We start from the raw sequence: 51091 nt of genomic DNA, 5'->3' as shown, positions 1-51091 counted from the left end.
TGGTCAAGCGGCGAATACTTCAAGTGGTTCTACAGGCACAAACACTAGCGCTAATACAGGTTCTACTTCAGCGTCTGCAACTGGAAATTCATATACAGTTAAATCTGGTGACGGTATTTATACTGTAGCTCGTGCTTTAGGTATTTCATTATCAGAAGCTCGTGCGCTAAATGGTGGTTCAGATGTGATTCACCCAGGTAAAGTATTTACTACTGGAGGCGCAAGTCAATCTTCATCAAGTGCTTCAGTTAACAGCACTTCAACTACAACAACATCTACTGCAACTTCAAGTGCGAAGACACATACAGTAGCATCTGGTGAAACTTTATACCGTATTGCTAAAAATAACGGTTTAAGTTTAGAAGAATTAATGGCTTTAAATGGTCTATCAAATTATAACCTCTACATTGGTCAAGTTTTAAAACTAAAATAATACGAACAAATCAATACACCTTAGCTTGTTGAGCTCCCCCTTTACAAGCTAGGGTGTTTTTATGATTCATATAATTAAAATTAAATTAGAAATTTGTTGACAAGTTTCATAAAGATTGCTAAAGTTGCATTAACAAATAGCGAGAGGAGGACTAAAGTCGTGAATATCATTTCAACTACAGCATTCTATAACTTTTTCAACTTTTACTTTTACTTTTTCGGTTTAGGTAAAGGTGATTTTGTTGTACAAGAAAAAGGATATGGCTTTAGTGCTTCAAATAATTAACATAGACGTTAGTTATACGAGAAAGTCCTTTACAACAAAAATCACTCCAAGGTGGTTTGTTGTAAAGGACTTTTTTCTTGCTTATATACCAACCTTGGATAACTAAGAATGCTACTGTGTTTGAATAAAAGGAGAAGAGAAAAATGAATACACAAGTAATGACAGCAGAAACTGAAGAAACCATTTTAGCGAATATTCAGGAGCCATACAAGAGAGCGAGTTTGGCCTATAAATCGACCCCTTCAGTTGTACAAGTAGGGAATATCCAAATTGGTGATGGCCATTTTGCGATGATCGGTGGTCCGTGTTCAATCGAAGGTTTGGAAAAATTAGATGAAGTCGCTTCAGCAGTTAAAGACGCAGGTGCAAACATGTTGCGTGGTGGGGCATTCAAGCCACGGACATCTCCATATTCATTCCAAGGGTTAGGGCAAGAAGGGTTAGATATGTTATCAGCTGTTGGTAAAAAGTATGATTTACCAGTAGTGACCGAGGTCATGGCAGTTGATCAAGTAGATTTATTTGATGGTATTGATATGTATCAAGTAGGGGCGCGTAATATGCAAAATTTTGACCTATTAAAAGCAATTGGTCAAACTAGAAAACCAGTTTTATTAAAACGTGGCATGGCCGCATCCATTGAAGACTTACTTATGGCAGCCGAATACATCTTGGCCCACGGTAATCCTAATGTTATCTTATGTGAACGTGGTATTCGTACTTACGAAACAAGTACACGTAACACATTAGATTTATCAGCGATTCCTGTTTTACGATCAAAAACGCATTTGCCAATTGTGGTTGACCCTAGTCATGCCGTAGGGAAACGTGAATGGGTTGAATCGATGGCGATGGCTGCGGTTGCTGCAGGAGCAGATGGATTGATTATTGAAATTCATCAAAATCCAGATGAAGCTTGGTCAGATGGCCGACAATCGTTATACTTAGATGAGTACAAGGCATTAACCAAGAAGGTCCAAGCTCTTCATACATTCTTAGCAGATTTAGATTAAATCGTTCAAAAGGGTAATTCACTTATCAATCATAGTATTTAAAAGAATTGAGGAATGAAATTGGAAAAAGTAAATGTAGCAGTTGCCAAACCATATGATGTGATCATTGATAATGATTTGATAAAAAATGCGGGGCATCATCTTGAAGACTTCATTCAACAACGTAAGGTAATGATTATAACTGATGAAAACGTGGCTTCATTTGGCTATTTAGGTAGTTTACAAGAAGCGATTAGCCCAATTACAAAAGCAGTTCATACGATTACCTTACCAGCTGGAGAAGAGCAGAAATCCTCAGCAAATTATATCTACCTACAAGAGCAATTAGCGACCTTGAATTATTCACGTACTGACGTTTTAATTGCATTAGGTGGTGGTGTAATTGGTGATCTTGTCGGTTTTACAGCAGCAACTTATTTGCGTGGTATCCCATATATTCAAATGCCTACAACTTTACTTTCAGCAATTGATTCTTCTGTAGGTGGAAAGACAGCAATCGATTTACCTCAAGGTAAAAATTTAGTGGGTGCTTTTTACCAACCTGCTCGAGTTCTATGTGATTTGACAACTTTCCATACTTTATCACAAAGTATTTTCGAAGATGGCTGTGCAGAATTAATTAAATACGGCATGATCTTAGATGATGAATTACTCAATGATTTAATGACACGTGATCAACCATTGACTGCTTTAAGTGATGATTTAGCCAATATTGTAAAACGATGTGTAGAAATTAAGCGTAATGTTGTTTTAGAAGATGAACACGATTTAGGTTTACGACAATTGCTTAATTTTGGTCATACAATTGGTCATGCTATTGAACAAGTCTCTCACTATAAAGTTTCTCACGGTAGAGGCGTTGCAACGGGTATGATCTTGACCCAATTAATGGCTGAAAAAGAAGGATTAACCGATTTAATCTTGGCTGAACGTTTCAACCAATTACTTAATCAATATCATTTACTAGACCAAGTTTACCTGGCAAAAGCATATACGTTTGCGGATCTTCTAGATGCTATGACGAATGATAAAAAGCGTCGAGGTGGCGAAATAACTGAAATTTTCCCAGAGTCATTTGGAAAATGTGAATTAAAGACAATCACCTTTGATCAATACGCTAATTGGTTAGAAAAATTTTTTACTGATTTAAAAACCGATCAACTACCAATAACAATTATAGGAGCGGAGGCCTAGTGCGTGGATTCAATTACAGATATTAATGGAACAACGAAATTTGCAGCAGTGATAGGTCAACCATTAGGTCACTCGCTATCACCTATTATCTATAACACTTCATTTAAAGCGCAAGATGTGAATATGGTTTACATTGCTTTTGAAACTGGTGAAGCAGAAACCATCGAAAGAATTGAACATTTAAAAGCATTAGACGTTCAAGGCATTAATATTACAATGCCTGGGAAATTTGCGGCTATGCAGACGGTTGATCGTTTAGATGCTGCTAGTCAATATGTTAATGCGGTAAATATGATTACACGAGATAAGAATGGCCAGTGGGTAGGCTACAATACTGATGGTGCTGGATTGTGGCTGGCTGTGAAAAATAGAGGCGTTGACCTAGCTGGCAAGCGGTTAGTGGTGTATGGGTCAGGCGCAACATCGCGTATTATCATCGCACAAGCAGTGATAGAGGGCATGACAGATATTTCAGTAGTAGCACGAAATATTCAAGATAAAGATTTACTAATACAAGTATGTAAAGCGTTAAGAGCGGATTACCCTACCATCGATTTGAAGCTAATTGACCTTTCTGAACAAGATCAAGTGGCGACTGCGGTAAGAAATGCAGAAATTGTGATTCAATCAACCAGTCTAGGAATGGCAGCGAGTCAAGGGCAATCCATATTAGCGGATGAGCATTGGCTACAAGCTGGTACTGTTGTAATGGATGTGATTTATGAGCCAATGGAAACGCGATTTATGCAACAAGCTAAGGCGAGGGATTGTGTAGTGATAGGTGGCTTAGATATGTTAGTTTATCAAGCAAAATTAAACTATCAATTATTTGCCCATAAAGAAATGCCAGTTCAAGTAGTTTTCGATACGGTGAAAGCACAATTGCTTGCTCAAAAAAGTGAATTAAAACAGGGTGGATAATGGGTTAGTCAGTTTGCTTTTACTAGGTGAAAGTGCTAGAATAAGGGCAATATTTGAACTTTTTCAGAGGTAGTAACAAGTAGCGTTCAATTAAGCGAGTATACGGTAGGTGAGAGTATATTTGAATCGCTTGTGAATTAGACTGAATGATAAGTTGGTAACGATGATAACATCAGTTACCACGTCGCGCCAACGTTATCGGTATGAAGAGTACAAATCATAGGTGGTACCACGAAATACATTCGTCCTATATACGTTTTTTTGACGTATATAGGACTTTTTTATATTTTTATATAAAAGGAGAGACAAAAGACAATGGCTTTTAATCATAAAGTAATTGAAAAAAAATGGCAAAAGTATTGGGATGAGAATAAAGAGTTTAAGACTTTAGAGGACTATTCAAAGCCTAAGTATTACGCCTTAGATATGTTCCCATACCCATCAGGGGCAGGATTACACGTAGGGCACCCAGAAGGATATACAGCAACAGATATCATTTCCCGTTACAAACGTGCTCAAGGTTATAACGTTTTACACCCAATGGGATGGGATGCGTTTGGTTTACCAGCTGAGCAATATGCACTAGATACAGGAAATGACCCAGTTGATTTTACAGCTAAAAATATTGCAACATTCAAACGTCAAATTAAATCATTAGGTTTTTCATATGACTGGGATCGTGAAATTAATACAACTGATCCTAAATTTTATAAATGGACCCAATGGATCTTCACCAAATTATATGAAAAAGGTTTGGCCTATGAAGATGAAATCTTAGTTAACTGGTGTGAAGAATTAGGTACTGTATTAGCTAACGAAGAAGTCATCGATGGAAGATCTGAACGTGGTGGCTATCCAGTTGTTCGTAAACCAATGAAACAATGGGTATTGCGCATTACAGCATATGCTGACCGCTTACTAGAAGGGTTAGATAACGTTGACTGGCCACATTCAGTTGTTGAAATGCAACGTAACTGGATTGGTAAATCAGAAGGGGCGCAATTAACTTTTGACATCCAAGATCACGATTTAACCTTTGATGCTTTTACAACTCGCCCAGATACGATTTATGGCTTAACTTTTGCTGTTTTAGCGCCTGAACATGAATTAGTTCGTCAAATTGTTACAGAAGAACAACGTGAAGAAGTTGAAGCATATTTACAGGCTGCTTCAATGAAATCTGACTTAGATCGTACAGATTTAGCTAAAGAAAAAACAGGGGTATTTACTGGTGCATATGGTATTCATCCACTAACTGGTGAACCATTCCCAATCTGGGTTGCAGACTATGTTTTAGCTTCATACGGTACTGGTGCTGTTATGGCTGTACCAGCCCATGATAGTCGTGACTATGAATTCGCTAAACAATTTGACTTGCCAATCGTTCCAGTTATTGAGGGTGGTGACGTCTCAGTTGAAGTTTACACAGGAGATGGACCACATATTAATTCAGGTGAATTAAATGGTTTAGAAACAGCAGAAGCTACTGAAAAAGCAATTGAAATCTTAACCGCATCTGGACGCGGTGAACGCCAAACCACTTACCGTTTACGTGATTGGGTATTCTCTCGTCAACGTTATTGGGGTGAACCTATTCCAATCATTCATTGGGAAGACGGCACAACTACTGCTGTACCAGAGGAAGACCTCCCAGTTCGTTTACCAAAAGCAGATAATATTAAACCTTCAGGGACAGGTGAATCGCCATTAGCCAATATTGAAGACTGGCTATATGTTACTGATCCAGAAACAGGTATGAGAGGTCGTCGTGAAACAAATACCATGCCACAATGGGCAGGTTCATCGTGGTACTTCTTACGCTATATTGATCCAAAAAATACCAATGAATTTGCTTCAAAAGAAGCTTTAGATTACTGGTATAACGTAGACTTGTATATTGGTGGGGCAGAGCATGCAGTGCTACATTTATTATACGCACGCTTCTGGAATATGTTCTTATATGACTTAGGTGTGGTACCAAATGAAGAGCCATTCCAAAAATTATATAACCAAGGAATGATTCTTGGTGAAGGTAATGAAAAGATGTCTAAATCTAAAGGAAATGTTGTGAATCCTGACGATGTCGTTAACCAATATGGTGCAGATACCTTACGTTTATACGAAATGTTTATGGGGCCTTTAGATGCGTCTATTGCTTGGTCGGAAAATGGCCTTGAAGGTTCTCGTCGCTTCCTGGAACGTGTATGGCGTTTATTAGTGGATGAGAATGGCAAAATGCGTGACCGTATTACAACATTAAATACTGGAGAATTAGACAAGGTTTATCACCAAACAGTTCAAAAAGTTACCGAAGACTTTGAAAACTTGCATTTCAATACAGCAATTTCTCAAATGATGGTATTTGTGAATGAAGCGAATAAAGCTGAAAACCTATACTATGAGTATGTAAAAGGTTTTATTCAATTACTTGCGCCAATTGCACCGCATTTGGCAGAAGAAATGTGGGTAATTGTAGGGAATGAACCTGGAATTTCATACGTACCGTGGCCAACATTTGATCCAGAAATGATTGTTGATGATGAAATTGAAATCGTTGTACAAGTTAATGGTAAAATCAAGGCTAAATTACAAGTTGCTAATAATAGTGCAAAAGAAGTATTATTAGAAATTGCACATGCAAATGAGAAAGTGCAAGAAGCGATTGCAGGTAAAACAATCCGTAAAGAAATCGTAGTACCGAATAAACTAGTGAATATTGTCGCAAATTAGTGGATATCATATTTGTCTTGTGTATAATATGATTAGTTTTTAATAAGAGGAGATGGCGTTTACATGAAAAACATTTTAATTATCCACGATGCTTCTAGCTTCGGTAAATGTTCTACAACAGTAGCATTACCAATTCTATCCAGTATGCAACTACAAGGAACTATTTTACCAACAGCCTTGCTTTCCACACATACAGGGCCAGGATTTGAAGGATTTACATTTCTTGACTTAACTGATGAAATGGAAAAAATTGTGGATCATTGGCACTCATTTGGCTTAAAATTTGATGCAGCGTACGTTGGCTATTTAGGTAGTGTTCGCCAAATCAAGTTTCTAGAGAAAGAATTGCCAAAATTATTAAAAGATGATGCAAAATTCTATTTAGATCCTGTTATGGCTGACAATGGTAGTTTCTATTATGGTTTTGACGAAGAATATGCTAAAGAAATGTTGAATTTATGTGCGATGGCAGATGTGATTATGCCTAACCAAACAGAAGCGAGCTTCTTGTATGGTGTGGAGTACACTGAAGGTATCTGGCCACAAGAAAAAATTGACGAATTCTTAACATTAGTTCGTAAACAAACAAATGCTTCAGTTGTGTTAACTGGTGCAGGATATGACGGCGAAAGCCAAACTGGTGCTTACTACTTAGACGTAGAGACTGGTGAACAAGGTTTAGCGACTGGACCATTTATCGGTGGTAAATTCCACGGTACTGGGGATATCTTCGGTTCAATCTTTGTTGGGGCATTAGCAAATGGTGCTTCTGTTAAAGTGGCTAGCCAATTAGCGGTGGACTACATTCCAAAAATTATCGAAAAATCATTAGACGATCCAGATGTTATGATGAATGGTTTACAATTTGAGTTATTCTTAGGTGATTTATCCAACTTTGTTTCTAAATTAAAAGACAATCAAAATTAATATTCAGACAAATGATCAACTGGCAGTTGTGTAAAACTACATGACTGCCAGTTTTTATTTGGGATTTAATCGCTTTTCAAATGCCTAGGTGTAATATGAAAAAGTAAATTTATTCTCAATAGCATACTGAATTAGTTCTAAAAAATAAGGATAAATCTATGCTAGCCTCCTGGTTATATTGAACATTTAATCCCTTACTTTTCTGTTATAATCATTTTGCGAATGCAGATTAGCTTGAAAACTTAAAGTCTTTTTAATCCTATCTTGATTGAAATAGCGGCGTGTATTATATAAAATGAAAGCTAAGTGTTTTTCAAAGATAAATAAATAAAAATTTGTAAGGAGCAAAGAAATATGGGTATAGAAGATCCAAATTTAAATCGGACTGATGAGCTAGAACAAGTAGTTCAGCCTGAGGAAGTGGATCCACTAGATCTACCACCTAGAAAACCAAGTGCTAGCGCTCAGGAGAAAATGAATGCTGGTGCCTCTTGGATGACGATTGCCTCTATGGTATCGCGGATTTTAGGGGTTCTTTATATTATGCCATGGTATAGATGGATGGGAGAACCGCATATCGCTAATGAAGCCAATTCATTGTTTAATATTGGTTATAGTTATTATGCAATATTCTTATCCATTACAATTGCGGGGGTACCCGATTCAATTGCCAAGCAGATGGCCTATTACAATGCTCGTGGCTATTATAAAACAGCTAACCGATTATTTAAGGCAGGTCTGGCCTTGATGGCTGTAACCGGACTAGTTGGAGGAATCTTGCTTTGGAGTTTTGCGCCTGTATTAGCGCAATCTACACCAGCGCGCGATTTCAATTCCGTTATCTTAGTTATTCGATCATTAGTACCAGCACTAGTGGTCTTACCGACTATTTCAGTTATTCGTGGTTACTTCCAAGGTCACCAAGATATGAAACCATCGGCAATTTCACAGATTACTGAGCAGATTTTACGTGTATTGTACATGTTAGGTGCAGTATATATTATTCGAGTCATCAATAACGGAGACATGGTTAAAGCTGTTACACACTCGACCTTTGCTGCATTTATAGGCGCTTTAGCAGCTTTTGGTACGCTAGCTTACTTCTTCATTCGCTACCGTAAGGGATATAGAGAGGAAGAAGCACTTTATTCGGTAAAAGAAGAAAAGTATGTATCTTCAAAAAGCTTATTACTAGAAATCGTGATGATTGCGATTCCTTTTATTATTTCCGGTTCAGCTATCGAATTAACGCGTTTAATTGATACCAATACTTTCATGCCTATTATGGAGCGAGTATCTGAATTATCACCGGATCAATTGATTAATGAATATGCTATTTTTGGTGCCAATGCCAATAAATTAGTCACCATTGTTGTTTCTTTAGCGGTTGCGATTGGTTCAACCTCTATTGCGGTCATTTCAGCCACCTATTCAGAGGAAAAACGGTCAATTGAAGATAAGCTAGATAAGAAAGAACATCAAAGACGTGTTGATAGACATGCTAATCATGATTTCCCAGAAACAAGAGGGCTAATTGGACATAATTTAAAATTATTCTCATTGGTGATGTTTCCATCTGCTATTGGAATGGCAGTATTAGCGGAACCATTGTATGCGATTATCTTTACCTACGATCCGTTAGGTACCTCCTTGCTACAGTTAGCTGCTATGGTGGCTGTTACTATGGGACTGTTTTCAGTGTTAGTGGCAATGTTACAAGCTATGTCCTTTTTCAAAGAGGCTATTCTAGGTATGGTTCTTGGCGTAACTGTAAAACTAGTATTACAAGCGCCACTACTAGCTATTTTCGGTACGCCAGGCGCGCTTTTAGCAACAGGATGCGCTTTTATTGCTATTGCTGTCTTCTACTTGTGGCGATTAAAAGTACGGATCAATCTATCAATTTTAGAAGTTTTTAACCAAATTAAAGGAATCGCCTTATTAGCAGCAATAATGGGTATTGCTACTTGGCTTGTTAACCAATTCTTGCGTCGTACGATTCTGTCACCTGAAATTTCGCTTGTTCACCAATTTGCACAAATTGTCATAGTTGCTAGTGTTGGTGTAGCAGTATATGTATTAGGTGGTTTACGCTTTAAACTTTTAGATACCTTACTAGGTGACAAGGCGAAAATGCTTCGTGCTAGATTAGGGATGGGCCGCTATGATAAATAAAAAAACTGGCAAAAACACACAACGTTTAGATAAGTTTGTATCTAGCATGACCCCTTATAGTAGAAGTGACGTTAAAACGCTAATTAAAAAATCAGCCATTCTTGTGAATGGTAAAGTTGCAAAAAAAGCGAATTTATCGGTGAATGTTACAGAGGATCGTGTTGAGGTTGATGGGCAAGAAATCGCTTATGAACCATATATTTATATTGTGATGCATAAACCAGATGGCGTGATTTCAGCTACTGAAGATACTCGTTGGGAAACGGTCATTGACCTTCTACCTGAAGATTTAGTATTAACTTATGAGCCATTTCCAGTAGGTCGTTTAGATAAAGATACCACGGGACTTCTTTTAATTACGAATGATGGTCAATTCAACCATGCTTTAATGTCACCTAAGAAACATGTGGAAAAGGAATATGCTGTGTTTGTTGATGGCATACTCACAGATACAAATATTACACAATTTGAAGAAGGTCTAGATATTGGTCAAGGCGAAAAAACAAAGCCTGCAAAACTTTATATCGATCAAGTTGATGAAACGGTAGGTAAGAGTTTTGCTAGAGTTGTGATATCAGAAGGTAAATACCATCAAGTAAAAAGGATGTTTCATGCTATTGACTGTGAAGTCGTACAATTGCATAGACAGCGAATCGGGCAATTGGTATTACCAGAATGCCTAAATGAAGGAGAATTCGTCTTAGTAAATTATCAAGACTTATATGATGCTATTTATGATGGAAAACCATTAGATATAACAGACTAAAAAATCGCAGAAGTTACACTTCTAGCATAATCTCCTTAAGGTAGGTACCAAAAAATGAACCTACTTTAGGGAGATTTTTTGTTTTACTGTTACAAGTCTAAGTGAACGATTAAATCGCACCTTATAGTTGGGTTCGCCAGAGCAGCCAGGTGTCCGCTTCAGGATTAGGCTACGTGATTTTTAATCACTTCGTCTAATCCTTCCATTGTTACGAGTCTAAACGACATTTGTCACATCCTGTTTTAGTCGGGTTCGCTTTGGCAGTCCGGTCTCCACTTCAGGAATATTTGCAGCAAGTAAACTTGCTACGGCATATTCCTTCCAGTGTTACCTGCCTGAGCGCCAAAGCTCACACCCTTATAGTCGGGTTCCACAAACCAGAAATGACTGCGTTTCAGATTAGTTTGTAACTGATTTCATCAGTTACTACACTAATCTTCCAACGGTTCCTTTCTTGGCGTCGACTCTCACACCCTTATAGTCGGGTTCGTTCGACCAGCTCAAGTCCGCTTCAGACTAATTTGCAACTGATTGCATCAGTTACTGCATTAGTCTTCCAGCGTTATTGAGCTAAACGGTCTCACTCACACCCTGTGTAGTCGGGTTCGCTTTGGCAGTCCGGTCTCCACTTCAGGAATATTTGCAGCAAGTAAACTTGCTACGGCATATTCCTTCCAGTGTTACCTGCCTGAGCGCCAAAGCTCACACCCTTATAATTTGTTAGTTGTATTGTGTGAGCTATTCTGTATTTTGTGATAAAATAGGGTTAGGAATATTTTTCTAGGAGGATTCTAAATGACAATTAATTGGCAAGAAGAGATCAACAATCGTAAAGATGATTTAATCAATGACTTATTTACATTATTAAGTGTAAATAGTATTCGTGATGATAGTAAGGCAAGTGCTGATGCACCTGTTGGACCAGGGCCAAAAGAGGCTTTGGAGACTTTCTTAAAGATTGCTGAACGTGATGGTTTCACTACTAAAAATGTTGATAACCTTGCAGGTCATGCTGAATTCGGTGCAGGTGATGAGACACTTGGTGTTTTAGCACATGTGGACGTGGTACCTGTTGATGATAAATGGGACACAGATCCCTTTAAACCAGAAATTATAAATGATCGTATCTATGCACGTGGTGCTTCTGATGATAAGGGACCTTTAATGGCTGCATACTATGGTCTTAAGGTAATCAAAGAATTAGGCCTTCCAGTTGACAAACGTGTTCGTTTTATCATTGGTACAGACGAAGAAAGTGAGTGGAAAGGTGTCACACGTTACTTCGAAGTAGAAGAAGAACCGGATTTTGGTTTCTCTCCTGACGCTGACTTCCCAATTATTAACGGGGAAAAAGGGATGTACTCAGCTAAGCTAGTATTTGACCGTCGCAGTGATAAATTGCTTTCATTTGAAAGTGGTCTTCGTGAAAATATGGTACCGGGTGAAGCGCGTGCAGTTGTGACTGGATTGACCTCTGATGTCAACCAAATTGTAGCTGATTTCCAAGCAGCTAATCCAGAAATCACTATTATTGTAAGTCCAGAAGATGATGCCACTGCAATTACTGTTGAAGGTAAAGGCGTTCATGCAATGAATCCTAGTGTTGGGTATAATGCGGCAACTTACTTATCTAAATTATTATTACAATTAGACGATGATTTAGCCCAAGATGATCTATTAAAATTCTTAGGCGATCTATTACATTTAGACTTTAATGGTGAAAGATTAGGCATTGCACATGAAGACGAAATTATGGGTAAGGTAACAGTTAACCCTGGTTTAGTAGGCGAAGAGGACGGTAAATTATATACAGTCTTAAATATTCGTGTACCACGTGGCAAAGACTATAGTGAAATTGATGCAACATTTGCAGATCACGGTGAAACTTACCACTATCACTTTGTAGATGGTACAAAAACCAATAAAGTACCACATTATGTACCAGCTGATGATCCATTAGTGCAAACTTTACTAGCCGTTTATGAAAAACAAACTGGTGAAAAAGGGCAAGAACGCTCAATCGGTGGGGGTACTTATGGACGCTTATTAAAACGTGGGGTAGCCTTTGGTGCATTATTCCCAGATTCAGTAGATACAATGCATCAAGCGAATGAATTCTTTGCTGTTCGTGACTTATTGAAATCAGCAGCTATTTATGCTGAAGCTATCTACGAATTGATCAAACCAGAAAACGCATAAGGCTATGGTAGAACGTTTAATATCATCTGTTCAAAATCAACAGATTAAAGAAGTAAAGAAACTTTTTACCCGTAAAGGGCGAAAAAAAGCTGGTCAATATTTACTTGAAGGGCCACATCTTGTTGATATGGCCATTCAAGCAGCAGTGGATATTGAAATGATCTATTATGTACCTGAAAGTAGCCACCAAAATGTGACGCAGTTACGAGCGCTCAAAGAAGATTTGCCCCTCACTCAGGTGACTCCGGAAGTAGCCAAAGCACTTAGTCAAACGGATAATCCTCAGGATATTTTTGCAGTAGCTAAGCTACCAAAGGCTAGAAAACTTGATATCCATCAATTATCAAAAGGATTACTGATTTTAGACCAAGTGCAAGATCCGGGGAACTTAGGGACTTTAATTCGGACTGCGGATGCTTTTGGATACCGAGATATCTTACTAGGTTCGGGTACGGTTGACTTATATAATGATAAGGTTCTAAGATCTATGCAAGGTAGTCATTTTGCTGTCAATACTTATGAAGTTAATTTGGCATCAGTCATTCCACAATTACAAGAGGCTGGCTATTTTATTACAACAACAGAATTAAATAAGCAAGCGAAAGCAAGTAATGCTTTTGATTTAAAATCAAAAGGGAAATGGGCCTTAGTTATGGGGAATGAAGGTAATGGTGTAAGCCAAATAATTAGCCAATTAGCAGATATGGCTTTATATATCCCAATGTCAGGATCGGCAGAATCTTTGAATGTGGCGGTTGCCGGTGCGATAGTAATGTATCAATTTCCTATCCAAGACTAAGTTATTTTCTTCTAAAAATAGGTTGTGACGATACTGTCACAGCACTTACAAAAGGTTATGTGAGCATAGCAAAATATGTTGATGTAGGCATGCGTTTAAAAAAGGGTGATTATCATGACGGAACATGAACATTATTTTTGGGAAGACGATCCAGAGTATATGCAAATCATTGCGGATATTAAAAATCATCCCTTTGTAACGGACTTAGCGTTTTTTAAGCAACATGTCCATGGCAATCGCTTAACCCACTCCTATTTAGTTTCTTATATGTCATATAAAGTAGCTAGGTCACTAGGGTGGGATTATAAGGCCTGTGCACGCGCTGGTTTATTACATGATTTATTTTATTATGTGCCTGGTGAGGTTACTTTTTCTAAAGGTAGTCACCTGAGAAACCATCCTAAAATTGCTTTGATAAATGCGCGTGTAGTGACAGATTTATCACCAGTTGAGGAAGATATTATTCTAAAGCACATGTGGCTAGCCACACCGCATTTTCCGCGCTATAAAGAATCTTATGTAGTGACATTCGTGGATAAATATATTGCAACCGAAGACTTTGTAAAACCTAGTTTGGCTAATGTATCTCAAAAGAAAATGATGCGATCATTTAGCTATTTTGTTGGTAAATTAGTGATGCCAGCACTTGCTGGAATTAGCAATCAAGAAGTTTCATTAGAAGAAAAAGAAGAATTAGCAGAAATAGAAGAGGAGATTGATCAAAATGGAAGTTACCATTAAACAACCAGACTTACCGGTAATGTGTAGCAAGATGGAGCATGCTTGCAAAGTCATTGGTAAAAAGTGGAATAGCTTAATTATTGAAGTATTATTAGCAACGCCACTACGATTTGGACAATTACGCGACTCAATTAACGGTATTTCTGACCGTGTATTAATTGAACGATTACGCGAATTGACTGAAGAGGGTATTGTGCGTAAGGAAGAATCAGAAGTGAATGGTCACAATATCACGGTTTATACCTTGACAGAAAAAGGCCAAGACTTACAAAAAATCTTCAACAATTTACATCGTTGGGCAGATGAGTGGGTTGAGCTAGCAGAATAAGGTTGACAAAACAGTTGAAAACGCTAGAATATAAAGAGAAATTACATTAACAGAAGACAATTTTTAACAGATGTGTAGTCTAGAGAGTAAGTGGTGCTGGGAATCTTACCTACATAGTTATAAATTTTCACTTCTTGAGTAGGCTTGCGGGAGAATAGGAAACTATTTGAAAGCAGGTCCGGTCGGCCCGTTAAAACGATCAATGAGTGCTGGTATATGAACATGATACCGGAATCAGGGTGGTACCACGGTCTTTCGTCCCTTTTGTAGGGGTGAAGGACCTTTTTTTATTGGTCTGGATACGCCATTTTTAGGAACACTCATAAAAGCATATAAGTCAGGAGATGGAAAAAATGCAAATTATTGATGATTTAAAAGCCATTGAGAACCAAATCATGGATGAGATTGAAGCAGCAAACGCCTTAGCTGATATTAAAGCAGTGCGTGTGAAATATTTAGGGAAAAAGGGGCCAATTACGGAAGCTTTACGTGGTATGCGTGATTTATCGCCTGAAGAACGCCCACAAGTTGGTGCTTATGCCAATGAACTGAAGGCAAAAGCTAGCACTAAACTGAGCGAAAAAGAAGAACAGTTGTCAGCTGCAGCCCTTGAAGCAAAATTACAAGCAGAAGCCATTGATGTGACGCTACCTGGTGAAAAACCAGTAACAGGTACGAAACACGTATTAACACAAGTAATGGAAGAAATTGAAGATTTATTCGTATCTATGGGGTACGAAGTTGTTGAGGGACCAGAAGTTGAGTCTGACTTCTACAACTTTGAAAGAATGAATTTACCTAAAGACCATCCTGCGCGTGATATGCAAGATACATTCTATATTAATGATGAAGTATTATTGCGTACCCATACGTCACCTGTGCAAGCCCGTACTATGGATGCGCATGATTTTGAAGCAGGGCCATTAAAGATGATCTCGCCGGGGAAAGTTTACCGTCGTGATGATGACGACGCGACGCATTCGCACCAATTCCATCAAATCGAAGGTTTAGTCATTGACCGTAACGTTTCTTTGGCTGATTTAAAAGGAACGCTAGAATTATTTGCCCGTCATATGTTTGGAGCGGAAACTGAAATTCGTTTACGCCCATCATATTTCCCTTTTACAGAACCATCTGTTGAGGTTGATGTGACTTGTTTCAAATGTGGTGGTGCTGGCTGTAACATCTGTAAGCAATCTGGTTGGATAGAAATTTTAGGTGCTGGTATGGTTCATCCTTCTGTACTTGAAATGGCTGGTATAGACGCTACTGAATATGCTGGTTTTGCTTTTGGTTTAGGACCAGACCGTGTAGCGATGTTGAAATATGGTATTGATGATATCCGTCATTTCTACCAAAATGATTTACGATTCTTAAAACAATTTACGGAAGAGGGGTAGCAATTAATGAAAGTATCATATAATTGGTTAAATGAATTTATCGATCTTGCTGACTTGAATCCGCAAGATATAGGAGAACGTATGTCACGTACCGGTATCGAAGTGGACGGCGTGAATGCATTAGGAACAGGATTAAAGAAAATTGTTGTGGGTCATGTATTAACATGCGAACCACATCCTGATTCTGACCACTTGTCGATTACGACTGTAGAAGTTGGTCAAGAAGAACCGTATCAAATTGTCTGTGGTGCACCAAACGTAGCTGCAGGGCAAAAAGTAATTGTTGCCTTACCTAATTCTCGTATTGCTGGTAATGTAAAAATTAAAAAAGGTAAAATGCGCGGTGTGGTTTCTCAAGGTATGATTTGCTCATTAGAAGAAATTGGTTTCTCTAATAGTGTAGTACCTAAAGAATATGCTGACGGTATCATGATATTACCTGAAGATGCACCAACTGGCATGGATATTGTCGAATATTTGAAATTAGATGACCCTATCATTGAATTAGATATCACACCAAACCGTGCAGATGCCTTATCTATGCGCGGGGTAGCTTGGGAATTAGCTGCGGTATACAACCGTCAACCAAATTTTGACTATACAGATTTAACAAAATTTGAGGCTAATGATTTAGCAGGAGCAATTAACTTAAAAGTTTCTGATACTACATTAGTACCTGAATATAACGCTTTCTTAGTGAAAAATGTTACTGTTGAACCATCACCACTATGGTTACAATTACGCCTAATGGCAGCCGGTATCCGTCCAATTAATAACATAGTAGATATTACGAACTATGTTTTATTAGCCAATGGGCAACCATTACATGCATTTGACTATGATAAATTAGACAACAAGGTGATTGAAACACGTCTAGCGAAAGCAGGCGAACGAATCGTAACACTGGATGAAGTTGATCGTCCATTATTAGATTCAGATATCGTGATTACCGATGGTGAAAAACCGATTGCGTTAGCTGGTATAATGGGTGGTTTAGATACTGAAATTGATGAGAACACAACAAATGTATTGATTGAAGCGGCTAATTTTGAACCAATCCATATTCGTAAAACTGCACGTCGCAATGGTTTACATTCAGAATCATCTACGCGTAATGAACGTGGTATCAATAAGGCTACGATCGCTGAATCTGGTGCTTTTGCCGCTGAGATGATTGCTGATTTGGCTAAAGGACAATTGGTAGAGGGCTCTGAACGTGTATCTGCCATTGATTTAACCCCAATTCTTGTAACATCAAGTCTTACTTATGTTGATAAACGTCTAGGTATGAACTTGTCTTATGCAGATATCAAACAAGTTTTTGAACAACTACAGTTTGAAGTATCAGGTGATGGTGATGAATTTACCGTTTCTGTACCTGCACGTCGCTGGGATATACTTATCCAAGCGGACTTGGTTGAAGAAATTGCACGTATCTACGGTTATGATAAGATACCTTCTCGCTTACCTTCAGTAAATGCACAAAATATGGGCCTAACAGATTGGCAAACCTTTAAACGTCGAACCGACAATCAAATGTTAGCTGAAGGTTTCAATGAAGTTATTGCTTACTCTTTAATCGGGGATAATCAAACAACATTAGAAATGGATAATGCAAAACCTGTGGCACTAGACTTCCCAATGTCAGATGACCGTCGCTATATGCGTACAAACTTATTGAGTGCTTTATTGGAAATCGTTCAATATAACGTAGCGCGCAAAATTTCGGATGTGGCGATTTTTGAAACTGGTCGCGTGTTCAAATGGACAGATGCTCAGCTACCAGTTGATGAAACACATCTTGCAGCTGTTTGGACAGGTAACGCAAAAGCAAAAACCTGGAACCACCCAGCGAAAGCTGTAGATTTCTATGATATGAAAGGGATTGTTGAAAGTGTAATAGATTCTTTCAACCTGGATGTAGCTGTGGCATTTGAAGCAACTTCTGAGTTAGCAGACATGCACCCAGGACGTACAGCTAGAATCTATGCCATTGGTCAATCAGACGAACGGATTGAACTAGGCTATATTGGTCAATTGCATCCAAGTATTGCTGATCAATATGACTTAAAAGATACTTTAGTGTTTGAAATTTCATTAGATGAAATATATGCTTTACCGAAAGTTGAAGTAAGACAAGCACCAATCGCGAAGTTCCCAGGTTCTGACCGTGATATTGCAATCTTAGTGTCTGACCAAGTGACAAATGCTGATGTCATAAAAACGATTAAAAATGCATCAAAAGGTGGTATTTTAGTGGACATCGAAATATTTGATGTGTATCAAGGAGATAATATCGAAGATGGTAAGAAATCCTTAGCTTATAGCTTGAAATATTTAAACCCACAAAGAACCTTAACCGATGAAGAAGTAACGAACGATGTGGCACGTATTACGGAAGCTTTAACAAGTGAATTGTCAGCAGAAATCCGTTAATCATCGTATATTCAATTATATATAAGCTTTAAGATTGGCAGTGAAGTCAGGTAAATATTTATCGTGGCTTCATTGCTTTTTTTATGATTAAATGAAGTTAATCTATTCATATTGAACAAACGCTATATTTACTTAAGCTAATCATGTATAAGAAAAGGAAGGTAGGAATCATTGTGCAATATTTTGTCGTCGATCTTGGTACAACAAACTTAAAATTTGCCCTGATGGAAACGCCCTATCGAATACTTGACACGATGGAGACGGGCAACGTTATCAGTCAAGATGACGCTGGTAAACATGAAAGTGATCCTGAAGTCGTTTTTAATCAATTCATTGATTTATTAAGTCAGATGCAAGCAAAGTACCCACAAGTAAAGCTATTGATATTTTCTAGTCAAATGCATGCACTATTAGCTACTGATAGTTACGGAAATGTTTTACAAAAGGCGATGACTTGGGCCGATTTACGGGCCAAGGATATAGCTCAAGAAATGCAGATGTCTGGTCAAGCTAAGGAATTTTTTGCTTTATCAGGTACACCTATCCATGCAATGAATCCATTTGTTAAACTCGCTTATCTCAACCAATCATATCCAGATTTATTTGAGGATCCTTCCATTCAATTTATGGATATTAAGGCTTACATCATTCGTCGGTTAACAGGGAAGTATGTCATTGACCATGCAACGGCTTCTTCGATGGGACTGATGGATATAGCAAGGCACACATGGTCAAAAAAACTATTGAACCACGTGAATATCCAAGAAAATCAACTGCCAAAATTGGTAGCTAGTAGGCAACAAATACCCGTTAAACATGAAGTTATTCAACACTTACAATTAACGCCAGATTTCCAAATATTACCAGGATCAACCGATGGCGCCTTAGCAAATCTTTCTAATCAAGCCTATGCCGGATTAGAAGACCAGTCGCTCAGTTCAATTATTCTTTCCTTTGGTACATCAGCTGCGGTGAGAACTTTGAGTGACCAATTATCTATTCATGAAAGCGGGCAGATTTTTACATATATAGTGGACGACAAACCACACTATATTATTGGTGGACCAGTTAACAACGCTGGCAATGTACTTGATTGGTTATACCAACAATTTGGTTTTAAGGAAAAAGGCCAGTCCTTTCAAGACATGTTGCAAGTACTGATGACACATCATTTTTCCGCTAGCGGTCCTTATTTCTTGCCATTCTTAAATGGGGAAAGAGCCCCTTATTGGAATGCGAATCTTCAAGCTGAATTTAAAGGTATAAAAGGGTATACAAGCCAGCTAGATATGGCAAAAGCTGTGTTTGAAGGGGTATTTTTCGAAATTCGTCAAGTGATTGACTTAGTCTATGACACGACAGATTTAAATCAAAAGATCGTCCAAGTAAATGGTAAAATATTCTCAGATCCTAAAATAAGTCAATGGATTGCGGATATATTAGGGATACCTTTGCAATATGTATCAGGAGACGATGCTAGCTTAATTGGTGCTGGTGTCCTAATAGAAAGCGATAGATTGCGAGAAAGGTTAGCGTTTACCACTATTGAGCCCAATCAACAATCACGTGAAAAATATCATCAGAAATTTTTAAAATTTAAAAGTTATGCAAATGCACTTGATCAATCATCTAGAACAATATTGTATTGAAAAATGATAATTCTGGTTCAAAGAAAGATATAAAATAAAATCTACCTATACAAAGACTTGTATCACGAACTTTGCAGTAATTGTTATGACAAAAGTATAAGACTCATGTAAAATAAGGTATAGTAAACGTTTTAAATTTCTAGGAGGAATGTAAAAAATGGAGATGTTTGAAAGCTTAAAGGCCAAGATCCAAGATAAAAATGTGCGTGTTGTATTCCCCGAGGGCTATGATGAACGTATTCTAGGTGCGGTTGTTCGTTTGAAAGCTGAAGAAATTCTTGAACCAGTTTTATTAGGAAATCCAGAAGAATTGAAATCTATTGCGCATGAGCGTGGATTTGATATCGATAATATTGAGATTATTGATCCAAACAATTATGATGCATTCGAAGAAATGGTTCAAGCTTTTGTTGAACGCCGTAAAGGTAAAGCGACTGAAGAACAAGCACGCGAAATATTACGTGATGAAAACTATTTTGGGACTATGCTAGTTTATTTAGGATCATGTGATGCTTTAGTATCTGGTGCCCGTCACTCAACAGGTGATACTGTTCGTCCAGCACTACAAATTATCAAAACGAAACCAGGTGTTAAATCAACATCAGGTGCTTTCATTATGTTACGTGGCCGTGACCAAGAGAAATACTTGTTCTCTGACTGTGCAATCAACATCAATCCGGATGCGGAAGGCTTAGCAGAAATTGCTGTTGAATCTGCAAAAACGGCAGCTATGTTTGACATCGATCCAAAAGTCGCTTTATTAAGCTTTTCAACTAAAGGATCTGCAAAATCTCCAGAGCAAGAAAAAGTAGCTGAAGCAACCCGTCTTGCTAAAGAGAAAGCACCACAATTTGAAATAGATGGTGAATTACAATTTGATGCTGCTTTTGTGGATGCAGTAGCGAAACAAAAAGCACCAGATTCAGACGTTGCTGGTAAGGCTACTGTGTTCGTATTCCCTGAAATTCAATCTGGTAACATTGGTTACAAAATTGCACAACGTTTCGGTAACTTTGAAGCAATTGGGCCAATCTTACAAGGTATGGCAAAACCAATCTCAGACCTTTCACGTGGATGTATAGAAGAAGATGTCTATAAGTTAGCAATCATTACAGCTAACCAAGCTATTTTAGAAGACTAAAGCGATTTAGCATATTACTTTAGCAGACTACAAGAGTGATTAATCTTGTAGTCTTTTTGATTTTTTAGTAAAGTAAATGATGAAATTATAGGGAGAGAAGGGGTAACATGGGGTATACAATTGATTGGGCAAGTGAAAGAGATACAGATGCTTTTGCCCAAAAATTAGCACACTTGGTACAAGCAGGCGATATTATTTGCTTAGAGGGTGACTTAGGAACAGGTAAAACAACGTTTACTAAATACTTTGCGAAAGCATTAGGGATTGACCAAGCCATCAAAAGCCCAACGTACACCATTATCCGTGAATATGAAGATGATGAGATTCCCCTTTACCATATGGATGCATATCGATTAGAGGAAACCGGTTCAGACAGTGTCGGTTTAGAAGATTATATCAATGGGGATGGCGTTACAATTATTGAATGGCCACAATTTGTTGTGGAAGATTTGCCTAAGGACTATCTCTGGCTAACTTTATCTACAACAAGCGAGACAAGTCGTGCTGTTGAATTAAACTTTGAAGGCCCTCGTGGGCAAGCTTTATACAGTGGTTTACTAGCAGATTTAACCTAAAAGATATTTTGAAGTGTAGCAGTGAAATAGAAGGATTGAGACTATATGAAAAAAGAACAATTGGAAATCACCTTGGCAGATGCGATGCCAAAGGACGCGAAAGCTTTATTAGACTTTTACAAAGTGGTTGGTGGTGAAACAGACTTCTTATCATTTGGAGAAGAAGGACTAGGTATAAACCAAGAGCAAGAAACCCGTTATTTGAAATCATTACAAGAAAGCTTGAACAATCGTGTATTAATTGCTCGTTTAGGCGACGAGATAATTGGCGTTGCTAGTATTGGTGCTGAACCCCATGCTAAAGTTGCACATATGGGCGAGTTAGGCATATCTATTTTGCGGCGTTTCTGGGGATTAGGTTTATCTCGTGTCATGATTGAAGATATGATTGACTGGGCAACTGAAAATGATATCTTGCGCTATTTACGTTTAGAAGTGTCTAAAGATAATATGCGGGCGATTAGTCTATATGAGAAATTCTCTTTTGAAGAAATAGGCATAACCCCCAAAGGTATATACCATGATGGCGAATTTCATGACTTAGTATTAATGGGCTTATCTGTTGAAAATCAAGATCAAGTATAAATATAAAGCATCGAACGTTCAAAAAAGGTCGAGACTGAATTTGGTCCCGACCTTTTCGCTTCAAATTTTTAAACTTTCAAATTTATTTTAAAATAGCCATAGCAATCATCACGATGAAAAGAATGGTTTCTATTGTGATAAGGGACCAGCGCCATTTATTATCTTTCTCATTGAAAGCAAAAATCATGGCAATAATTGGAATAATGATGGAAAGTGTAATGTTTGTCCAAGCTAATTCTGTAGCTGGCCTTGCAATTTGTAAGCCAGCATAAATAAAGGTTAAAGCGAGCATCATCAAGGCATTTTGTCTGATTTTATTCATAAAAAGGTCCTTTCGTAAAACGAGTTGTGACAATTTGTCACTAATTAAAATAATACTATAACATCTTTTTAAGAAAATGTTAATGTATGTGCCACACAAACCCTTTTACACAATGTAAATATGCGGTAAAATGTGTTATTATGGATTAGATTTAACTAGCATTTTATCAGCAATCTGATGCTGTTTTTAATGAATGCTAAATATATTACCAGGAAGGGTAATTCACAATGTTTTTAAATGATTTACGCAAGACATTTCCTCAATCAACGATAAAATTTAATGAACCATTAAATCAATATACTTATACAAAAACTGGTGGTCCAGCGGATGTATTAATTTTTCCAAAAACACCCGAAGAAATTCAAGCCCTAGTTCGCTTTGCCAACAAAGCCCATGAACCTGTTCTAGTACTGGGAAACTCATCAAACGTCATTATTTCAGATGAAGGCGTTTCAGGCATTGTGTTGATGTTAACTGAAATGAACTATATTCAAATTGACGGTACGCACATAAAAGCCGGTGCTGGGTCGAAAATTATCGATGTGAGTCGGTCAGCCGGAGCAAAAGGACTAACTGGATTTGAGTTTGCCTGTGGTATTCCAGGATCTACTGGAGGGGCAGTTTATATGAATGCTGGTGCTTATGGTGGTGAAATTTCTGAAATATTAGTTGAAGTAGATGTTGTGACGAAGGCTGGTCGCATGTACACCTTGAAAAATGAAGATTTGAACTTGGCATACCGTCATTCTGAACTACAAGAAACTGGCGATATAGTTGTTGAAGCGCGATTCAAATTGAAGAAGGGGAATTTAGACTCAATATTGGCTAAAATGGACGAATTAACCTACCTTCGAGAATCTAAACAACCGCTAGAGTACCCGTCATGTGGGTCAGTATTTAAACGCCCAGAAGGACACTTTACAGGTAAATTAATACAAGAAGCTAAATTGCAAGGGTATACCATAGGTGGTGCTCAGATTTCTGAGAAACATGCTGGCTTTATCGTCAATATTGGTAATGCAACTGCTACGGACTATATCAATATGATTCACCATATTCAAGAAGTTATTTGGGACCTTAATAAGGTCGCTCTTGAACCAGAAGTACGTATTTTAGGGAGACGGTCTAAATATGATACAGTAGATGAAAGTTTTGTCGATTAACGCTTCCCTATTTTTTAGAAAGAATTCAGTAAATCATTTGTATGAAAAAAATTCTTGAAAGGGGCATGGATTTATGTCCAATCCTTGGATACAATTTAAAAATATGTCGTTTACATACAAAGGTGCGAGTAGACGGGCATTAAAAAATATCAATTTAACTTTCTATCGTGGTGAAAAAGTGTTAATCATCGGGGCTAATGCCTCAGGAAAATCTACTTTAGTGCGCGCGTTGCGTGGTAAATTAGAGTCTGAAGAATTTCAAGGCACGATTGAAGGGGAAATTGTCAACTTTGATCTTGAGATGGAAACAATGGATGCAACTGTTATGGCGGATGCGGTAGACCACCATTTGGAAGAAACTGTTAAAAAAAATGGGATACGTAAACGGTCAAGTGAATATATCCCAAACTTTTCTGAAGAATTAAAACGCCGTATTTTAGAACACCCCCAAGATGTGGATACTAGCTTAGAACGACTTTCTGAAGGGCAACGTGATATTCAGAATTTTGTGAATAATGTAAACTATGAACAATCTGTTTTTATCTTTGATGAACCGCTTGCGAATTTAGCGCCTCGAGCAGGACAAATTTTTATCGATTTAGTAGATGACATTCATCATCATACGGATGCGACGGTTGTGATGGTCGATTACCGGATAGAAGAAGTGCTATACCGTCCAGTTGATCGCGTGATTGTCCTGTCTGAAGGTCGGGTCATTTTTGATGGAGACTCTGAGAAGTTATTAAAACGCAATATTTTAAATAGTTTAGGAATCGGCGAACCTGCTTATGTTTCAGCTATTCGATACACCGGTTATCCATTAGATAAAGTGCGTAATATTTCAAATGTCAATTACGTTCACGGACCTAATTTGAAGCGTACGATTGAATCGTGGCTGATGACTGTGCCAAATTTTGTGCAAAAACGAAGTAACGAATCTGTTTTAACCTTAGACAATATATCTTTTACCTATCCCGGTCGTGATCATGCCACCCTGTCCAACATTTCTACTAAAGTATTTAAAGGGGACATGATTGCTATTGTTGGAAAGAATGGCTCAGGTAAGTCTACGTTAGCTCAAATTATCGATGGTAATTTACATCCTGATAAAGGGACCATTCACTGGTTAGGTGAAGAGGTGACGACAGCTAATCTAGCTCAAATGAGACAGGAAACGGTTTATATCCAACAAAATATTGACCAATCTATCCTTGATTATACAGTTAAAGCATATTTGGAAGATATTGCTTCTAAATGTAATTATTCACCGGAAGAAGCTAAACAGGTCATTCGCGCTTCATTGAAGCGAACAGGACTTATTTATGCCTCCGAATTAAAAATTGGACAATTATCTTTTGGTCAACAAAAACGCATTATGTTATCTTCAGCCTTGATTAATAAGCCGTCTTTATTAATTATTGATGAACCTTCAGAAGGTCAAGACTATCACCATTACAACGAATTTATGCAATATCTTTATCAAATTAATCAAGAACAAGATATGGCTATTATCATTAATACGCATAATACGGACCTAGTCTTGGAATTTACCCGTCATGCTTGGGTACTAGCAGACGGTGAGTTGATTGCAGATACACAACCTATTAGAATTGCCACAGATTACCGTTTAATTCAAAGAGCCTTTTTACGGGAATCAAATCTCTACATCTTTGCCCGTCAAATAGGTTTAATTGATCCCTATAATTTTATCAAGAAATTTATGGATTATCATCGCGAGGTCAACCGGTAAACGCGTTGATTTTGAGCAAATAAAGATTGGGGAGGGTGTTTAATGCAAGAAACAGTGGACGTTAAGTCGGAATGTATTAAGTTATCAATACCCATTATTCTAGGGTATTTACCAGTTGGTTTAGCTTGTGGGTTATTACTTTCTGATGCAGGATTGACCTGGTGGCAAGTTGCACTTATGAGTGGCCTGGTATTTGGAGGGTCTGCTCAATTCGTAGCTGCAGCGCTAATCGCACAACAAGCCGGTATTGCCGAGGTTTTTATATCAGTATTGTTACTTAGTTCCCGTCAAGCCTTATATAGTGTTTCTTTTGGGCCATACCTAAAAGAGGTAGCGCATTTTAAAGTTGCCTGGTTGAGTTATATGACAGCAGATGAGAGCTATGCGATTAATGTATCTAAATTTCAAAATGCTAGTCCACAACAACCATGGTCAATCGATGATGCTTTATTTATATCTACATCTACTTGGATTTCATGGATTGTATTTACAGCTTTAGGCGCCTTATTTGGTACCTTTATCCAGATTCCAGAAGTGATTAGTAATTTTGTTATGATTGCTATGTTTATCGGTATACTGATACCAAACTTAAATAATCGTATGATGTTAAATACCATGCTATTCACTGGTATACTTGCTATTATTTTGATGATTATTTTCCAATCATCCTATGTCATTATCATGGCAACGGCTATCGCTCTAGCGGTCGTATTCTATTTCTTAAAACGGCAAGACAATCGTCGCGTGACATAGGAGGGATATCATGACATTATTTGTAGTATCACTAGGATTTCTTTGTATCGCTGTGCGCGTACTCCCAGCATTTATTATGCGGAACAGTAAAATCTCTCCAATGGTTTATCAGACAATGGCTTACCTTCCTGTTATTATTTTTACAGCAATGATTTTTACCGATATATTTTTCTGGGAAGACCATTTCAATCTCAACCTTTTTGAGAATATCAAACTAATTCCTGCACTTGTATCTTTACTTGTTGCTTATCGATTTAAAGATATTATCAAGACAATCATCGCTGGAGTCGGCACAATTGCATTATTATATTTTTTATTTTAACTTTTAATTGAATAAGACCTTCTTTGTCCAATCGGATAGGTAAGATTTTTTCCAAGTATCATTTGATTGCTTGGTTTTTTATTTAGCAACTATTTCTATTATTCATTATGATTAATATTTATCAACCGTGTCCAAGCGGTCTTTAGTTTGCTAACATAATACGCGTCTAAGCCTTTTTTGGCAAAAAATATAGGACCAATGACTTTTTAGGTCATCAGTCCTATATATTGTAGCGCTATTTATTTAAACTTAATTTTGACTTCTAGATGCGAAGTATTCGATATTAATTCGGCGTAATCTTGACCATTCAGCTGGTTTTCCGGTAATCATAAGATCAGTATTTCTTAATTCATCTAAGTCCTGACAATCTAATACCATCATCAATAACCGTAATTGTTCGTCGTAAGATTTTACCATCTCAATCGTAGCATCAACGCCTTCACTAAGGACTGAATGCAGAAATTGTCCTGACATGCCCACAGCTGATGCACCTAAAGCTAAAGCCTTCATCATCTGCAATGGATTTTTAATCCCACCTGAAGCAACGATTGTAGTTTGACTCATTAATGGTTGTGCCTCTAATAAAGAAATTACTGTGGATTGTCCCCAATCAGCCATGTAAGAGAACTCCTTGTTTTCACGGCGAGCATTCTCAATATTGGCAAAATTAGTACCACCAGTGCCTGATACGTCAATGGTATTGACACCTAGACTTTGAAGGTGATGCATGGTTTGATAGGACATACCAAAACCAACTTCCTTGACCATAACTGGTCTATCTAGATTTTCGACAATATCTACAATATGGTCTTCTAATTTTCTAAAATCACGATCACCTTCGGGCATCACAATCTCTTGTGCCGTATTTAGGTGGATTTGTAGCGCATCTGCGTCAAGCAAGTCTACAGCTCGTTTAGCATCTTCTAAATTCTTGTCGGCCCCCACGTTTGCCATTACAAAGCCATTCGGATTGACCTCCCGTATAATTGTAAATGAATCTGTTACAGAAGCATCTTTTAAGGCAGCTGATACTGAGCCAGAAGCCATTGGTAAATGACATTCACGGGCCACTTCAGCAAACATCCCATTAATCCTCTTTGTCCAAGCAGATCCACCTGTCATCGCATTAATATAGAAGGGGCGGTCAAATTGCTGTTTGAACAATGTTGTAGACAAGTCGATATGATGGAATGCTTGGTGGGATAATGAGGGATGGACAAAGCGGACAGATTCAAAATCAGTAGCTGCTGTTTGATATTGCATTTCAGCATTGTGCACATGAGCATCTTTACGGTTCATATTATCTCTCCTGTTCATTTCTTTGCCAAAAAGCGAAAGGAAGAACGACAAGGTCGTTTTCTCGCCAGGTGGCTTCGATGTTTCTAGCTTCATCAGCTTGACTAGAAATTGCATAAGCACAGTCGCCAGCACCTGCGCCGGAAATTTTGGCAACAGACTTATCTGATGTCACTAATTTTAGTGCTTTCTTAAATGACTTGGTTAAATACGGCTTATTCAGTGTTTGTGTGTAATTTAAAATATTTTCAAAATTATCCTTAATAGCAGACTTAAATAAAGACCATTCATTCATTTGAATAGCTGCCTTAGCCATTAACACTTGACGTTTAGCCAGTTGTTTAAAAGTCGACATAATTTCTTCTAATTCTCTTTCAGAAATATGATGTGCAACCATTTTCAACAGGTCTTCTGTGGAGGCTTTTTCCTTAGACCAGACTAAAGACAAGGTCCAATCTGGATCAATTGGTAGTTGCTCAATCATTAAGTCAGGCCAAAATTCTTCAATTAGGTGATGGATATCTTCACCAGTAGATTTAGCTTGTTGGTTAAACCATTCACGGTCAAAATTCTGATAATAAATCACACCAGTTTGAGCGCTAGCTGCTACATCTCCAAGGGAACCAACCATACCTAGCTGTGCTTGCGTAATCGCTACTAGCTTATACACTCGGTAAACCCATTGAGACTCGGTAATATCTTGGTCTAATTTATAATATTTTAAAAGGGCAGATACTACAGCTACTGAAATAGCGCCGGATGATCCTAAACCGTATTTGGTGCCATCTGCAGCATCAAGATCAGAAGTTATTTCTAAATCAAAGTAATCAGGTGTAGTTGCTGACTTCATACCAACTGCTTCAGCGTATGCCATTACTGTGCGCATGGATTCCCAAATTAACGGGAATTCATTGGCTAAGGGGTCATCACTGATCACTTGCCCGTTAATATCATATGACCAGGCTAGTGGATGGTCGGCTTGACTAGTAATTAAATAACCATTTTCCCCAGGATTATCTATTAAGTTTAAATGTAAGAAAGCATCCACTGTTGTTAGAAGGGCTGCTTGGCCAGAATTGACTACTGCATACTCACCTGCAAGAAATAATTTCCCAGGCACGGCCACTTTGATGGCGTTTGTTTCGTTATTCGTATGGATTATCGTGCTATCATTATGCGAATGCGCCATCTTCATACTCCCATCTATCTAATCGTTGTATCCCAGGACCAGCCGTTGTTTTAATAAAGTCCATATGAGGGAAATAAACCTTGAAAAAGGCTACTACCTCATCCATTTGGCTAGCACGGCATAAGACCTTTACATTTGGTCCAGCATCTATCGTATAGTAAGCCAATACACCAGTCGCCCGCAAATCTTGAACAACTTGAATGGCCTTAATGGTTTCAGGTTCGAAATAAGTAAAAGATGGATCAGCAGCCATCGTTGTGGCATGCATACGCATAGCATTAGCTTCTGCAATTTCTCCCATCAATTGAAAATCTTGTTTGACAATTGCAGCCTTAATCCGGTCCAGATCAATCATATTTTGCTTTACCCATTCCGGGTAAAAAGGCGAAGTATTCAAAGTATGGGCCATACCTTCACGAGAAGATACGCGTTTTTCAGCGGTATTAATCGCCATAATGACCATCCCGATATCCCAATTTGCTTCATCTACTCTAACTGCCATAGAGTTTTCATTGCGAGTTCCTTTTTGCCATTCTACAAAGCCACCAAAAATTGACCGCGTTGCTGAACCAGAACCACGTCTAGCGTAGGTAGATAATACTTGGTCAGATATTTGACCTTCTAAATTTAAAGCTGATCTTGTAGCGGCGGCTAAGGCAGAGAATGCTGAAGAAGAAGAAGCCAATCCAGCTGCAGTAGGTACATGGTTCACACTTTCTACTTTTGCCTTTAAATCAACCGCTGCTTCAGCTCTGAAAAGATCTAAAAACTGGCTAATTTTTGCCGTTTCAACTTCATTACGTAACTGACCATTTAAATAAAAAACATCCTTATCAAAATCACTTGAAAAAGTTACGCGCGAGTCTGTATACAAGGCGTCTAAAGTGAGTGATAAACTAGATGTAGTGGGGATAAAAAGGTCTTTATTTGCCTTACCCCAATATTTTATTAATGCAATATTGGTGTGTGCGCGGTAAGCGCCTTGAAAAACTGACATCTTGATTCTCCCTCAAAAAAAATTCTTTCCTTTATTATAACCGATTTCTATATATTTCGCCCACTATTCGGTAGCTGCACTTTTAAAAGGGACCACCCAGCTTGCCACTGCCAAGTTATTTTCCTTTAATGATTCTGCCAAAAGGATAGCCTTGTCCTTGCTATCACATAATGCAAAATAGCAACCGCCACGGCCACCACCAGTCAGTTTGGCTGCGCCAGCGCCATTCGCTTCTGCAAAAGTCACACCTGCTTCAAGTTCAGGACTAGAGACTTGTAAAGCTCGTAAATGCTGGTGAGCATCTTTAAATGTATTACAAATAGCCGTAAATAGCTGGTCGTTAGCCATTTGATTCGGTGTTATATTGACTAAATCAATAAATTGGTTGGCTGCTTTACCCAGTTGGCGTAGATTATTTTCTACCGCTTGACGACGGGTAATAAAAGCTGAATTTAAACCAGCTGCTACATCAGTCACCGCATTTTTAGTATTTCCATGAATGCCTGTGTCAGCTACCACCAACCAGTAGGGGGTATTAAATTGGCAAACTTTTATTGGCTGATTCTTTTGATAGATTAAAGGTAAGCCCAGACCAGCAACCCGTGCGTCTAAACCAGATGGGTTCCCATGACTAATTTTTTCAGATAAGTCGACATATTTCAGTAATTGATCATCAGAAAGTGGGAGATCATAATAGTTATAAAAAGCTCGTACTAATGCTGTTGCCATAGCCGCTGAAGATCCCATACCACGTTCTGCGGGTATAGAAGAATGGATATTGATCAACCAATGGCTTTGACTTTGTGTCATTAAATCAGCCCGCAGTTGGTCATAGACAGCTAATAAATTTTGTAAGTCAGACGGTGCTTGATGGAGAGGTCCCTCATATAATTCACTCACTAAATAAGCATTGGTTTGAATTTGTTCAATAGTTACCGTCATCTCTACCGCATGGAAGGGTAAGGCTACAGATGGATATCCATGAACAACTGCATGTTCACCAATAATAATGATTTTCCCATTTGCTTTACCAGTCGCTTTTCTCATACTTTCACTCCTATTCTGTTTTATTATATACAATATTTTAATGGTCAACAGCTTTGAAAACGAATTAAATATAAATTTAGCAAATTATTAAAGGTTGCCAGATTAGAATCCGAACAATATTTTACTGAACATCGATAAAATCCTAGTAATCACAAATGTTAAATGCTAGAATAAATATGAAATTCGAAAAAGGAAGTGAAAACATGAGTGTCCAACAATCAATGCAAGATATTGAAAAAATCATTGTACTTGATTATGGTAGTCAATACAATCAATTGATTACACGCCGTATTCGTGAGTTAGGCGTTTATTCAGAACTTTTATCACATAAACTAACAGCTGATGAAATCATGGCGAAAGGTAATGTGAAAGGTATTATCTTATCAGGTGGTCCAATGTCAGTGTATGCAGAAGATGCTTTTTCAATTGATGAAGCAGTATTTGATTTAGGAATTCCGGTTTTAGGGATTTGCTATGGTATGCAATTAATGACATTTAAAAATGGTGGGGTAGTTGCCCGCTCTGAGAAACGTGAATATGGTCAACAGCCATTATTTATCGATAAAACAGATTCAGCTATTTTTAAAGGGCTAGAAGCAGAAGAGCTAGTGTTAATGAGCCATTCTGACCGAATTGAAGAAATTCCTGAAGGATTTGAAGTCACTGCTCGCGGTGAACATAGTCCAGTAGCTGCCTTTGAAAACACTGAAAAACAATTCTATGGTTTCCAATTCCATCCAGAAGTTCGTGCGTCAGTTCATGGTAACGATATGTTACGTAACTTTGTCTTTGATATTTGTGGTGCACAAGGGTCATGGACAATGGAAAAATTCATCGATATAAAAATCCAAGAAATTCGTGAATTAGTTGGTGACGGTAAAGTATTACTAGGCCTTTCAGGTGGGGTAGACTCATCAGTTGTAGGTGTATTATTACAAAAAGCTATCGGTGACCAATTAACGTGTATCTTTGTAGATCACGGTTTATTGCGTAAGAATGAAGCTAAAGAAGTGATGGAAACCTTAGGTGGTAAATTTGGTTTAAACATCATCAAAGTTGACGCTGAAGAACGCTTCTTGAATAAATTAGCTGGCGTATCTGATCCAGAGCGCAAACGTAAAATTATCGGAAACGAATTCGTGTACGTATTTGATGACGAAGCGCATAAAATTAAAGATGTTGACTTTTTAGCACAAGGTACATTATATACTGACGTGATCGAATCAGGTACCGATACAGCGCAAACAATCAAATCTCACCACAATGTAGGTGGATTACCTGAAGACATGACCTTCTCTTTAATTGAGCCTTTGAACACTTTATTTAAAGATGAAGTTCGTGCAGTAGGTACCGAATTAGGTATGCCAAATGAAATCGTTTGGCGTCAACCATTCCCAGGTCCAGGGTTAGCTATCCGTATCATCGGTGAAGTAACACCTGAAAAACTAGAAGTCGTACGTGAATCTGACTTCATCTTACGTGATGAAATCAGAAAACATGGACTTGAAGACGACATCTGGCAATACTTTACAGTCCTACCAGGATTTAAATCAGTAGGTGTAATGGGTGACGAGCGTACATATGAATACACTATTGGTATTCGTGCAGTAACTTCAGTTGACGGGATGACATCAGAATGGGCACGCATTCCTTATGATGTATTAGATACTATTTCTAAGCGTATTGTAAACGAATGTGCACACATTAACCGCGTCGTCCTAGATATTACGAGCAAGCCACCTGCAACCATCGAGTGGGAATAAAACACAAAACCCTTACAAAGTCTTATTTAATAGTCTTTGTAAGGGTTGTTTTTTATATAAATCACTTAAAACCCACTTAAATTATTTGTCTAGAAGCCAATTAAGTACAATAAATATAAAAAGAAGAGCGTTGGCCGGTTGGTCAACGCTCTTAAAATTAATCTGACTTTTGGGGCACATTATAGAGTACCATTTTACTGATATTCATCAATATATACAGTTACTATTTTTGTACACTCTTATAGAAAGTTGCACCCTGACGAACGCGTACCATGCATGAAGACCGTTTATGCTTTGATAAATGCTGCCGTACTTCCAATCCGTAATATCGATTTGCCTATGAAGACTAGGATGCGGCCACGAAAAACAACCGTTTCTGAACCTAAAGGTCATAACGCTAAACACTTGGGACGCAGTATCGAAGAACGCTCTCCAGAAGTACTCTCGAGGGAAGAATTTGGGCATTGGGAAGTTGATTTAGTATTAGGTAAGAAAACAAAAAATGAGCCTGTCATCATCACTACGGTTGAACGGAAAACACGCTACTGCCTCACTAAGAAAGTTTGGGGAAAAGGCGCAGCGCTGGTTCAAAAAGGCGTGCTTGACTTGATAAAAAAACAGGGGCTAGAACAGTTCAAGTCACTCACAACTGATAACGGCTCTGAGTTTTCAAGTCTGTCTCTTATCGAAATCATCGCTGAAGACGTTCAGGTTTTCTTTACTCATGCGTATGCTTCTTGGGAGAGAGGAACGAACGAAAGGCATAACCGCATGCTCCGAGAATTTATCCCAAAGGGAGTCACTCTGCGTCCATTGTCCTATTCGTATTTACTGGAAGTAACCGATGCGATCAACCACAGACCAAGAAAAATAATGGGCTATACAACACCTGTAGAACGCCTTCAGGAAGAACTGGCCGATTTACAAGCAGCTTAAGGTGTTTTGTTGGTTCTATAGGGATGAAATTAAACCTTGGCAAAAATTTAGATTACAGATTCAAGTTGATGCATAAAGAATCCCTGGATGCCTGTCCAGGGATTCTTTATCTTTTATATATCTTTATAATAAATCAAGTCTAGTTGCTCGTCATCTCCCATAAAGAAAGCATGTTGGCCAATATGGTGAAAGCCCATTTTGCTATAAAAGTAAAGAGCGCGTTGATTATGTTCCCATACACCTAACCAAATACCAGCCACACCTAGATTACGTGCAATTTCTTCGGCAGCTTGGATCAATTGTGTGCCATATCCGTGACGTAAAAAAGCTGTTCGTACATAAATTCTTTCCACTTCAAGGAGATTGTCGTTTATATACTCAGTCTGTGCATCATCTACATTCAATTTAAGATAACCCACAGTGTCATTATTAACCTTTAAAAAGTAGAATTGGCTGTTAGTAGTTTCTAATTCTGCTAATAATTTTCCACGATTATAGGCATCCTCTAAATAAATTCGCATATTTTCATCTGAATTAAAAGCACCAAACGTATCCGTATAAGTTTCAATAGAGACAGCTCTTAACTCATCGACATCGGCTAGGGTACATTGCTGTAATTGTGCCATAAATAACATCCTCCTGAATTATACATTTCTTTTATAGTAACCTAAATAGGCTTAAATATTAAAGCATAAATTTGGCTTAAACATCAGTCATTTGATCGTTTAAAAATGCGTATTTATGAATCAGATATGTAAAGACATCTAAACAATCTTTACATGAAATATACTTATTAAAGTAGGTAGAGCGATTTATCAGTCTTTATTTTGTGCGAGATAAAGAGCATTTACCGTTTTTTTAATATTTAAAAAGTCCAATAAGTGTAAATATTTTGAAATAAAGACTTTACTGATTATTTTCAAAAAGAATACGTAAAATTGATTGGAAGTTAATATTGCTAGTTTAAGATGAATAGCAGAGTTAAAAAAAAAGAAATTTTTGGGAGGAAATAACAATAATGAAATTTAACAAGCGTATCATGCGTTTTGGTGTAGGCTTACTTTCCGCTACATTATTAGCTGCGTGTGGAAATGGTAGGACGAATTCTGAATCATCAAGTAGCTCAACAGGAGCCACTGAAGGGCAAACTGAATTGGTATTCTGGCATGGTATGGGTGGTTCGACTGGAGAAGCATTACAAACAATTGTAGATGAATATAATGCTTCACAAGACGATGTATTCGTGAATGCTCAGTACCAAGGTACCTATGATGAAACTTTAACGAAGTTACGTTCCTCTGCTTCTGGCTCTGATGTTGGAGCTGACTTAGTTCAGGTATTTGAACAAGGAATGACTTTCATGATTGATTCAGATTTAACGGTACCCGTACAAGACTATGTAGATGAGTCAGATTTTGAGTTAGCAGATCTAGAAGAAAATTTACTAGCTTACTATACGAAAGATGATACCTTATATTCCATGCCTTTTAATTCATCTACCCCTTTAATGTACTACAATGCGGATATTTTTGAGCAAGCTGGTATTGACCAAGCACCAACAACATTTGAAGAAATCATTGATATCGCGCCAAAATTAACTGAAGCAGGCGTTGAGATGCCAATGTCACTAACTATCTATGGCTGGTACCTTGAACAATTTATCAATAAAACTGAAGAAGATATGTATAACAATGGCAACGGCCGAGATGGTGCACCTACAGCAGTTACTTTTGACCAGAACGGTAGCATGTTACGGGCTTTAGAAACTTGGAAAAAAGCACAAGATGAAGACGTAGCACCTAATGTTGGGCGTACGGGTGGTCAAGCTGAGTTTGTTTCTGGACAATCTGCTATCACTTTAGCTTCAACAGCAACATTACGCCAGATCCTAACTGAAGTTGATGGACGCTTTGAAGTTGGCACCGCTTATTTCCCAGCATTATCTTCTGAAGATCAGGGAGGTGTATCTATTGGTGGAGCGTCTCTATGGATGATTGATTCAGAAGATGAAGCTAAAAAGGATGCAACATGGGACTTCATACAGTACCTAGTATCACCAGAAGTTCAAGCACAATGGAATGCTGATACAGGATACTTTCCAGTCAACAAAACTGCACAGGAAGAACAAGTATTTAAGGACAATTTAGCAGAATTTCCACAATTCCAAACGGCTATCGATCAGTTACATGATGCTACACCTGAAGATCAAGGTGCCTTATCAGGTGTAAATCAAGAAGCACGTATGTACTTTGAAGCTGAATTAGAACGGCTGTTAAACGATGAGATCACAGCAGAAGAGGCTGTACAAAATATGGCTAATCAAACAAATGCAGCGATAGAAAACTACAATGCAACAAATCAATAAAACTCGGTCTGTATACAAGGTATAAAAAGTGCATCTAATGCGCATTTTACTGGTAGTGTTTTGGAGTACTGATATTTTTGAAACCTTATCAGCTCTAAATGATATACGGATACCAATGTGCCAGAAGGCATTCAACAGTATCACTATTGTTAGTTATGCTGTCAGGCTGGGATACTTTTTCCCAGCCTTGTTTATTTTGAAAGGAGTATTATTTTGGAACGTACTGACGAAATGATCATCATTAATTCAAAGAAAAATTTATGGGGAAGCATCCAACCTTATATCTATTTATTACCAGCCTTACTTGTTTTATCCATCTTTATGTTTTGGCCGTTTATTCAAACGATATTTCGTTCATTATATCTAACGGATTCGTTTGGACAAATGTCGCTTTTCTTAGGGTTCAGGAACTATACAGAATTATTTGCAAGTAAATCATTTTGGCATTCTATGTTGGTATCATTTCAATTTGTATTAATCGTTGTATTATTTGGCGTGACAGTTGGTTTAATAGCAGCAATTTTGTGTCAAAGATCATTTCCAGGGATTAGGTTTTTCTCTACTTCTTACGCAATGCCTATGGCTATTGCATCAGCGGGTATGGCTATGATTTTTCAAGTGATGCTAAATCCTACTGTGGGCATTATCAATAAAATATTAGGTATCAATCAAAACTTATTAACTCATCCTACCTGGTCATTAGTGGTTGTAGGGATTTTAACAGGTTGGTTGAATTCTGGTATGAACTTTTTATATTTTTCTTCAGGATTGGCCAGTATCGATGATGCATTATATGAGAGTGCTTCTATAGATGGAGCGAATAGTCTTCAAAAGTTTTTAAATATTACGATTCCTTCGTTAGGACCAACTTTCTTTTTTGTCATTGTGACGAATGTGATCAATGCTTTTCAAGGTTTCGGTCAAATCAATATTCTAACTAAAGGTGGACCTGGAGAAACTACAAATGTAATTGTTTACGATATCTATAAGAATGCCTTTATGAATTATCGTTATGGATTCGCATCTGCAGAATCTGTAGTGCTATTCGTGATAATTATGATATTAACAATTATTATGTTCATCATTCGGGGAAGGAGTAATAAATAATGGCTATGCATCAAGTTAACCCAATTTTTGTCACTCATCAACATAAGCAAGATCAAAAATATGTGCTACAACAAGGATTTCAGCGAGTGGGTATTATTGCCTTAAATATCTTCATGTGGCTTTTCATGATGTTTCCTTTAATTTACGCATTATTAATGGCTTTGAAGCCATCAGCAGAATTATATGATCCAAATTCGATTTTATTTCCACAAAACCCAACACTAACGAATTTTGTAGAAGTTTTTGATATCGCACCATTAGGTCGTTATATTATCAACTCAATCATTGTGGCTACATCGGTGACTGTATTACAGATTTTAACTTCATTATTAGCAGGATTTGCCTTTAGATTTATACAGTTTAAAGGAAGTAAACTAGTATATGCACTTATTCTTTCGACCATGATGGTACCTGGTGAAGCTGTGATTATCTCTCAATTCTTAATGGTTTCTGGTTGGGGTTTAAATGACTCAATTATTGTATTGATTCTTCCTTTTATGGCATCTGCCTTCAATATCTTCTTATGTACACAGGCATTACAGCACTTTCCTTATGAAATATATGAAGCTGCAAAAATGGATGGCTGTAGGGACTTACGTTTTGTATTTGAAATAATGTTCCCATTATTAAGGCCGACGCTAGGTTCAATGGCTGTGCAATCTTTCTTGGCAGGTTGGAATATGTATATGTGGCCATTATTGGTGACGAATAATGATAATGCTAGAACTGTCCAGATTGGGATTTCTATGTTAAATAGCGTTGACTCACAATCCTTAGTACTAATGATTGCGGGCGTCATCATCTCAATGATGCCAAGTTTAGTTATTTTTATCATCGGTTCGAAGAATATGGTTAAAGGACTAACTGCGGGTGCAGTGAAAGGATAGTAGGAGGATAAAATGGCAAAAGTTCAATTAAATAAGGTGGGTAAAATATATGAAGATGGTTTTAAAGCCATCCATAATATTGATTTAGATATTGAAGATAAAGAATTCATCGTTTTTGTAGGACCATCAGGATGTGGTAAATCAACAACTTTACGTATGATTGCCGGTTTAGAGACGATTTCTGAAGGGGAATTGCGTATTGGTGATGATGTAATGAATAATGTGCCGGCTAAGGATCGTGATATTGCAATGGTCTTTCAGTCATACGCTTTATATCCACATATGAATGTTCGAGATAATATCGCTTTTGCAATGAAGATGGCAGGAGTTCCTAAGAGAGAACGATATGCAAAAGTGGAAGCAGTAGCAAAACCACTTCAATTAACTGAATATTTAGATAAAAAACCTGGTGCGCTTTCTGGTGGCCAACGGCAACGCGTTGCTTTAGGTCGAGCAATGGTTCGCAATCCCAAAGTATTTCTATTAGATGAACCTTTATCCAATCTAGATGCAAAGTTACGCGTTTCAATGCGTTCCGAAATTGTTGAATTACATCGTCAATTACAAACAACTTTTATTTATGTAACCCACGACCAAACGGAGGCCATGACTATGGGTACTCGTATAGCTGTTTTAAACGAGGGAAATGTTGAACAATTCGACACACCGGAAAATTTATATAACAATCCTATTAATCGTTTTGTCGCAGAATTCATAGGTAGCCCACAAATGAATCTTATTAACGGTCGATTAGTGAAAACAGTAAATGGTAATGCAATAGAGACTGGTGAAGACATATTCCCTCTAACACAAGAGATGCAAGATAATATTTTAGTAGAAGCAACCGGTCAAGAAATTCAGATTGGTTTAAGACCAGAGCACTTCGAATATAAGAATGATCGTTTAGATAACCAAACAATTTTAGTACAAACGAAAAATGTTGAGCAAGTTGGTGCAGATACATTTGTAAACTTTGACTTTCATTCTTCTGAGCGAGAAATGACGGCACGTCTAAGTCCAGCTAGAAGGGTACCGACGCATGCGAATGTATATCTACAATTTGATTTGAGCAAAGCTTATTTATTTGATAAAACATCTGGCCATTCAATTTTAAACCGTCGTTACCACGAAGCATAAGGAGTGAACTATATGACTGGTGTCATTGCCCACCGAGGATATTCTAAACTATTCCCTGAAAATACTATGCTAGCGTTTCAAGAAGCAAACGCCTTTGACATCGCTGGTATTGAACTAGATGTGCAATTAACAAAAGATGGACAAGTGGTGATTTGTCATGATGAAACGATAGATAGGACATCTAATGGTAAAGGTTTTATCAAAGACTTAACTTTGACAGAATTAAAAGCATTTTCCTTTTATGGCGCCTTTGAACATCAATTTGCAAAAAATGAGCACATCCAAATACCTACATTAGAAGAATTTTTTCAGTGGTTTAAACCGCTAGATATTATGGTGAATATCGAGTTAAAGACCAACATACTGCGCTATGATGGTCTAGTAGAAAAAGTCAACGATCTAATTCAAGATTATAAACTTACTGATCGGGTGGTTTTGTCTTCATTCCAACATCACACTATGAATATGGCTAAAAGTATAAATACAGACTTAAAAACTGGCTTACTAACGATGAATGGTACCCTTAAACCCGGCGATTATACAGCTCATCACGGACATGATTATTATCATCCATTCTTTATGTCCTTGGAACCAGAAGATATCGGAAATTTAATGGATAATAATATTGGTATTAATACCTATACCGTAAATAAGGCAGAGGATATTCAAAAAATGATTCATACTGGTGTAACGAATGTGATTACAGATGATGTTGCTTTAGCGGTTGAATTAGTAAACAAATCAAAATAACCCTCAAATATAAAAGCTTATGGACAATATATCTCTGTCCATAAGCTTTTATCATATGCCAGTTTAATGATATTCTATCCTAGACGTAGATTAGCCGAAGCTAATGCTTGATCAATAACCCCCATAACGGCTTTTGAATGCGCTAAATTTTCCTTTACACGGTTCATATCACGCTGGCGAATTATATCTTCAAACGCGACAAATTCTTCATACATACGGTGATGATGAATTCGTTTGTCGGTCGTTGTATAATCTTTACCACGTATAGCTAAGTCATAACTGGCTAATATATTTGTTGGCCCGTTAATAATCAGCGCACCGTTTCGGCCTTGGATAGTAGATTTTATAGGCGCATCTGTATCTTTTGACCCAATACAAACTGCTTTAAATTGGTCAAAATCCATGACTAACATACCTGATGTATCTATCCCACGATCAATATTAGCGAAATACATGACAGATTTTGGTGCACCAAATAACCCAACTAATAAATGAATGTTATAAATATTAATATCCATTAATGCACCACCAGCTTTTTTAGGATCAAAGGCAGGTAACACATCACCTTCCATAAAGGCATCATAGCGACTTGAATATTGTGAATAGTTTGCTTCAACGATTTTGATATCACCAAGTTTTTCTAGATCAGCTTTTAAGGCCGCAAAGTTATGAAGATGTTGGTTAGTGATCGCTTCTACTAATACTAAATTCTTTTCTAGAGCAATCGCTTCTAATTCTTCAAGTTCAGCCAAGTTCAAGGTGAAGGGTTTTTCACAAATAACATGTTTATCTGCTTCAAGCGCTTTTTTGGCAAATATATAGTGTAAATGATTTGGCAAAGCAACGTACACTGTATCTATATCGCTAGCCAGTAATGCCTCAATATCTGTATAAACATATTTAATTCCATGATCATCTGCCATCGCTTGGTTTTTCTCTAAAGATCTTTCAGATGATAAAAGTGCATTTAATTCTATTGTTGGGATGTCGTGTACCATTGATAGGAAATCGACAACAATCTTTCCAGCACCTAATATGCCTAACTTCATCATTTTATCCTTTCTAGTAGTCAAAAACTAATGTAAATCTAATTGTCCATCTTCCATAATTTGCATGACTAATAGCGTTTCTTCATCCTTAACCACTTTTTCTTTTCCATTGATAATTGTTTCGTATATATCACGATATACTTGACGGTAGTCGCCAACTTCAGACACGACTGCTTCTCTATGATAAACGCCATTGTCATCAAGATAGGTTAAAGTACCGTAATGTTCAGGTAAATCTTCCCCAAATCCTGGTTCATCAGGTGTATAGTTTAACTTTAAATGTTCTTCTTGACGGTCTTTAGTTTGTTTAATAAAGACACCTTTTTTACCATAAATTGCAAAAGAGGGTCTAGGCGCTAACCGCATTAATGAACCAGCAACTGCCACCTTTAAATTTCCATAATTTAAATCAAAGTCGAAATAATCATTCAATTTACCTTCACCAAGAATTTGACGCGTATCAAAATGCACATCGTCAGGCATGCCAAAGTAGGATATTGCTTGGTCAAGAGAATGCGAACCAAGGCCGTAAGTATAGGAATCAATTAAATTGTAAGTAGCGTTTTCAGAAAATTCTGGATTGTAGCGGTCGTAATGGATTTCTATATCGATTAAGTCACCTAAAACACCTGATTCAATCACTTTTTGGGTAGTTAAGAAATCTGAATCATAGCGACGATTTTGATAACATTGGATGAATAAATCTTTTTCTTTGGCAAGATCAAAAAGTTCTTGAGCTTGGGCACGTGTTTCAGCAAAGGGTTTCTCTACTAAGACATTTTTTCCTGCTTCAAGGGTTTGTTTTGCTAAATCATAGTGGCTAGCGCTAGGGGTAGTGATGACAACCAGATTAATTGTTTCATCGTTATAGATTTCGTCCAAGTTATTGGTGTAATTAACGCCAGCGAGACTTGGCCAAGCACTTTTTCCAGATCGTGAATAAATTGTTTGGATATTTACAATTTCTGGTAACCGACTAGAGAAGGGTAAGTGATAACGGTTGGTTGATTTTCCATTTCCAATATAAGCGATATTCAGCATAAGCATGTCCTCCATAAATTGATTTGACTTAAATATAACGATAATCATCGAAAAATGATAGCGTTTTGTTCATTCTGGTAGTAATTGCCAATAAGTGGTTCGTTTAACCGATTCAATTGAACATTCTGACCAAAATATTTTCTGTTATACCAATTTGCTAGGAGATAGCGTACAATATAAAATGTAGAAACCCCTTTCAGAAAAGGTGACATAATGAATTTAGTTCAAGCACTCAAAAATGACCAACAATTTACACCAAACGAAAAACGAATTGCCGCATATATTTTAAACAATCCTTCAGTCAGTAGCCAGTTTAATTTAACTGACTTAGCAACAAAAACGTATACTTCACATTCAGCAATTGTACGTTTCACCCAAAAAATTGGCTATGAGGGATTCCGAGATTTTAGGAATGCCCTTATTGCATATGCTCAACAAGATCGGTTTAAGAATGAGCCGATTGATGCGAACTTTCCTTTTGAAGTTGAAGATACTACCCAAGATATTGCGGATAAAATGGCTAGTTTAACTAAACAAACAATTGAAGCCATGCAAAGCAATATTGACCATAAAGCTTTTGAAGCCACTGTAGACACCTTGATGGTAGCTCAGCGAATATTTATATTTGCTAAAGGAGACACGCAAATTTCTGCCCGTTCTTTTCAAAATAAGCTGGTTAAATTAGGAATATTTATTGTAATAGCAGAAGAATACGCTGATGAAGCGTGGGTGGCCTCCAATATTTCAGTAAATGATTGTGCTATTTTTACTTCCTACCGGGGAGATTCTGCAAAGTATCGAGCATTTATTCGTATATTAAAGGCAGAGAAAATACCAACAATACTGATATCTTCCCTAGATGCCAAAGTTTTATCAGGAATGACTGATCACTGGTTAACTACCATTGACTTAGAACGGTCAGATGCTTTAAAAATTGGTACATTCTCTTCGCAAATTGCGATTGAATATATTTTTAATGTTTTGTATGCCATGATTTATATGACGAACTACCATGAATATAACGAACAAATTGCTAAGAAGTTTACACGCATTTCGAAAGGAGCATTAGATGATTAACTGGGGTATTATCGGTGCTGGAAATATTGCGAACCGTTTTGCAGATAGTCTTAAAGAGGTAGCAGATGGCAATCTGTATGCAGTTTCCAATAGAACGATTGAGAAAGCACAAAGTTTTCAAATTAATCATCCATGTGAAAAGGCTTATGGATCATACCAAGAATTACTAGATGATGATCAAGTAGATGCTGTTTATATTGCACTACCCCATAAATATCATTTTGAGTGGATCTTAAAGGCTATCGAAGCTGATAAAGCTATTCTTTGTGAGAAAGCCGCAACAATGAACCAACTAGAAGCAGAAGATATTCAGAAAGCATTGCTTAACAAACCTGTTTTCTTTATGGAAGCTATGAAAAGTCGTTTTACAACAGCGTACGAAACAATTAAAACCATAGTTGCTGCTGGGGAGATTGGTGAAATTAAAGCTATCAAAACCTCTTTGTGTAGAGCTTTTGACCCAGTAAATGCATCTTACCACTTCCAACCAGGACAAGGTGGTTGTCTATTAGATATGGGTGTTTATAATGTTGCTTTACTAGAAGACTTTTTACCAGGTCAATTTGTTTTGAAGGAAATGGATTATCTCCTCCATAAGGATCAAGTAGAAATATATGTGAATGCCGTATTTGATGTAGATGGGAAGGAAGCCACTGTTGAATCCGGATTTGACCGATTAACTGAAGCAAAAGCGGTCATTACAGGAACGAAAGGGGAAATTGTGATTTATGATTTCCACCGCCCAACCAAATTTGATTTACGAATAGGAGATCATGTAACTAGTATTGAAAAAGCCAATGTGATCGATGACTTTTATGGTGAAATTACCCATGTCCAGGAAAATATACAGTCAGGCAAATTTGAGAGTGACCGGATGCCGGTATCAGATACCATCAAAGTTGCAGCTATCATCGATCAAATGAAAGCAGAAATATTTTAATATTTAATGGGATCATTTCGAGGTAGTGAATGAATACTATCCCCTATGTTTGGTATAATAGACAGGAACATAGCGCTTATAGTAATTGGCTAGATGATCCAACTTTCGGTATTGCGGGTGGGAGCTTTCTACTTATTGTGAACCATGAGTTAAAAGGAGCAGTAACTGTTTCAGGTCTTGCTCAAGAGGATGATCATGCTATAGTCGTTGAAGCGCTAAGGAATGTTAAAGTAAAATTTAACTTATAATACAGGAGGCTCTTCTATGAAGATTGAACGAGTGGCATTTTTTGATATCGACGGTACCTTATTTGATTCGAGCAAGTATCATTTACCTATTGAACAGCAAGTGCCCGATTCAACATACTTAGCCATTGAAAAGTTAAAAGCAAATAATGTACTGCCCATTATTGCAACTGGTCGATGGAAGAATCGTATGCAGGACTTAGGGGATTTGTTAAATATTGACTCATTTATCACTTCAAACGGTCAAGCCGTCCATATTGAAAATGACCTTGTCTATCAAAATTATATCGACCAAGCATTAGTTGAGCGTACTATTGATGAAATGCGTTTTCGTGATGTTCCAGGATTTTTTGATACCAAGAAGGGCTTACACTTATTACCTAACGTTGTGCATGCCAGAGATTATGGTGAACCATTTAAGATAGTGCCTGATACCGAATATCCAGAGCATGTCTTACAAATGCTTGTGACAACGGAAAATATTCGTATCGTTAGTGACTGGTTGACTGAATTAAAAGTGGTGCAAACCGCTCCAAGCCATTTAGATATTTATCCATTTGATGTATCAAAAGCTAATGGAATCGATAAGGTCCTAGATGTGTTGAACCTAGATATCTCACAAACCTATGCATTTGGCGATGCGGATAATGATCTAGAAATGTTAGCCAAAGTCGGCACTTCAGTTGCCATGGGTAACGGGACGGATAATGTGAAGAAGACGGCTGATATCATTACTTCTGAAGTTTGGAACGATGGAATTTACAAAGCCTGCGAACAATTAGGTTTGTTTGATTAATTTTTGAAGAAGGGCAATCACCAGTTTGCTAGGAACTCTTGGAATAGAGAGGATAACTCGCTTAGTGGAGATTGTTCTTTTTTGTGACTAAAATGGTTCAGATTGCTCTTTATTTGAAGTCCCCACATTCAAAAGAAGTGCTAAAATTTTATAAAAAATTAGCTTTGACCGTAAAAGCATTCATTTTTCACTTAGTTGAATAAGAAAAAAACAATAAAAATCCCCGAGGAAAATGATCATCATACAATTAACCTCGGGGTATTTAGCTTATAAATTACCATCTAAAAGATCTTGGATAACCTTAGATACACCTAAGTCATTATTTGAAGGTGCAATAAAGTTGGCTTGTTCTTTAATATCGTCATGAGCGTTTTCCATAGCGTAAGAATATTTAACGGCTGTCAACATTTCAATATCATTGTAATTGTCACCAAAGGCCATCATTTGATCGGTAGAAATATTTAGTAAATTGCTCAATTGATACATGGCTTGACCCTTATCGATACGCTTATTCATGATATCAATCCATTCTTTACCGGAAACAGTGGCAGAAAACCGCTGATTAAGTGCTGGACCATAAATAGCTGAGTATTGGTCAACTGCGTCATTATTCGGTGTATAGACTGTAAATTTGTTGACTACAGCATCTACTGATGCAAAGTCATCATAATAATAAATATTGGTATAGAAAGTACGGTAAACTTCGTCATATTGGTCATGTGCTTTTGGGATATAGGCTGCATCTAAGGCACATAGAATAGGAATTCCCGCTGCTGTTTCTTGTTCTAGGGTAAAGGCCATTAATTTGCGATAGTCATCTTGCTGGATAATTGAATTGAAGAGTTGCTCTTGTTGCTTTGTAATCGCTGCACCATTATCGGAAACAAAAATTAAATGGTCTTCGATATGACTGAACATATCTACTAAAGTATATAAAGGACGGCCAGATGCAATGGCGACTTGTATCCCTTGTTCTTTTAGTGCCAATACTTGGTCGGTAAAGTTTTCAGGGATTTGCCCTTTATCATTTAATAGTGTGTGGTCCATATCAATAGCAATTAATTTGATGTCTGTCATGAAAATCCTCCATACGGTATTTGTTTACTAGATGGCTCTATAGCGCTTACAATTATTAGTTCTTGCAAGTTACATCGTTAGTCTGAGGGCCAGTAAACTCTTTTATGCTATTATTATAACCATAAGCTACTGAAAACGAAAATGAAAGGATGAATGCTAGTGGGCTGTTTAGGAAATATGATTTGGATGATCTTTGGGGGGCTTATTTCTGCTTTCTCTTGGTTCATCGTTGGCTGTTTATGGTGTATAACGATCGTAGGTATTCCAATAGGAAAACAATGTTTTAAAATGGCCAAATTATCACTGATGCCATTTGGGAAAGATGTCGTTCGAGAAGCCAGTGGTTTTGGTAGTTTCTTATTAAATATTCTATGGTTAATTTTTGGAGGCTTAGAGCTGGCCTTGATGCACTTAGTGACAGCAGGAATTTTAACCCTCACAATAATCGGTATACCATTCGCCAAACAACATTTTAAACTAGCTTTACTTTCCCTTGTTCCTTTTGGGGCGAGAGTCATACCATCAGATACAGTATATATGGATATTAGATAGAATGATGTGAAAAAATAAAAAACGAGAGGCTGGGACTAAAATATCTCAGTCTCTCTTTTCTATATAAAACGTTTATAATCGGGTTTCAAAAGTCAGCATTTTCCGACACTTCTCAAAATGCGCCAATAATATGCCATTATTGTTCGGCTTTTGGTCCAGAACGTCAATTCTAAACGACTTTAGTCTAACCTTCTAGTTTTACGCTAAAATATCAGCAAAATTTAATGATGCGATTACTTTATCTAGTTCGTTTACGGGTACTTCAACTAAAAAGCTACGTTTGCCAGCTGAAAAAATGATCGTATCAAAATTTTTGGCACTAGCATCAATAACAGTTGGAAATGCCTTTTTCATGCCAATAGGAGAACATCCACCATGAACGTAACCAGTTAGTGGCTCTAAGTCTTTTTGTGGAATCATGTGAATATTTTTTTCTTTAACAGCAGCAGCGGCTAATTTCAAGTCCAATTCATGGTTTACTGGTACTAAAAAAACATAATGATTTTTAGACTTACCATGTGTGACTAGGGTTTTAAATTGTTGATCAGGATTTATGCCTAGAATGTTGGCAATATCTTCACTTGATTGGGGCTGAAAATCTTCAGCTAAGGTCATCTCAGTGTAAGGAATTTTTTGTTGGTCTAGTTTTCGGATGACATTGGTCTTTTTTACTTTTGCCATATTTATACCTGTCTTTCTATTTATACTCTTCAAATATATTTTTACATATTATTGCTTAATTTGCGAAAAAAAAGAATGTAATGAAATGACCCTTCATTCATTTTGTATGTAAAAAAACCTAACATTTTACGTTATATTTTCTTTCCTTTTTTGAAATTTTCAATGTATACTTGTAACCATCGTGTGAAAGCATTAAAAACTTATGAAGAAAGAAGTGAAAGAGTTTATGATGAAGCATAAAAAGCTATCATTCACTGTATTTATGGTAAGTTTACTTACCTTATTATGCGCTATCTCTACTGAGAAAGTTGAAGCAACTGAGACAGGTAGTGGAGATACCTATATTATTGCAACTGATACAACTTTTGCACCATTTGAGTTTGTAGATGAAAATGGTGATTTTACTGGTATCGATGTAGAATTACTAGATGCAATTGCTGCTAACCAGGGTTTTAACTATGAATTAAAATCACTTGGTTTTGATGCTGCCGTTCAAGCGGTCGAGTCTCAACAAGCAGATGCGGTTATCGCAGGGATGTCAATTACTGAGGAACGGCAACAAACCTTTGATTTTTCAGACGCATATTTTGATTCAGGCACAACATTCGCTGTACTAGAAGGCTCAGATATTGAATCATATGATGATTTACAAGGAGAAAATGTAGCTGTTAAAACCGGAACACAAGGTGCAACGATTGCACAATCAATGGCAGATGAATATGGCTTTACTGTAACAACTTTTGATGATTCTTCTAATATGTACCAGGATGTGGTTACCGGAAACTCAGCGGCTGCAGTAGAAGATTATCCTGTGATGGCCTATGCTATTAATTCAGGTGGATTAAACCTAAAAATTATCGGTGACCAATTAGAGCCAGTTTCATACGGTTTCGCTGTTTTAGCAGGTCAAAATCCAGAATTACTACAAATGTTTAATGATGGATTAGCAGCTATTAAGGCGTCTGGTGAATATGATGAAATCATTAGCAACTATCTAGGAGATGAAGAAGGCGGATCAGCTGGCAATGCTAATGGATTCTTCACTCAATTAAGTCATAATTTTCCTGCCTTGTTATCTGGTTTAGGGACTACAGTATACTTAGCGATTGTATCACTAGTAATTGCAACCATTTTAGGTATTTTCCTAGGTTTAATGCGTACCAGTGGAAATGGGGTACTTTCAGCTATTGCGACCGTTTATATTGATATTATGCGTGGTTTACCGCTAATCGTGATGTCATTCTTTATCTACTTTGGTATTCCACAAATGTTTAACGTAACTGTTTCAAGTAACTTAGCAGGGATCTTGACATTATCACTGAATGCTGCAGCTTACATGGGTGAAATTGTTCGTGGAGGCATTCAAGCTATTGATGCTGGTCAAACTGAAGCAGCTAGAAGTTTAGGTTTAACGAATAGTCAAACAATGCGTCATATCATTTTGCCACAGGCTGTGAAAGTAATGGTACCATCATTTATTAATCAATTTGTGATTACCTTGAAAGATACATCAATTCTATCTGTAATTGGTATTGTAGAATTAACACAAACAGGTCGTATCATTATCGCCCGTACTTACCAATCAGGTAGTATGTGGTTAATTGTTGGTTTGATGTACATTGTGATTATCACGATTTTAACAAAACTTTCAAATTACATTGAAAAACGTTACGTAAATTCAAAATCAACACGCTAGGATAAAGAAAAATCCAGGAAGACTTTACAGTCTCTCCTGGATTTTTTGCATGTTGCTAAATCGATTAGCAATCATTTACGCTTCTTGTACAATATTTTTTGGATGACCTTCGATAAAGGCTCTAGTATTTTCAAAAGCAATTTCTGCTCTTAATGCCATTGCTTCGTCTGATAAGAACCCAACATGTGGTGTCAAAATAGCGTTTTTAGCAGTTAACAATCGGTAGTCTGCAGGTAAAGGTGGTTCACCATCAAATACATCAATACCAGCACCTGCTATTTTGCCTTTGTTTAATAAGTCTGTTAAAGCTGCATTATCAATAATCGGGCCACGGGCAACATTTATGATTACTGCACTTTCTTTCATTAAGCTTAATTTTTCTTTGTTTAATAAATGTTTCGTTTCACCATTTAATGGTAGGTGGACTGATACAATATCTGATTGGCTTAATAATTCATCAAGATCGACTAATTCAATACCTAAGTCTTTGGCTTCTTGTTTCTCTGAACGGTTGTAACCGATAATTTTTGCACCAAAAGCTTTAAATAACTTTGCGGTTTCTAAACCAATGTGGCCAGTACCTACAATCCCAACAGTTTTTCCGTTAATCTCACGCCCTTGGAATGGACCTTGGAAATCAACCTTACGGATATCGTTATTTCCTGTACAAATTGCGCGGAATAAATCTAAGGTTAAACCTAGCGCTAATTCAGCAACAGCAGTTGTTGCATAGCCTGATGCGTTCGCAATGGCGATACCTTTGTCTTTGCATGCCTTACTGTCAACATGGTCAAAACCAGTAAAAGCCACATTAATGAATTTTGTTTTCTCTAGTTTTTCAATTACTTTAGCAGGAAAAGGATTGTTAGCAATCATCACAATATCTGCATCCTTAGAGCGCTCGTATAGTTCGTTAGGGTCTGTCGTTTTTTCAGGATAATAAGTAAATTGATGCCCATCGTCAATTAACGGTTGTGCGAGTTCGTGAATTCGTGATTCCGGCACACGCAATGGTTCTAATAAAGCAATTTTCATCGTATCTTCCTTTCTTACTTAAAGTATACAATCGATAGATACTTTCACTATAAGGTATAAAGTATTTTATTTCAATCAGTTGACACCCTATCATTTTATGAGATGATTTAAAAAGGTAGGTGATTGACGTGATTTTATTAGGTTTGGAAATTAAATTTATGTTTGCTAGCGACTCACTAAAGGATAAACGGAGAATTTTACAAAGCATGATGAAAAAAGTCTCAGCTAAGTATGGTGTAACAGTAGCTGAAACAGGTGATTATGATCTAATAAATCAAGCAAAACTTGGGATAGGCATTGTTTCTAATTCTTACAGTTTTGCGGAGAAGATGTTAAATAAAGCTGTAGATTTTTGTGAAGACCATTATCCCATTGAAGTCATCGCACAGGATTGGTATGAATAAGACATTAAATCTGTTCTTGGATAATATTTTCTAAAACTTGTTTAAAATGTACTCTATCCTCATCAGTAAAGGGTTTAGGACCCTTAGTCCGTACTTTAGCTTTCCGCAGTTGCTGACTCTCGTAGCGTTGCTGGAGTAATCGGTCGATATTCATCTTGCTATAAACCATTCCTGAATGGTGAATAACTATGGCTTTTGTTAACGCTAGAGATGCTAATCCATAATCTTGTGTGATTAAGATATCGCCAGAAGATATGAGGGAGATGATCTTAAAATCAGCAGCATCTTTACCACGATCAACATAAATTGTTTCAACATGACCTGCAGTAGGTTTTGTGGAGTAATGATCGATTGATGTGACCAAAATAACAGGTAATTGATATTGTTTGGCTATTTGAATGGCTTCTTGTTTGGTAG

47 protein-coding genes and 1 pseudogene (1 of these 48 running past the window's edge) are annotated in these 51091 nt (G+C 37.3%); 36 read left to right on the top strand and 12 right to left on the bottom strand.

What is annotated here, in order from left to right; all coding sequences use genetic code 11:
* The 18 genes from CJ191_RS03825 to CJ191_RS03740 all read left to right on the top strand — a co-directional run.
* Positions 1-433: muramidase family protein (locus tag CJ191_RS03825; RefSeq protein WP_146001966.1), on the top strand; the 433-nt coding region annotated here is incomplete at its 5' end.
* A gap of 428 nt (positions 434-861) precedes the next feature.
* Positions 862-1731, top strand: coding sequence for a 3-deoxy-7-phosphoheptulonate synthase (gene aroF / locus CJ191_RS03820; protein ID WP_070467402.1), 870 nt, complete (start codon positions 862-864; stop codon positions 1729-1731).
* Between the two features lie 54 nt (positions 1732-1785).
* Positions 1786-2925 (top strand): 3-dehydroquinate synthase, encoded by a 1140-nt coding sequence (gene aroB, locus CJ191_RS03815; RefSeq protein ID WP_102199021.1) that lies wholly within the window; start codon positions 1786-1788, stop codon positions 2923-2925.
* Positions 2926-2928: 3 nt separating this feature from the next.
* Positions 2929-3846, top strand: a complete 918-nt coding sequence (locus tag CJ191_RS03810) for a shikimate dehydrogenase family protein (protein WP_102199020.1) — start codon at positions 2929-2931, stop codon at positions 3844-3846.
* A gap of 315 nt (positions 3847-4161) precedes the next feature.
* Positions 4162-6576 (top strand): leucine--tRNA ligase, encoded by a 2415-nt coding sequence (gene leuS / locus CJ191_RS03805; protein ID WP_102199019.1) that lies wholly within the window; start codon positions 4162-4164, stop codon positions 6574-6576.
* A 63-nt stretch (positions 6577-6639) separates the two neighbouring features.
* Entirely contained in the window at positions 6640-7503 is an 864-nt protein-coding gene (locus CJ191_RS03800) for a pyridoxamine kinase (RefSeq protein ID WP_102199018.1), read from the top strand.
* Between the two features lie 354 nt (positions 7504-7857).
* Entirely contained in the window at positions 7858-9678 is a 1821-nt protein-coding gene (locus tag CJ191_RS03795; RefSeq protein WP_070467411.1) for a putative polysaccharide biosynthesis protein, read from the top strand.
* Complete coding sequence (locus tag CJ191_RS03790) at positions 9668-10444, top strand: pseudouridine synthase (RefSeq protein WP_102199017.1); 777 nt, start codon at positions 9668-9670, stop codon at positions 10442-10444. The genes CJ191_RS03795 and CJ191_RS03790 overlap by 11 nt, the downstream gene beginning before the upstream one ends.
* Positions 10445-11239: 795 nt before the next feature.
* Entirely contained in the window at positions 11240-12643 is a 1404-nt protein-coding gene (pepV, locus tag CJ191_RS03785) for a dipeptidase PepV (protein ID WP_102199016.1), read from the top strand.
* Between the two features lie 4 nt (positions 12644-12647).
* Positions 12648-13442, top strand: a complete 795-nt coding sequence (locus tag CJ191_RS03780) for a TrmH family RNA methyltransferase (protein WP_070467417.1) — start codon at positions 12648-12650, stop codon at positions 13440-13442.
* Between the two features lie 114 nt (positions 13443-13556).
* On the top strand, positions 13557-14183 hold the full coding sequence (locus CJ191_RS03775) for an HD domain-containing protein (protein WP_102199015.1): 627 nt from the start codon (positions 13557-13559) through the stop codon (positions 14181-14183).
* The gene (locus tag CJ191_RS03770; RefSeq protein WP_102199014.1) at positions 14167-14511 is read left to right on the top strand and encodes a winged helix-turn-helix transcriptional regulator; all 345 of its coding nucleotides are present in this window, start codon (positions 14167-14169) and stop codon (positions 14509-14511) included. The genes CJ191_RS03775 and CJ191_RS03770 overlap by 17 nt, the downstream gene beginning before the upstream one ends.
* A gap of 353 nt (positions 14512-14864) precedes the next feature.
* Entirely contained in the window at positions 14865-15911 is a 1047-nt protein-coding gene (gene pheS, locus CJ191_RS03765; RefSeq protein ID WP_102199013.1) for a phenylalanine--tRNA ligase subunit alpha, read from the top strand.
* 6 nt (positions 15912-15917) lie between these two features.
* Positions 15918-18347, top strand: a complete 2430-nt coding sequence (pheT, locus tag CJ191_RS03760) for a phenylalanine--tRNA ligase subunit beta (protein WP_102199012.1) — start codon at positions 15918-15920, stop codon at positions 18345-18347.
* A 173-nt stretch (positions 18348-18520) separates the two neighbouring features.
* The gene (locus tag CJ191_RS03755; protein WP_257994117.1) at positions 18521-19996 is read left to right on the top strand and encodes a gluconokinase; all 1476 of its coding nucleotides are present in this window, start codon (positions 18521-18523) and stop codon (positions 19994-19996) included.
* A gap of 157 nt (positions 19997-20153) precedes the next feature.
* Positions 20154-21137, top strand: coding sequence for a phosphate acetyltransferase (gene pta, locus CJ191_RS03750; protein WP_070467428.1), 984 nt, complete (start codon positions 20154-20156; stop codon positions 21135-21137).
* Between the two features lie 107 nt (positions 21138-21244).
* Positions 21245-21712: a tRNA (adenosine(37)-N6)-threonylcarbamoyltransferase complex ATPase subunit type 1 TsaE gene (tsaE, locus tag CJ191_RS03745; RefSeq protein WP_070467430.1), complete on the top strand. Its 468-nt coding sequence runs from the start codon at positions 21245-21247 to the stop codon at positions 21710-21712.
* Between the two features lie 45 nt (positions 21713-21757).
* On the top strand, positions 21758-22297 hold the full coding sequence (locus CJ191_RS03740; protein WP_102199010.1) for a GNAT family N-acetyltransferase: 540 nt from the start codon (positions 21758-21760) through the stop codon (positions 22295-22297).
* Positions 22298-22379: 82 nt separating this feature from the next.
* On the opposite strand, the gene CJ191_RS03735 is transcribed toward CJ191_RS03740, so the two are convergent.
* A complete protein-coding gene (locus tag CJ191_RS03735) occupies positions 22380-22619 on the bottom strand; it encodes a TraX protein (RefSeq protein WP_070467433.1) in 240 nt (79 codons plus the stop codon).
* A 227-nt stretch (positions 22620-22846) separates the two neighbouring features.
* Here CJ191_RS03735 and murB point away from each other — a divergent pair, with 227 nt between their 5' ends.
* From murB to CJ191_RS03715, 4 genes are all read left to right on the top strand, one after another.
* Positions 22847-23782: a UDP-N-acetylmuramate dehydrogenase gene (gene murB, locus CJ191_RS03730; protein WP_102199009.1), complete on the top strand. Its 936-nt coding sequence runs from the start codon at positions 22847-22849 to the stop codon at positions 23780-23782.
* 73 nt (positions 23783-23855) lie between these two features.
* A complete protein-coding gene (locus CJ191_RS03725) occupies positions 23856-25532 on the top strand; it encodes a DUF3744 domain-containing protein (protein WP_102199008.1) in 1677 nt (558 codons plus the stop codon).
* 42 nt (positions 25533-25574) lie between these two features.
* Complete coding sequence (locus CJ191_RS03720) at positions 25575-26285, top strand: AzlC family ABC transporter permease (RefSeq protein ID WP_070467439.1); 711 nt, start codon at positions 25575-25577, stop codon at positions 26283-26285.
* Positions 26286-26295: 10 nt separating this feature from the next.
* Positions 26296-26607, top strand: coding sequence for an AzlD domain-containing protein (locus CJ191_RS03715; protein WP_102199007.1), 312 nt, complete (start codon positions 26296-26298; stop codon positions 26605-26607).
* A gap of 249 nt (positions 26608-26856) precedes the next feature.
* Here the strand turns inward: CJ191_RS03715 and fni are convergent, their stop codons facing one another.
* From fni to mvk, 4 genes are all read right to left on the bottom strand, one after another.
* Positions 26857-27906 carry a type 2 isopentenyl-diphosphate Delta-isomerase gene (fni, locus tag CJ191_RS03710; RefSeq protein WP_070467443.1) on the bottom strand — a complete coding sequence of 350 codons (1050 nt, stop codon included), beginning with the start codon at positions 27904-27906 and terminating at the stop codon, positions 26857-26859.
* Between the two features lies 1 nt (position 27907).
* Positions 27908-29092 (bottom strand): phosphomevalonate kinase, encoded by a 1185-nt coding sequence (locus tag CJ191_RS03705; protein ID WP_102199006.1) that lies wholly within the window; start codon positions 29090-29092, stop codon positions 27908-27910.
* Positions 29076-30089, bottom strand: a complete 1014-nt coding sequence (gene mvaD, locus CJ191_RS03700; protein ID WP_102199005.1) for a diphosphomevalonate decarboxylase — start codon at positions 30087-30089, stop codon at positions 29076-29078. The genes CJ191_RS03705 and mvaD overlap by 17 nt, the downstream gene beginning before the upstream one ends.
* 63 nt (positions 30090-30152) lie before the next feature.
* Complete coding sequence (gene mvk, locus CJ191_RS03695; RefSeq protein ID WP_070467448.1) at positions 30153-31136, bottom strand: mevalonate kinase; 984 nt, start codon at positions 31134-31136, stop codon at positions 30153-30155.
* Positions 31137-31339: 203 nt separating this feature from the next.
* Here mvk and guaA point away from each other — a divergent pair, with 203 nt between their 5' ends.
* The gene (gene guaA, locus CJ191_RS03690; RefSeq protein WP_070467450.1) at positions 31340-32899 is read left to right on the top strand and encodes a glutamine-hydrolyzing GMP synthase; all 1560 of its coding nucleotides are present in this window, start codon (positions 31340-31342) and stop codon (positions 32897-32899) included.
* A 210-nt stretch (positions 32900-33109) separates the two neighbouring features.
* Positions 33110-33835, top strand: a pseudogene (locus CJ191_RS03685) (IS30 family transposase); the annotation flags it as partial.
* 113 nt (positions 33836-33948) lie between these two features.
* Here CJ191_RS03685 and CJ191_RS03680 read toward each other — a convergent pair.
* A complete protein-coding gene (locus CJ191_RS03680; RefSeq protein WP_102199004.1) occupies positions 33949-34461 on the bottom strand; it encodes a GNAT family N-acetyltransferase in 513 nt (170 codons plus the stop codon).
* 392 nt (positions 34462-34853) lie between these two features.
* Here CJ191_RS03680 and CJ191_RS03675 point away from each other — a divergent pair, with 392 nt between their 5' ends.
* The 5 genes from CJ191_RS03675 to CJ191_RS03655 all read left to right on the top strand — a co-directional run bounded on the left by CJ191_RS03675 (position 34854) and on the right by CJ191_RS03655 (position 40081).
* Positions 34854-36200 carry an ABC transporter substrate-binding protein gene (locus tag CJ191_RS03675; protein WP_102199003.1) on the top strand — a complete coding sequence of 449 codons (1347 nt, stop codon included), beginning with the start codon at positions 34854-34856 and terminating at the stop codon, positions 36198-36200.
* 213 nt (positions 36201-36413) lie between these two features.
* Positions 36414-37307 carry a carbohydrate ABC transporter permease gene (locus CJ191_RS03670; protein ID WP_102199002.1) on the top strand — a complete coding sequence of 298 codons (894 nt, stop codon included), beginning with the start codon at positions 36414-36416 and terminating at the stop codon, positions 37305-37307.
* Positions 37307-38194, top strand: coding sequence for a carbohydrate ABC transporter permease (locus tag CJ191_RS03665; RefSeq protein WP_102199001.1), 888 nt, complete (start codon positions 37307-37309; stop codon positions 38192-38194). The genes CJ191_RS03670 and CJ191_RS03665 overlap by 1 nt, the downstream gene beginning before the upstream one ends.
* A gap of 12 nt (positions 38195-38206) precedes the next feature.
* Positions 38207-39331: an ABC transporter ATP-binding protein gene (locus tag CJ191_RS03660; RefSeq protein ID WP_070467458.1), complete on the top strand. Its 1125-nt coding sequence runs from the start codon at positions 38207-38209 to the stop codon at positions 39329-39331.
* A 12-nt stretch (positions 39332-39343) separates the two neighbouring features.
* The gene (locus CJ191_RS03655; protein WP_070467460.1) at positions 39344-40081 is read left to right on the top strand and encodes a glycerophosphodiester phosphodiesterase family protein; all 738 of its coding nucleotides are present in this window, start codon (positions 39344-39346) and stop codon (positions 40079-40081) included.
* 74 nt (positions 40082-40155) lie between these two features.
* On the opposite strand, the gene CJ191_RS03650 is transcribed toward CJ191_RS03655, so the two are convergent.
* Positions 40156-41130: a Gfo/Idh/MocA family protein gene (locus tag CJ191_RS03650; RefSeq protein ID WP_102199000.1), complete on the bottom strand. Its 975-nt coding sequence runs from the start codon at positions 41128-41130 to the stop codon at positions 40156-40158.
* 27 nt (positions 41131-41157) lie between these two features.
* Positions 41158-42171, bottom strand: a complete 1014-nt coding sequence (locus tag CJ191_RS03645; protein ID WP_070467462.1) for a Gfo/Idh/MocA family oxidoreductase — start codon at positions 42169-42171, stop codon at positions 41158-41160.
* A 213-nt stretch (positions 42172-42384) separates the two neighbouring features.
* Here CJ191_RS03645 and CJ191_RS03640 point away from each other — a divergent pair, with 213 nt between their 5' ends.
* From CJ191_RS03640 to CJ191_RS03625, 4 genes are read left to right on the top strand one after another with little or no spacing between them, the layout of a single operon-like run.
* Positions 42385-43248, top strand: coding sequence for a MurR/RpiR family transcriptional regulator (locus CJ191_RS03640; protein WP_070467463.1), 864 nt, complete (start codon positions 42385-42387; stop codon positions 43246-43248).
* Entirely contained in the window at positions 43241-44188 is a 948-nt protein-coding gene (locus tag CJ191_RS03635) for a Gfo/Idh/MocA family protein (protein WP_102198999.1), read from the top strand. Before CJ191_RS03640 ends, CJ191_RS03635 begins: the two co-directional genes overlap by 8 nt.
* A gap of 29 nt (positions 44189-44217) precedes the next feature.
* Positions 44218-44436 carry a heme-binding protein gene (locus CJ191_RS03630; RefSeq protein WP_070467467.1) on the top strand — a complete coding sequence of 73 codons (219 nt, stop codon included), beginning with the start codon at positions 44218-44220 and terminating at the stop codon, positions 44434-44436.
* Positions 44437-44452: 16 nt separating this feature from the next.
* A complete protein-coding gene (locus tag CJ191_RS03625; RefSeq protein ID WP_070467469.1) occupies positions 44453-45229 on the top strand; it encodes a Cof-type HAD-IIB family hydrolase in 777 nt (258 codons plus the stop codon).
* A 267-nt stretch (positions 45230-45496) separates the two neighbouring features.
* Here CJ191_RS03625 and CJ191_RS03620 read toward each other — a convergent pair whose 3' ends face one another.
* Positions 45497-46306 (bottom strand): Cof-type HAD-IIB family hydrolase, encoded by an 810-nt coding sequence (locus CJ191_RS03620; RefSeq protein WP_070467471.1) that lies wholly within the window; start codon positions 46304-46306, stop codon positions 45497-45499.
* Positions 46307-46465: 159 nt separating this feature from the next.
* Between CJ191_RS03620 and CJ191_RS03615 the strand changes: the two genes are divergently transcribed.
* Positions 46466-46858: a YccF domain-containing protein gene (locus tag CJ191_RS03615; RefSeq protein WP_102198998.1), complete on the top strand. Its 393-nt coding sequence runs from the start codon at positions 46466-46468 to the stop codon at positions 46856-46858.
* Positions 46859-47056: 198 nt separating this feature from the next.
* On the opposite strand, the gene ybaK is transcribed toward CJ191_RS03615, so the two are convergent.
* The gene (gene ybaK / locus CJ191_RS03610; RefSeq protein WP_102198997.1) at positions 47057-47539 is read right to left on the bottom strand and encodes a Cys-tRNA(Pro) deacylase; all 483 of its coding nucleotides are present in this window, start codon (positions 47537-47539) and stop codon (positions 47057-47059) included.
* 226 nt (positions 47540-47765) lie between these two features.
* Here ybaK and CJ191_RS03605 point away from each other — a divergent pair, with 226 nt between their 5' ends.
* Positions 47766-49235 (top strand): amino acid ABC transporter substrate-binding protein/permease, encoded by a 1470-nt coding sequence (locus CJ191_RS03605; protein ID WP_102198996.1) that lies wholly within the window; start codon positions 47766-47768, stop codon positions 49233-49235.
* Positions 49236-49310: 75 nt separating this feature from the next.
* Here CJ191_RS03605 and CJ191_RS03600 read toward each other — a convergent pair whose 3' ends face one another.
* Entirely contained in the window at positions 49311-50270 is a 960-nt protein-coding gene (locus CJ191_RS03600) for a 2-hydroxyacid dehydrogenase (RefSeq protein WP_102198995.1), read from the bottom strand.
* A 158-nt stretch (positions 50271-50428) separates the two neighbouring features.
* Here CJ191_RS03600 and CJ191_RS03595 point away from each other — a divergent pair, with 158 nt between their 5' ends.
* Positions 50429-50674 (top strand): DUF503 domain-containing protein, encoded by a 246-nt coding sequence (locus tag CJ191_RS03595; RefSeq protein ID WP_257994118.1) that lies wholly within the window; start codon positions 50429-50431, stop codon positions 50672-50674.
* 4 nt (positions 50675-50678) lie between these two features.
* On the opposite strand, the gene CJ191_RS03590 is transcribed toward CJ191_RS03595, so the two are convergent.
* On the bottom strand, positions 50679-51091 hold the 3' portion of the coding sequence (locus tag CJ191_RS03590; RefSeq protein ID WP_070467482.1) for a YaiI/YqxD family protein. 31 nt of this gene lie beyond the right edge of the window; 413 of the gene's 444 nt are visible here — the last part of the coding sequence; its start codon lies off the right edge, out of view; it ends in the stop codon at positions 50679-50681.

Origin of the sequence: Aerococcus viridans (assembly GCF_002871935.1) — a bacterium.
Lineage (GTDB): Bacteria > Bacillota > Bacilli > Lactobacillales > Aerococcaceae > Aerococcus > Aerococcus viridans_B.
Note: the sequence above shows the minus strand (reverse complement) of the source record. Positions and strands in the feature narration are given on the sequence as shown.

Coding starts and splice junctions, on each gene's coding strand:
- CJ191_RS03650 (WP_102199000.1), bottom strand. CDS start 41,130: ATGAAGTTAGGCATATTAGGTGCTGGAAAGATTGTTGTCGATTTCCTA.
- CJ191_RS03680 (WP_102199004.1), bottom strand. CDS start 34,461: ATGGCACAATTACAGCAATGTACCCTAGCCGATGTCGATGAGTTAAGA.
- CJ191_RS03735 (WP_070467433.1), bottom strand. CDS start 22,619: ATGAATAAAATCAGACAAAATGCCTTGATGATGCTCGCTTTAACCTTT.
- CJ191_RS03620 (WP_070467471.1), bottom strand. CDS start 46,306: ATGACAGACATCAAATTAATTGCTATTGATATGGACCACACACTATTA.
- CJ191_RS03790 (WP_102199017.1), top strand. CDS start 9,668: ATGATAAATAAAAAAACTGGCAAAAACACACAACGTTTAGATAAGTTT.
- murB (WP_102199009.1), top strand. CDS start 22,847: ATGTTTTTAAATGATTTACGCAAGACATTTCCTCAATCAACGATAAAA.
- pheS (WP_102199013.1), top strand. CDS start 14,865: ATGCAAATTATTGATGATTTAAAAGCCATTGAGAACCAAATCATGGAT.
- CJ191_RS03770 (WP_102199014.1), top strand. CDS start 14,167: ATGGAAGTTACCATTAAACAACCAGACTTACCGGTAATGTGTAGCAAG.
- CJ191_RS03595 (WP_257994118.1), top strand. CDS start 50,429: ATGTTTGCTAGCGACTCACTAAAGGATAAACGGAGAATTTTACAAAGC.
- CJ191_RS03655 (WP_070467460.1), top strand. CDS start 39,344: ATGACTGGTGTCATTGCCCACCGAGGATATTCTAAACTATTCCCTGAA.
- CJ191_RS03705 (WP_102199006.1), bottom strand. CDS start 29,092: ATGGCGCATTCGCATAATGATAGCACGATAATCCATACGAATAACGAA.
- CJ191_RS03640 (WP_070467463.1), top strand. CDS start 42,385: ATGAATTTAGTTCAAGCACTCAAAAATGACCAACAATTTACACCAAAC.
- CJ191_RS03675 (WP_102199003.1), top strand. CDS start 34,854: ATGAAATTTAACAAGCGTATCATGCGTTTTGGTGTAGGCTTACTTTCC.
- aroF (WP_070467402.1), top strand. CDS start 862: ATGAATACACAAGTAATGACAGCAGAAACTGAAGAAACCATTTTAGCG.
- ybaK (WP_102198997.1), bottom strand. CDS start 47,539: ATGGCAAAAGTAAAAAAGACCAATGTCATCCGAAAACTAGACCAACAA.
- CJ191_RS03720 (WP_070467439.1), top strand. CDS start 25,575: ATGCAAGAAACAGTGGACGTTAAGTCGGAATGTATTAAGTTATCAATA.
- mvaD (WP_102199005.1), bottom strand. CDS start 30,089: ATGTCAGTTTTTCAAGGCGCTTACCGCGCACACACCAATATTGCATTA.
- pepV (WP_102199016.1), top strand. CDS start 11,240: ATGACAATTAATTGGCAAGAAGAGATCAACAATCGTAAAGATGATTTA.
- CJ191_RS03660 (WP_070467458.1), top strand. CDS start 38,207: ATGGCAAAAGTTCAATTAAATAAGGTGGGTAAAATATATGAAGATGGT.
- pheT (WP_102199012.1), top strand. CDS start 15,918: ATGAAAGTATCATATAATTGGTTAAATGAATTTATCGATCTTGCTGAC.
- CJ191_RS03630 (WP_070467467.1), top strand. CDS start 44,218: ATGAATACTATCCCCTATGTTTGGTATAATAGACAGGAACATAGCGCT.
- CJ191_RS03715 (WP_102199007.1), top strand. CDS start 26,296: ATGACATTATTTGTAGTATCACTAGGATTTCTTTGTATCGCTGTGCGC.
- CJ191_RS03645 (WP_070467462.1), bottom strand. CDS start 42,171: ATGCTGAATATCGCTTATATTGGAAATGGAAAATCAACCAACCGTTAT.
- mvk (WP_070467448.1), bottom strand. CDS start 31,136: ATGAGAAAAGCGACTGGTAAAGCAAATGGGAAAATCATTATTATTGGT.
- pta (WP_070467428.1), top strand. CDS start 20,154: ATGGAGATGTTTGAAAGCTTAAAGGCCAAGATCCAAGATAAAAATGTG.
- CJ191_RS03605 (WP_102198996.1), top strand. CDS start 47,766: ATGATGAAGCATAAAAAGCTATCATTCACTGTATTTATGGTAAGTTTA.
- CJ191_RS03775 (WP_102199015.1), top strand. CDS start 13,557: ATGACGGAACATGAACATTATTTTTGGGAAGACGATCCAGAGTATATG.
- CJ191_RS03600 (WP_102198995.1), bottom strand. CDS start 50,270: ATGAAAATTGCTTTATTAGAACCATTGCGTGTGCCGGAATCACGAATT.
- CJ191_RS03665 (WP_102199001.1), top strand. CDS start 37,307: ATGGCTATGCATCAAGTTAACCCAATTTTTGTCACTCATCAACATAAG.
- aroB (WP_102199021.1), top strand. CDS start 1,786: ATGAAATTGGAAAAAGTAAATGTAGCAGTTGCCAAACCATATGATGTG.
- fni (WP_070467443.1), bottom strand. CDS start 27,906: ATGAACCGTAAAGATGCTCATGTGCACAATGCTGAAATGCAATATCAA.
- CJ191_RS03740 (WP_102199010.1), top strand. CDS start 21,758: ATGAAAAAAGAACAATTGGAAATCACCTTGGCAGATGCGATGCCAAAG.
- CJ191_RS03635 (WP_102198999.1), top strand. CDS start 43,241: ATGATTAACTGGGGTATTATCGGTGCTGGAAATATTGCGAACCGTTTT.
- CJ191_RS03780 (WP_070467417.1), top strand. CDS start 12,648: ATGGTAGAACGTTTAATATCATCTGTTCAAAATCAACAGATTAAAGAA.
- CJ191_RS03725 (WP_102199008.1), top strand. CDS start 23,856: ATGTCCAATCCTTGGATACAATTTAAAAATATGTCGTTTACATACAAA.
- tsaE (WP_070467430.1), top strand. CDS start 21,245: ATGGGGTATACAATTGATTGGGCAAGTGAAAGAGATACAGATGCTTTT.
- CJ191_RS03795 (WP_070467411.1), top strand. CDS start 7,858: ATGGGTATAGAAGATCCAAATTTAAATCGGACTGATGAGCTAGAACAA.
- leuS (WP_102199019.1), top strand. CDS start 4,162: ATGGCTTTTAATCATAAAGTAATTGAAAAAAAATGGCAAAAGTATTGG.
- CJ191_RS03800 (WP_102199018.1), top strand. CDS start 6,640: ATGAAAAACATTTTAATTATCCACGATGCTTCTAGCTTCGGTAAATGT.
- CJ191_RS03625 (WP_070467469.1), top strand. CDS start 44,453: ATGAAGATTGAACGAGTGGCATTTTTTGATATCGACGGTACCTTATTT.
- guaA (WP_070467450.1), top strand. CDS start 31,340: ATGAGTGTCCAACAATCAATGCAAGATATTGAAAAAATCATTGTACTT.